At 70.9% G+C, this 56,135-nt stretch carries 51 protein-coding genes and 1 tRNA gene (2 of these 52 running past the window's edge); 23 read left to right on the top strand and 29 right to left on the bottom strand.

From position 1 onward, the window contains the following. Positions 1 to 194, top strand: partial view of a maleylpyruvate isomerase family mycothiol-dependent enzyme gene (locus ACIBJB_RS17650; protein WP_398931388.1) — the 3' portion only. The gene continues 631 nt to the left of window position 1, outside the view; only the last 194 of its 825 coding nucleotides appear in the window; its start codon lies beyond the left edge, outside the window; the stop codon is at positions 192 to 194. Between the two features lie 70 nt (positions 195 to 264). On the opposite strand, the gene ACIBJB_RS17645 is transcribed toward ACIBJB_RS17650, so the two are convergent. Further along, the gene (locus tag ACIBJB_RS17645) at positions 265 to 1,578 is read right to left on the bottom strand and encodes a nitrate/nitrite transporter (protein WP_398931386.1); all 1,314 of its coding nucleotides are present in this window, start codon (positions 1,576 to 1,578) and stop codon (positions 265 to 267) included. After that, on the bottom strand, positions 1,575 to 2,225 hold the full coding sequence (locus ACIBJB_RS17640) for a GntR family transcriptional regulator (RefSeq protein ID WP_398931384.1): 651 nt from the start codon (positions 2,223 to 2,225) through the stop codon (positions 1,575 to 1,577). Before ACIBJB_RS17640 ends, ACIBJB_RS17645 begins: the two co-directional genes overlap by 4 nt. 209 nt (positions 2,226 to 2,434) lie before the next feature. Here ACIBJB_RS17640 and ACIBJB_RS17635 point away from each other — a divergent pair, with 209 nt between their 5' ends. Continuing rightward, a complete protein-coding gene (locus ACIBJB_RS17635; protein ID WP_398931382.1) occupies positions 2,435 to 3,334 on the top strand; it encodes a D-alanyl-D-alanine carboxypeptidase family protein in 900 nt (299 codons plus the stop codon). 76 nt (positions 3,335 to 3,410) lie between these two features. On the opposite strand, the gene ACIBJB_RS17630 is transcribed toward ACIBJB_RS17635, so the two are convergent. Genes ACIBJB_RS17630 through pdhA (ACIBJB_RS17620) form a run of 3 tightly spaced genes read right to left on the bottom strand, consistent with a single transcriptional unit; the run spans position 3,411 to position 7,004 of the window. After that, positions 3,411 to 4,850 (bottom strand): dihydrolipoamide acetyltransferase family protein, encoded by a 1,440-nt coding sequence (locus ACIBJB_RS17630; RefSeq protein WP_398931380.1) that lies wholly within the window; start codon positions 4,848 to 4,850, stop codon positions 3,411 to 3,413. A 10-nt stretch (positions 4,851 to 4,860) separates the two neighbouring features. Then, positions 4,861 to 5,853 (bottom strand): alpha-ketoacid dehydrogenase subunit beta, encoded by a 993-nt coding sequence (locus ACIBJB_RS17625; RefSeq protein ID WP_398931378.1) that lies wholly within the window; start codon positions 5,851 to 5,853, stop codon positions 4,861 to 4,863. A gap of 2 nt (positions 5,854 to 5,855) precedes the next feature. Beyond that, positions 5,856 to 7,004, bottom strand: coding sequence for a pyruvate dehydrogenase (acetyl-transferring) E1 component subunit alpha (gene pdhA, locus ACIBJB_RS17620; protein ID WP_398931376.1), 1,149 nt, complete (start codon positions 7,002 to 7,004; stop codon positions 5,856 to 5,858). Between the two features lie 495 nt (positions 7,005 to 7,499). Here pdhA (ACIBJB_RS17620) and ACIBJB_RS17615 point away from each other — a divergent pair, with 495 nt between their 5' ends. Then, positions 7,500 to 8,801: a phosphotransferase gene (locus ACIBJB_RS17615; protein ID WP_398931374.1), complete on the top strand. Its 1,302-nt coding sequence runs from the start codon at positions 7,500 to 7,502 to the stop codon at positions 8,799 to 8,801. A gap of 75 nt (positions 8,802 to 8,876) precedes the next feature. On the opposite strand, the gene ACIBJB_RS17610 is transcribed toward ACIBJB_RS17615, so the two are convergent. Together ACIBJB_RS17610 and ACIBJB_RS17605 are read right to left on the bottom strand one after the other, a co-directional pair. Continuing rightward, a complete protein-coding gene (locus ACIBJB_RS17610) occupies positions 8,877 to 10,448 on the bottom strand; it encodes a protein kinase (RefSeq protein WP_398931372.1) in 1,572 nt (523 codons plus the stop codon). 415 nt (positions 10,449 to 10,863) lie between these two features. After that, entirely contained in the window at positions 10,864 to 11,406 is a 543-nt protein-coding gene (locus ACIBJB_RS17605; RefSeq protein ID WP_398931370.1) for a bacterial proteasome activator family protein, read from the bottom strand. 136 nt (positions 11,407 to 11,542) lie between these two features. On the opposite strand from ACIBJB_RS17605, the gene ACIBJB_RS17600 reads away from it, so the two are divergent. Next, a complete protein-coding gene (locus tag ACIBJB_RS17600) occupies positions 11,543 to 12,316 on the top strand; it encodes a hypothetical protein (RefSeq protein ID WP_398931368.1) in 774 nt (257 codons plus the stop codon). 25 nt (positions 12,317 to 12,341) lie between these two features. On the opposite strand, the gene ACIBJB_RS17595 is transcribed toward ACIBJB_RS17600, so the two are convergent. After that, entirely contained in the window at positions 12,342 to 13,322 is a 981-nt protein-coding gene (locus ACIBJB_RS17595; RefSeq protein WP_398931366.1) for an NAD(P)H-quinone oxidoreductase, read from the bottom strand. A 109-nt stretch (positions 13,323 to 13,431) separates the two neighbouring features. Between ACIBJB_RS17595 and ACIBJB_RS17590 the strand changes: the two genes are divergently transcribed. Both ACIBJB_RS17590 and ACIBJB_RS17585 read left to right on the top strand, forming a co-directional pair. Further along, a complete protein-coding gene (locus tag ACIBJB_RS17590) occupies positions 13,432 to 14,463 on the top strand; it encodes an ATP-binding cassette domain-containing protein (RefSeq protein WP_398931364.1) in 1,032 nt (343 codons plus the stop codon). After that, positions 14,460 to 15,308 carry an ABC transporter permease gene (locus ACIBJB_RS17585; RefSeq protein WP_398931362.1) on the top strand — a complete coding sequence of 283 codons (849 nt, stop codon included), beginning with the start codon at positions 14,460 to 14,462 and terminating at the stop codon, positions 15,306 to 15,308. Before ACIBJB_RS17590 ends, ACIBJB_RS17585 begins: the two co-directional genes overlap by 4 nt. Here the strand turns inward: ACIBJB_RS17585 and ACIBJB_RS17580 are convergent, their stop codons facing one another. From ACIBJB_RS17580 to pdhA (ACIBJB_RS17555), 6 genes are all read right to left on the bottom strand, one after another. Then, on the bottom strand, positions 15,309 to 16,424 hold the full coding sequence (locus tag ACIBJB_RS17580) for a potassium channel family protein (RefSeq protein WP_398931360.1): 1,116 nt from the start codon (positions 16,422 to 16,424) through the stop codon (positions 15,309 to 15,311). Then, positions 16,412 to 17,785 carry a molybdopterin molybdotransferase MoeA gene (locus ACIBJB_RS17575; RefSeq protein WP_398931358.1) on the bottom strand — a complete coding sequence of 458 codons (1,374 nt, stop codon included), beginning with the start codon at positions 17,783 to 17,785 and terminating at the stop codon, positions 16,412 to 16,414. Before ACIBJB_RS17575 ends, ACIBJB_RS17580 begins: the two co-directional genes overlap by 13 nt. Then, the gene (locus ACIBJB_RS17570) at positions 17,782 to 18,702 is read right to left on the bottom strand and encodes an NTP transferase domain-containing protein (protein WP_398931356.1); all 921 of its coding nucleotides are present in this window, start codon (positions 18,700 to 18,702) and stop codon (positions 17,782 to 17,784) included. The genes ACIBJB_RS17575 and ACIBJB_RS17570 overlap by 4 nt, the downstream gene beginning before the upstream one ends. Before the next feature lie 238 nt (positions 18,703 to 18,940). Beyond that, a complete protein-coding gene (locus ACIBJB_RS17565; protein WP_398931354.1) occupies positions 18,941 to 20,377 on the bottom strand; it encodes a dihydrolipoamide acetyltransferase family protein in 1,437 nt (478 codons plus the stop codon). Next, positions 20,377 to 21,381 (bottom strand): alpha-ketoacid dehydrogenase subunit beta, encoded by a 1,005-nt coding sequence (locus ACIBJB_RS17560; RefSeq protein WP_398931352.1) that lies wholly within the window; start codon positions 21,379 to 21,381, stop codon positions 20,377 to 20,379. The genes ACIBJB_RS17565 and ACIBJB_RS17560 overlap by 1 nt, the downstream gene beginning before the upstream one ends. After that, positions 21,378 to 22,523: a pyruvate dehydrogenase (acetyl-transferring) E1 component subunit alpha gene (gene pdhA / locus ACIBJB_RS17555; protein ID WP_398931350.1), complete on the bottom strand. Its 1,146-nt coding sequence runs from the start codon at positions 22,521 to 22,523 to the stop codon at positions 21,378 to 21,380. Before pdhA (ACIBJB_RS17555) ends, ACIBJB_RS17560 begins: the two co-directional genes overlap by 4 nt. Positions 22,524 to 22,712: 189 nt before the next feature. Between pdhA (ACIBJB_RS17555) and ACIBJB_RS17550 the strand changes: the two genes are divergently transcribed. Further along, positions 22,713 to 23,198, top strand: coding sequence for an Lrp/AsnC family transcriptional regulator (locus tag ACIBJB_RS17550; RefSeq protein WP_059208227.1), 486 nt, complete (start codon positions 22,713 to 22,715; stop codon positions 23,196 to 23,198). Positions 23,199 to 23,200: 2 nt separating this feature from the next. Here the strand turns inward: ACIBJB_RS17550 and ACIBJB_RS17545 are convergent, their stop codons facing one another. Both ACIBJB_RS17545 and ACIBJB_RS17540 read right to left on the bottom strand, forming a co-directional pair. Then, positions 23,201 to 23,791 (bottom strand): TetR/AcrR family transcriptional regulator, encoded by a 591-nt coding sequence (locus ACIBJB_RS17545; protein WP_398931348.1) that lies wholly within the window; start codon positions 23,789 to 23,791, stop codon positions 23,201 to 23,203. Then, positions 23,788 to 25,305, bottom strand: a complete 1,518-nt coding sequence (locus tag ACIBJB_RS17540; protein ID WP_398931346.1) for a 3-hydroxyacyl-CoA dehydrogenase — start codon at positions 25,303 to 25,305, stop codon at positions 23,788 to 23,790. The genes ACIBJB_RS17545 and ACIBJB_RS17540 overlap by 4 nt, the downstream gene beginning before the upstream one ends. A 160-nt stretch (positions 25,306 to 25,465) precedes the next feature. Here ACIBJB_RS17540 and paaN point away from each other — a divergent pair, with 160 nt between their 5' ends. Beyond that, a complete protein-coding gene (gene paaN, locus ACIBJB_RS17535; protein ID WP_398931344.1) occupies positions 25,466 to 27,157 on the top strand; it encodes a phenylacetic acid degradation protein PaaN in 1,692 nt (563 codons plus the stop codon). Here paaN and ACIBJB_RS17530 read toward each other — a convergent pair. The 3 genes from ACIBJB_RS17530 to ACIBJB_RS17520 are packed head-to-tail and all read right to left on the bottom strand — an operon-like array spanning position 27,154 to position 30,247. Further along, positions 27,154 to 27,900 carry a TrmH family RNA methyltransferase gene (locus tag ACIBJB_RS17530; RefSeq protein WP_398931342.1) on the bottom strand — a complete coding sequence of 249 codons (747 nt, stop codon included), beginning with the start codon at positions 27,898 to 27,900 and terminating at the stop codon, positions 27,154 to 27,156. The genes paaN and ACIBJB_RS17530 overlap by 4 nt on opposite strands. After that, complete coding sequence (locus ACIBJB_RS17525; RefSeq protein WP_398931340.1) at positions 27,897 to 29,243, bottom strand: HTTM domain-containing protein; 1,347 nt, start codon at positions 29,241 to 29,243, stop codon at positions 27,897 to 27,899. The genes ACIBJB_RS17530 and ACIBJB_RS17525 overlap by 4 nt, the downstream gene beginning before the upstream one ends. Further along, a complete protein-coding gene (locus tag ACIBJB_RS17520; protein ID WP_398931338.1) occupies positions 29,240 to 30,247 on the bottom strand; it encodes a DUF5819 family protein in 1,008 nt (335 codons plus the stop codon). Before ACIBJB_RS17520 ends, ACIBJB_RS17525 begins: the two co-directional genes overlap by 4 nt. Before the next feature lie 312 nt (positions 30,248 to 30,559). On the opposite strand from ACIBJB_RS17520, the gene paaA reads away from it, so the two are divergent. From paaA to ACIBJB_RS17485, 7 genes are all read left to right on the top strand, one after another. Then, positions 30,560 to 31,570, top strand: a complete 1,011-nt coding sequence (gene paaA, locus ACIBJB_RS17515; protein WP_398931336.1) for a 1,2-phenylacetyl-CoA epoxidase subunit PaaA — start codon at positions 30,560 to 30,562, stop codon at positions 31,568 to 31,570. Next, positions 31,567 to 31,854 (top strand): 1,2-phenylacetyl-CoA epoxidase subunit PaaB, encoded by a 288-nt coding sequence (gene paaB, locus ACIBJB_RS17510; protein ID WP_020119451.1) that lies wholly within the window; start codon positions 31,567 to 31,569, stop codon positions 31,852 to 31,854. Before paaA ends, paaB begins: the two co-directional genes overlap by 4 nt. Continuing rightward, on the top strand, positions 31,851 to 32,600 hold the full coding sequence (paaC, locus tag ACIBJB_RS17505; RefSeq protein WP_398931333.1) for a 1,2-phenylacetyl-CoA epoxidase subunit PaaC: 750 nt from the start codon (positions 31,851 to 31,853) through the stop codon (positions 32,598 to 32,600). The genes paaB and paaC overlap by 4 nt, the downstream gene beginning before the upstream one ends. Then, the gene (paaD, locus tag ACIBJB_RS17500) at positions 32,594 to 33,121 is read left to right on the top strand and encodes a 1,2-phenylacetyl-CoA epoxidase subunit PaaD (protein ID WP_398931331.1); all 528 of its coding nucleotides are present in this window, start codon (positions 32,594 to 32,596) and stop codon (positions 33,119 to 33,121) included. Before paaC ends, paaD begins: the two co-directional genes overlap by 7 nt. After that, positions 33,121 to 34,179, top strand: coding sequence for a 2Fe-2S iron-sulfur cluster-binding protein (locus tag ACIBJB_RS17495; protein WP_398931329.1), 1,059 nt, complete (start codon positions 33,121 to 33,123; stop codon positions 34,177 to 34,179). Before paaD ends, ACIBJB_RS17495 begins: the two co-directional genes overlap by 1 nt. A gap of 100 nt (positions 34,180 to 34,279) precedes the next feature. Continuing rightward, complete coding sequence (locus ACIBJB_RS17490; RefSeq protein WP_398931327.1) at positions 34,280 to 35,422, top strand: acyl-CoA dehydrogenase family protein; 1,143 nt, start codon at positions 34,280 to 34,282, stop codon at positions 35,420 to 35,422. A gap of 70 nt (positions 35,423 to 35,492) precedes the next feature. Beyond that, positions 35,493 to 35,675: a hypothetical protein gene (locus ACIBJB_RS17485; protein ID WP_398931325.1), complete on the top strand. Its 183-nt coding sequence runs from the start codon at positions 35,493 to 35,495 to the stop codon at positions 35,673 to 35,675. A gap of 38 nt (positions 35,676 to 35,713) precedes the next feature. Here ACIBJB_RS17485 and ACIBJB_RS17480 read toward each other — a convergent pair whose 3' ends face one another. The 5 genes from ACIBJB_RS17480 to ACIBJB_RS17460 all read right to left on the bottom strand — a co-directional run bounded on the left by ACIBJB_RS17480 (position 35,714) and on the right by ACIBJB_RS17460 (position 40,662). After that, the gene (locus ACIBJB_RS17480; RefSeq protein WP_398931998.1) at positions 35,714 to 36,043 is read right to left on the bottom strand and encodes a rhodanese-like domain-containing protein; all 330 of its coding nucleotides are present in this window, start codon (positions 36,041 to 36,043) and stop codon (positions 35,714 to 35,716) included. Positions 36,044 to 36,099: 56 nt separating this feature from the next. After that, a complete protein-coding gene (locus tag ACIBJB_RS17475) occupies positions 36,100 to 36,915 on the bottom strand; it encodes a J domain-containing protein (RefSeq protein WP_398931323.1) in 816 nt (271 codons plus the stop codon). Positions 36,916 to 37,065: 150 nt separating this feature from the next. After that, the gene (locus ACIBJB_RS17470; RefSeq protein ID WP_398931321.1) at positions 37,066 to 38,595 is read right to left on the bottom strand and encodes a DUF2252 domain-containing protein; all 1,530 of its coding nucleotides are present in this window, start codon (positions 38,593 to 38,595) and stop codon (positions 37,066 to 37,068) included. A gap of 127 nt (positions 38,596 to 38,722) precedes the next feature. After that, entirely contained in the window at positions 38,723 to 39,355 is a 633-nt protein-coding gene (locus ACIBJB_RS17465) for a response regulator (protein ID WP_392761450.1), read from the bottom strand. After that, a complete protein-coding gene (locus tag ACIBJB_RS17460) occupies positions 39,355 to 40,662 on the bottom strand; it encodes a sensor histidine kinase (RefSeq protein WP_398931995.1) in 1,308 nt (435 codons plus the stop codon). Before ACIBJB_RS17460 ends, ACIBJB_RS17465 begins: the two co-directional genes overlap by 1 nt. 228 nt (positions 40,663 to 40,890) lie before the next feature. Here ACIBJB_RS17460 and ACIBJB_RS17455 point away from each other — a divergent pair, with 228 nt between their 5' ends. After that, entirely contained in the window at positions 40,891 to 41,781 is an 891-nt protein-coding gene (locus ACIBJB_RS17455; protein WP_398931319.1) for an ABC transporter ATP-binding protein, read from the top strand. Further along, a complete protein-coding gene (locus ACIBJB_RS17450; protein ID WP_398931317.1) occupies positions 41,775 to 44,459 on the top strand; it encodes an FtsX-like permease family protein in 2,685 nt (894 codons plus the stop codon). The genes ACIBJB_RS17455 and ACIBJB_RS17450 overlap by 7 nt, the downstream gene beginning before the upstream one ends. Before the next feature lie 92 nt (positions 44,460 to 44,551). On the opposite strand, the gene ACIBJB_RS17445 is transcribed toward ACIBJB_RS17450, so the two are convergent. Beyond that, positions 44,552 to 44,638 (bottom strand) — tRNA-Leu (locus ACIBJB_RS17445). Positions 44,639 to 45,106: 468 nt separating this feature from the next. On the opposite strand from ACIBJB_RS17445, the gene ACIBJB_RS17440 reads away from it, so the two are divergent. From ACIBJB_RS17440 to pknB, 6 genes are all read left to right on the top strand, one after another. Further along, positions 45,107 to 45,991 (top strand): FhaA domain-containing protein, encoded by an 885-nt coding sequence (locus ACIBJB_RS17440; RefSeq protein WP_398931315.1) that lies wholly within the window; start codon positions 45,107 to 45,109, stop codon positions 45,989 to 45,991. 10 nt (positions 45,992 to 46,001) lie between these two features. Then, positions 46,002 to 46,514: an FHA domain-containing protein gene (locus tag ACIBJB_RS17435; protein WP_037707129.1), complete on the top strand. Its 513-nt coding sequence runs from the start codon at positions 46,002 to 46,004 to the stop codon at positions 46,512 to 46,514. Between the two features lie 98 nt (positions 46,515 to 46,612). Further along, positions 46,613 to 48,175, top strand: a complete 1,563-nt coding sequence (locus ACIBJB_RS17430) for a Stp1/IreP family PP2C-type Ser/Thr phosphatase (RefSeq protein WP_398931993.1) — start codon at positions 46,613 to 46,615, stop codon at positions 48,173 to 48,175. Positions 48,176 to 48,202: 27 nt separating this feature from the next. After that, positions 48,203 to 49,657 carry an FtsW/RodA/SpoVE family cell cycle protein gene (locus ACIBJB_RS17425; protein ID WP_398931313.1) on the top strand — a complete coding sequence of 485 codons (1,455 nt, stop codon included), beginning with the start codon at positions 48,203 to 48,205 and terminating at the stop codon, positions 49,655 to 49,657. After that, positions 49,654 to 51,126, top strand: a complete 1,473-nt coding sequence (locus tag ACIBJB_RS17420; protein ID WP_398931311.1) for a peptidoglycan D,D-transpeptidase FtsI family protein — start codon at positions 49,654 to 49,656, stop codon at positions 51,124 to 51,126. Before ACIBJB_RS17425 ends, ACIBJB_RS17420 begins: the two co-directional genes overlap by 4 nt. A 169-nt stretch (positions 51,127 to 51,295) precedes the next feature. Continuing rightward, on the top strand, positions 51,296 to 53,290 hold the full coding sequence (gene pknB / locus ACIBJB_RS17415) for a Stk1 family PASTA domain-containing Ser/Thr kinase (protein WP_398931309.1): 1,995 nt from the start codon (positions 51,296 to 51,298) through the stop codon (positions 53,288 to 53,290). Positions 53,291 to 53,447: 157 nt separating this feature from the next. Here the strand turns inward: pknB and ACIBJB_RS17410 are convergent, their stop codons facing one another. The 4 genes in view from ACIBJB_RS17410 to ACIBJB_RS17395 are tightly spaced (at most 13 nt apart) and all read right to left on the bottom strand, a layout consistent with a single transcriptional unit that may run on beyond the window. Further along, complete coding sequence (locus tag ACIBJB_RS17410; RefSeq protein WP_398931307.1) at positions 53,448 to 54,185, bottom strand: class E sortase; 738 nt, start codon at positions 54,183 to 54,185, stop codon at positions 53,448 to 53,450. Positions 54,186 to 54,198: 13 nt separating this feature from the next. Then, positions 54,199 to 55,392, bottom strand: coding sequence for a class E sortase (locus ACIBJB_RS17405; protein ID WP_398931305.1), 1,194 nt, complete (start codon positions 55,390 to 55,392; stop codon positions 54,199 to 54,201). Continuing rightward, positions 55,389 to 56,027: an aminodeoxychorismate/anthranilate synthase component II gene (locus ACIBJB_RS17400; protein WP_007383306.1), complete on the bottom strand. Its 639-nt coding sequence runs from the start codon at positions 56,025 to 56,027 to the stop codon at positions 55,389 to 55,391. The genes ACIBJB_RS17405 and ACIBJB_RS17400 overlap by 4 nt, the downstream gene beginning before the upstream one ends. Next, positions 56,024 to 56,135, bottom strand: the 3' portion of a protein-coding gene (locus tag ACIBJB_RS17395; protein WP_398931303.1) for a hypothetical protein. 86 nt of this gene lie beyond the right edge of the window; only the last 112 of its 198 coding nucleotides appear in the window; the start codon falls outside the window, past its right edge; the stop codon is at positions 56,024 to 56,026. Before ACIBJB_RS17395 ends, ACIBJB_RS17400 begins: the two co-directional genes overlap by 4 nt.

Genomic DNA, 56,135 nt, shown 5'->3' with positions numbered 1-56,135 from the left:
ACATCCAGGGCCGCGGCACCCTGGAGACCGCCCCCGCCCTCGGTCCCGCCGCCACCCTCACCCTCGACTGGGAGACCTACGTGCGCCTGGCCTGCGGCCGGGTGACCCTGGAGTCGGTGACGGACCGTGTGAAGGCGGAGGGCGACCCGGAACTGGCGTCGGCGATCCTCAGGAACTTCACCGTGACGCCGTAGCGGGTGACGGACTCCGTCCCGGCGGGTGTGGCGGGCCCGATGCGCTGACGTCCGTTCAGCTGATGTCCGGTCAGGCGGGCACGTGGACCGTCTCCACCCGGCTCGCCACCAGCCGCTCCCGCTCCCGCCGGGCCGCCCGCCCGCGCAGCCGCAGGATCTGGCTGACGCCGAGCGCCTGGAGCACGAAGACGGACGAGAAGGCGACGCTGTAGTTGTCGTCGGTCGCGTCCAGGAGCACCCCGACGGCGAACAGGGTGGTCATCGACGCGACGAACCCGCCCATGTTCGTGATGCCGGACGCGGTCCCCTGCCGCTCCGGCGGGTTCGCCGGCCGCGCGAAGTCGAAACCGAGCATCGAGGCCGGTCCGCACGAGCCGAGGACCACGCACAGCACGATCAGCAGCCACATCGGCGCACGCTCGCCGGGGTAGGCCAGCGTGGCCGCCCAGAGCAGCGCCGTCGCCCCCACGGTCCCGAGCGCGAGCGGCAGCCGCGCCTCGTGGTGCCGGGCGACGACCTGGCCGTAGACCAGACCGACGACCATGTTGGACAGCACGACCAGAGTGAGCAGTTCGCCCGCCACCGCCCGGGACAGCCCCTGTGCCTCGACGAGGAACGGCAGGCCCCACAGCAGCAGGAACACCATCGCCGGGAACTGGGTCGTGAAGTGCACCCACAGCCCGAGCCGGGTGCCGGGCTCCCGCCAGGACGCGGCGATCTGCCGCCGTACATAGGCCGCCCCCTGGTGCGGGAACGGCTCCGGCTCCTGCCCCTCGGGGTGGTCCTTGAGGAAGAGGAGCAGCAGGACCAGCACCACCACACCCGCGAGCGAGCTGCCCGCGAACGCCGGGGTCCAGCCGATGCCGTGCAGGAGCCGGGCCAGGACCAGCGTGGAGACCAGGTTGCCCGCCATGCCGGCCAGCCCGGCGAGCTGCGCGACCAGCGGCCCGCGGCGGGCCGGGAACCAGCGGGTGCCCAGGCGCAGCACGCTGATGAAGGTCATCGCGTCGCCGCAGCCGAGCAGGGCGCGCGAGGCGAGGGCCGTTCCGTACGACGGTGAGAACGCGAAGCCGAGCTGCCCCGCCGTGAAGAGCACCACGCCGAGCGTCAGCACCTTCTTGGTGCCGAGCCGGTCCACGAGCAGGCCGACGGGTATCTGCATGCCCGCGTAGACGAGGAGTTGGAGGATCGAGAAGGTCGACAGCGCCGAGGCGTTCACATGGAAGCGGTCGGCCGCGTCGAGGCCGGCGACTCCGAGGGACGTACGGAAGATGACCGCGACGAAGTAGACGGAGACGCCGATGCCCCACACGGCCATAGCGCGCCGGCCGCCTGGGGGTGCCATCGCTGAGGGACGGTCACCCGGAAGAGTGGACCTGCTCATCGGACCTCACCCCGGGCGAGGTGGGAGAACCACTCGACATGCCCGTGAATCAGGCCTACGACCGCCTCCGCGTCGCCGGAGCGCAGTGCCTGAAGGATCTGCTCGTGCTCGGCGAGGGTCTTGGTGATCCGGTCCGGGTGGGCGTGCATCACGGCCACGCCCATCCTGAGCTGGCGGTCGCGGAGTTGGTCGTAGAGCCGGCTGAGGATCTCGTTGCCGCCGCTGCGGACGATCTCGGCGTGGAAGCAGCGGTCGGTGACGGCGGCGCCGGCCAGATCCCCGGCGGCGGCCTGCTCCTTCTGCCGCCCGAGCAGTTCCTCGAGGCGCGCGATGAGCTGCGGGGACGCCGGTACGGCCTTGCGGGCGGCGTGCCCTTCGACGAGCTGCCGGGTCTCGACGACGTCGGCGATCTCCTGCGCGGAGACCGGCAGGACCAGGGCCCCCTTTTTCGGGTAAAGCTTGATCAGCCCCTCGACCTCGAGACGCAGCAGCGCCTCTCGCACGGGTGTACGGGAAACCCCGACGGCCTCGCCGAGTTCGCCCTCGGTGAGCAGGGTCCCGCCCTCGTAACGGCGGTCCAGGACACCCTGCTTGACGTGGGCGTAGACGCGATCGGCGGCGGGAGGCTGTTTCACGGCCAGGCTCATGCCCACAGCATAGATACAACACGTACGCATGGTGAGTCCCGTTCCAGCATTCGGACCTCGACAGGAACTCCCGTCCGCGAAAGCCACACCCGCCCCAGCCGGGGCACAACCTTGTGTGCTACTTACGTGTCACACACGTGCGGCCCCACTTTCTTCCCCTTCCAACCCGGCCGCACCCAGGGGCATTCGACGTATTCGGGGTATTTCAGTTGATTACCGCCATCAAGGGCCTCCGTGTCCGCAGAGCCGCAGCCGTCGCGATCACGACCGGCGCAGTGCTCGCCACCGGAGCTCTCACCGCGGCACCCGCGCAGGCGCTCACGGCGCCGACCATCACCGCCAAGGGCGGATTCCTGATGAACAGCGTGACCGGCTCGACCCTCTACAGCAAGGCGCCGAACACGAAGCGGCTCACCGCTTCCACCACGAAGATCATGACTGCGAAGGTCGTACTGTCGCAGTCGAACCTGAACCTGGACGCCAAGGTCACGATCAAGAAGGCGTACAGCGACTACATCGTCTCCAAGGGCGCTTCGTCCGCTCACCTGATCGTGGGCGACAAGGTGACCGTCCGTCAGCTGCTCTACGGGATGATGCTGCCGTCCGGCTGTGACGCCGCGATGGCCCTGGCCGACAAGTTCGGCTCGGGCTCGACGGTCTCCGCGCGCACCAAGTCGTTCATCGCGAAGATGAACACGACGGCCCGGAGCCTCGGCATGGCGAACACGAAGTTCGACTCGTTCGACGGAATAAGCAATGGTACGAACGCCTCGACGCCGAAGGACCTCACGCTGCTCGCCCGCAACGTGATGAAGAACTCGACCTTCAAGTCCGTCGTGAAGACCAAGTCGTACACGGCGAAGACGATCACCAAGACCGGCAGCACCCGCACCATGGGTGCCTGGACCAACACCAACACCCTGCTCGGCTGGAACGGCACGCTCGGCATCAAGACCGGCTCGGGCACCGACTCCAAGTACTGCCTCGTCTTCGCCGCCACGAAGAACGGCGAGTCCGTCATCGGCGCGGTCATGACCTCCTCCACGGCGGCCAACCGCACGACCGACGTGAAAAAGCTCATCAACTACGGCTACGCGAAGATCAGCTGACGCCGACCACGAAGGGGCCCGTCGCCGAAAGCGACGGGCCCCTTCAGCGTGGGACGACGTGTCCACCGCGGGCAGATCACGCCCAGGTGATCAACTTCTTCGGTTGCTCGAGGATCGCCGCCACGTCGGCCAGCACCTTGGAGCCCAACTCGCCGTCCACCAGGCGGTGGTCGAAGCTGAGCGCCAGGGTGGTGACCTGGCGGGGCTTCACCTTGCCCTTGTGGACCCAGGGCTGGAGCTTGATCGCGCCGACGGCGAGGATCGCGGCCTCTCCCGGCGGGAGGATGGGGGTGCCGGTGTCGACGCCGAAGACGCCGACGTTGGTGATGGTGACGGTGCCGCCCTGCATCGCGGCCGGGCTGGTGCGGCCCTCCTTGGCCGTGGCCACCAGTTCGCCCAGCGCTTGGGCCAGTTGCGGCAGGGTCTTGGTGTGGGCGTCCTTGATGTTCGGGACGATCAGGCCGCGGGGGGTGGCGGCGGCGATGCCGAGGTTGACGTAGTGCTTGAGGACGATCTCCTGGTTCGTCTCGTCCCAGGAGGCGTTGATGTCGGGGTTGCGCTTGATCGCGACCAGCAGGGCCTTGGCGATCAGCAGGAGGGGGTTCACCCGCAGGCCTTGGAGGTCCTTGTCCTGCTTGAGCTCCTCGACCAGCTTCAGGGTGCGGGTCACGTCCACCGTCACGAACTCCGTGACGTGCGGGGCCGTGAACGCCGAACCGACCATCGCCGCGGCCGTCGCCCTGCGGACGCCCTTGACCGGGATGCGGGTCTCGCGGGCCGCGTCGTACGACGCGGTGGGGGTCACCGGGGCCGTGACCGGGGCCTGCGTCACCACCGGCTCGGGCGCGGGGGCCTGGGCCGGGGTCGCCGCCGCGTGGACGTCCTCGCGGGTGATGATGCCGTCCGGGCCGGACGGGGTCACCGTGGTCAGGTCGACGCCCAGGTCCTTGGCCAGCTTGCGCACCGGGGGCTTGGCCAGCGGGCGGGGCTGCACGGTGGTGGCCGGGCTCGTGGCGGCGGGGCTCGTGGGGGCCGGGCCGTGGCCGTTCAGTTCGGTCTGGATCGCGACCGACGCCTGCTGGACCGGAACCTCCGGGCCCTTGCGGGGCCGGCGCTTGGTCGAGGAGGCCGCCACGCCGTAGCCGACCAGGACGGGCTGACGGCCCTCCTGCTTCTTCTCGGGGGCCTCGGAGGCTTCGGGAGCCGCGGAGGCTTCAGGAGCCTCGGCCGGCGTCTCCGGGGCCGCGGGGGCCCCGCCCGCCACGTCCACCGCGATGATCGCCGTGCCCACGTCCACCGTGGTGCCCTCGGGGAAGCGCAGCTCGCGCACCACCCCGTCGTAGGGGATGGGCAGTTCGACGGCGGCCTTGGCCGTCTCCACCTCGCACACCACCTGCCCGTCGGTGACCGTGTCACCGGCCTGGACATACCACTTGAGGATCTCCGCCTCGGTGAGCCCCTCGCCCACGTCGGGCATCTTGAACTCGCGCACGGACGCTTCCGTCATCGTCGTCACGACCCTCTCCTCAGTACGCCAGCGAGCGGTCGACGGCATCCAGTACCCGGTCCAGACTCGGCAGGTACTCCTCCTCCAGGCGGGCCGGCGGGTAGGGGGCGTGATAGCCGCCCACCCTGAGCACCGGGGCCTCCAGGTGGTAGAAGCAGCGCTCCGTGATCCGGGCCGCGATCTCCGCGCCCGAACCGAAGAACACCGGGGCCTCGTGGACCACCACCAGGCGCCCGGTCTTCTCCACCGAGGTCTGGATCGAGTCGAAGTCCAGGGGCGAGACCGAGCGCAGGTCCACCACCTCCAGCGACTTGCCCTCCTCGGCGGCCGCGTCGGCGACCTCCTTGCAGAGCTTCACCATCGGGCCGTAGGCGACCAGGGTCAGGTCGGTGCCCTCACGGACCACCTTGGCCTTGTGCAGGGGGCCGGGGATCGCCTCGGTGTTGACCTCGCCCTTGTCCCAGTACCGGCGCTTGGGCTCGAAGAAGATCACCGGGTCGTCGCTCTGGATGGCCTGCTGCATCATCCAGTACGCGTCGGAGGGGTTGGAGGGGCTGACCACCTTCAGGCCCGCCACGTGCGCGAAGAGCGCCTCGGGGGACTCCGAGTGGTGCTCCACGGCGCCGATGCCGCCGCCGTAGGGGATGCGGACGACGACGGGCATCTTGACCTTGCCCAGAGACCGCGCGTGCATCTTCGCCAGCTGGGTGACGATCTGGTCGTAGGCCGGGAAGACGAAGCCGTCGAACTGGATCTCCACCACCGGGCGGTAGCCCCGCAGGGCGAGGCCGATCGCGGTGCCGACGATCCCGGACTCGGCGAGCGGGGTGTCGACGACCCGGTCCTCGCCGAAGTCCTTCTGGAGGCCGTCGGTGACGCGGAAGACGCCGCCGAGCTTGCCGACGTCCTCACCCATGACGAGGACCTTGGGGTCGGTGTCCAGGGCGCGCCTGAGCGACTCGTTGATCGCCTTGGCCAGTGCCATGTTCGTGAACGTCACAGTCTCCGCCATGATCAGGCCCCTTCCCCATCCGTGAACGACGCCTGGTAGGCGGCGAACTCGGCCCGCTCCTCGTCGACGAGCGCGTGTCCGTCCGCGTACGCGTGCTCGAAGAGGGCGAAGCGGTCCGGATCCGGCATGGCACGGACCGCCTCACGCACTCGCCTGCCCAACGCCTCGGACTCGGTCTCCAGTTCCGCGAAAAATCCCTCTTCCGCGTGGTTTGAGGCCTCCAGGTACCGGCGAAGGCGCAGGATCGGGTCCTTCGCCTCCCAGGCCTCGCGCTCCTCGTCGGCCCGGTACTTGCTCGGGTCGTCGGAGGTGGTGTGGGCGCCCATGCGGTACGTGTAGGCCTCGACGAGCGTCGGTCCCTCGCCGCCGCGAGCCCGCTCCAGGGCCCACTTGGTGACGGCCAGCGACGCGAGCACGTCGTTGCCGTCGACCCGTACGCCGGGGAAGCCGAAGCCCTGCGCGCGCTGGTAGAGCGGGACGCGGGTCTGCCTCTCGGTCGGCTCGGAGATGGCCCACTGGTTGTTCTGGCAGAAGAACACGACCGGGGCGTTGTAGACCGCGGAGAAGGTGAACGATTCGGCCACGTCGCCCTGGCTGGAGGCGCCGTCGCCGAAATAGGCGATGACCGCGGAGTCGGCGCCGTCCTTGGCGACACCCATCGCGTAGCCCGTGGCGTGCAGCGTCTGGGAGCCGATGACGATCGTATAGAGGTGGAAGTTGTTCCCGTTGGGGTCCCAGCCGCCGTTGTTCACCCCGCGGAACATGCCGAGCAGGTTGGTCGGATCGACCCCGCGGCACCAGGCCACGCCGTGCTCGCGGTAAGTGGGGAAGACGTAGTCGTCGTCGCGCAGCGCCCGTCCCGATCCGATCTGGGCGGCCTCCTGGCCGAGCAGCGAAGCCCACAGGCCCAGCTCGCCCTGGCGCTGCAGGGAGGTGGCCTCGGCGTCGAAGCGGCGGGTGAGCACCATGTCGCGGTAGAGGCCGCGGAGCTCTTCGGGGGTGATGTCGGCGACGTACTTGTCGTACTCGGCGTTCTTGACGCGCTTGCCCTCGGGCGTCAGCAGCTGAACCAGTTCGGGCTTGGTGCTCGGGGACTTCCTCGTCCCGGCGCTGCGTCGCGGCTTGCGCGCGGCAGTGCTCTCCACGGTCACGTGTGCTCCTCCGTCGGTCCGGCCCTCGGGGTTGCCGGGAGCTGGGGGTCCCCCAGCTCGTTCAGAGCCTGGGGAAGCGGCTCACCTGTTTCCGACACCCGTGCACGGGGTGGGTGTCACGTGGCCGGAACAGGCGTGACAGGTGCCCCGGCGAGCGCCCTGCAAGAATCACGTTACCCAGTGCGCCACATTTCTGTGAAACCCCCTTTGACCTGCGATTTTGCTTGGATTTCCAAGTAAATCGGGAAAGGCTGGAAGGGGCGCTGGTCACAGCCTTGCAGGAGGCCGGAGCAACGGCACGTTATCCCGTCGACCCAGGTCACCGGAAGAGCATTCGCGTTCGACTTGCTGAGTGTGCGAAGAAGCCCCGTGACCGAAGGCGACCGACAGCGACGCACTGTGTCGATCTGTGACTGTACGCGACAATGCCCAGCTCACAGTGCTGATTCGTGCCCTAGCATCTGGCGCGTGCCGCGCTCTCCTGTACCACCTCTCATGCCTCACGCGCCCCCACTGGCCGCCCTCCTCCGCCGGTACGCCGCCGGATCCGCCCTCGCCTGCGATCCCGTCGACCAAGGCCTTCTCAACCGCGGCTACCGGCTCCGCACGACCCGCGGCCGTTACTTCCTCAAGCACCACTTCGACCCCGAGACGGCCGCCCCCGAGGCGATCGCCCGCCAGCACGGTGCCACCCAGCGCCTGGCCGCCCTCGGCGTCCCGGTCGCCCCGCCCCTCCCGGGCCACGACGGCCGCACCGTCGCGGTCGTCGGCGGGCACGCCTACGCCCTCCACCCCTGGATCGAGGGCCGCCATCGCCACGGCGCCCAGCTCACCGCCGAGCAGTGCGGCCGGCTCGGGGCGCTGCTGGGGGTGGTGCACGCGAGCCTGGAGCGGGTGATGCCGGTGGAGGGGTGTGGGCAGGGGGAGGGGTGTGGGCAGGGGGAGAAGGGTGCGTCGGCGGTCGGCGGCGCACGAGCCGACGAAGGCGCCCCGGGCAGCGAGCCGCGCACGCCGTGGGGCGCCGGAACACCGGGTGGCCGGCGCCTCGCCCCGCCGGGCGAAGGGGTGCAGGACGGCCGGCCCCGCGCGCGGGCGGGCCGGAGCGCGCCGGGTGCAGAAAGCGCCGCTTCCATGGGCCATGCCGCCGCGCGTACCCACGGCACCCGTGCCGGGACGTCGCACGCCGGTCACCCGCACGTCCGGAACGCCGGGACCGCGCCCCCCGTCGACGCCGGCGCCGACCCCGCCGCCACCTTCGCGCTCATCGACGACCTCCTCGCGCGTGTGCGCGGACACCGGCCGGCCGACTCCTTCGACGAGCTGGCCCGGCACCGGCTCCTGGAGCGGCGGTCACTGCTCGAACAGCACGTGGGACGACGGCCTCCGCACGGCGGGCCGGTGGGCTGGGTGCACGGGGACTTCCACCCCTTCAACCTGCTCTACCGGGGTGACGCGCCCGCCGCGATCGTCGACTGGGACCGGCTCGGCGTGAAGCCCCGCGCGGAGGAGGCGGTACGCGCCGCCGCGATCTTCTTCGTACGTCCCGCGGGGACGCTCGACCTGCCGAAGGTGCGGGCGTACGCGCGCGCGTACCGGCGTACGGCGGGAGCCACGCCCTCGGAACTCGCGGCGGCCGTGCATCGCGTGTGGTGGGAGCGCCTCAACGACTTCTGGATGCTGCGCTGGCACTACGAGCGGGGTGACACCCGCGCCGATTCCCAGTTCCCGGCGGCGTCGGCGCTGGTGGTGTGGTGGACGCGGGAGTACGAGGCGGTGTGCGACGCGTTCGTGGAATGACGCAGGGGTCGCGGAAACGGCACGCGCGCGTGGCGCCCGTTCCCAGGCCACGCGCGCGCGAAGGGTCGCGGGCGGTCAGGAGTCGCCGCCTCCGCCGCCGCCCGCACCTCCGACCAGGCCGCCGCCGGTCGGGTCCGCCGACTCCGTCGGCTCCGGCGCCGTATCGCTCGGCTCCGGCGTGTCCGAGGGCTCCGTCGCGGTCTCGGACGGCTGCGTCTCCGTGGGCGACGGCGTGTACGAGGGCGTGTACGACGGCGTATAGGACGGCGTGTAGCCGGTGTCGCCCGAGCTGCCGCTGTTGTCCGTGGAGGTGTCGGTCTCCTCCTCGGTCGGCTCGTCGCTCGGCGTCTCGCTGGCCGTCTGGTCGTCGGTGCTCTTCGAGGTGGTCGGCGTCACGGAGCTGCCGGTGCCGCCACCGTCCCCGCCACCGCCGCCGCCGTTGAGCGCCAGGGCGACGCCCGCCGCGACGGCGATCACCGCGAGGACGGCGAGGATCCACAGCTTGCCGCGGCCGCTGCCCCGGTTGCCGTGCCCCTCGAAGCCGCCGTCGTCCCCGCCGCTGTAGCCGGAGGGCAGGATCGGCTGCGGAATCTGGGTGGTGCCGGAGGAGTCGCCGGGGTGCGGCAGCACGCTGGTGCTCGCGAAGCCCGCGGAGGGCGTGCCGCGGCCGTCGTGCGCCGTCACCGGGCCGGTGTTCCAGGTGCCGGTGTGGCCTCCCTGGTCATACAGCATCTGCAGGCCGTACTGGACGAGTCCGCGCATCTCCTCGGCCGTCTGGAAACGGTCGTCCGGCTCCTTGGCCAGCGAGCGCATGACCAGGCCGTCGAGCTCCGGCGGGACGGCGTCGGAGACCTGCGACGGAGGCGTCGGGATGTCCTGGACGTGCTGGTAGACGACGGAGAGCGGGGTTTCGCCGGTGAACGGCGGCCGCAATGCGAGGAGTTCGTACAGCAGACACCCCGTGGCGTACAGGTCGGAGCGGTGGTCGACCGCCTTGCCGAGGGCCTGCTCCGGGGAGAGGTACTGCGGGGTGCCCATGACCATGCCGGTCTGCGTCATCGTCGTGGACGCGCCGTGCAGGGCGCGGGCGATGCCGAAGTCCATGACCTTGACGGCGCCGTTGTGCGTGATGATCACGTTCGCCGGCTTGATGTCACGGTGCACGATGCCGTGCTGGTGCGAGTAGGCGAGCGCTTCCAGGACCCCGGAGACGATGATCAGGGCCTGCTCGGGACCGGGCGCCTCGGCGTTGAGGAGGAGATCCCGGATCGTCCGTCCCTCGACGATCTCCATGACGATGTACGGCACCGACTGGCCGCCCACGAAGTCCTCGCCGGAGTCGTACACGGCGACGATCGCGTGGTGGTTGAGACCGGCCACGGACTGGGCCTCGCGCGTGAAGCGGGCCTTGGAGGTCGGGTCCTCGGCGAGATCGGCGCGCAACAGCTTGACGGCCACGGTGCGGCCGAGCCGTACGTCCTCGGCCGCGAACACCTCGGCCATACCGCCCCGGCCGAGTCTGCGGGTCAGCCGATATCGGCCGTCCCCCACCAGTCCGCCGTTACCCCACAGCTCCGGCGCATCTGACATTCCGCCGCCAGTCGCCTCGGGGTCGGACGGGCCCTGAGCGCGCTGCTGCTGTGCCATCGGTCCTCGCCGTCGTTTCTGCCCGCGGTGCGCGCGGTGTTGTCACGGTCTCCGTCGGCCACGCTACAGCCTTCACGCAAGCCGCCGGTCCGGGATGAGCCCGGGGACCGGCCCGAGACGGACCGGCCATCAAACCTGTACTACGTCTCGGCGTGCAAATCCTGTGTACCGGCCGTAGGGCACCTGTAACGCCCGCGCGACCTTTCTTTCGCGTACGGTCACGGAACGGGCACCTCGCTTCCGCGGGGGACGGGCGGCCCGGAGCGGGACTCCGTGGCCAAGGTCACGCCCGCCGCTCCCCGGCACGCCGACCCGGCACGGACCTCGCCCGGAAGAAGAACCCGTACGAGCGTTTCCCACCGGCGACATGAAGGGCCCGGCAGCGTCGGCTGCCGGGCCCTTCCCAGGTCGGGGGTTACAGGTACGGTCCGCCCGAGCGGCCGCCGGCCCGCGGGTCGACACCTTCCTCATGGCCGCCGACGCCCGGGGGCAGCGCACGGCGCATCTGCTCCAGCTGGGCCCGCGCGGCCATCTGCTGGGCGAACAGCGTGGTCTGGATCCCGTGGAAGAGACCCTCGAGCCAGCCCACCAACTGGGCCTGGGCGATGCGCAGTTCCGCATCACTCGGGGTCACGTCTTCGTTGAAGGGCAGGGAGAGCCGCTCCAGCTCCTCCACGAGTTCCGGGGCCAGACCGTCCTCCAGCTCCTTCACCGAGCTGGCGTGGATCTCCTTGAGCCGCGCCCGGCTGGCCTCGTCGAGAGGAGCCGCGCGCACCTCTTCGAGCAGCTGCTTGATCATGCTGCCGATCCGCATGACCTTCGCGGGCTGCTCGACCATCTCCGTGACCGGAACCTCGCGGGAGTCGTCGTCACCCCCGCCGCCCAGCGCCATCCCGTCCTGGCCCACGACCAGGATCTGGGGACTTTCCGGCGAACCTTCGTTCCTCGGCATCTCCATGCCGCCATTCTCTCGCACCCGTACATGTCACCAGTGAGGTGCCCCCGCTATGCGCTGATCCACCGTCCGCGGAACGGATCGCCCCCATGGCTCCGCCCGGAATGCCGGTTTCCTGACTGAGTGCCAGTCTTGTCCCGTGACTCCCTGGCTACGTGCGACGGTACTGGCGATCGTGGTGGGCTCGAGCGCCGTCGTCCTGCCGCAGGGCGGCCTGCCGTACGGGACCCCTCAGGCCTACGGCGCCGAGCTGCACCCCCTCACCTCGGCAGGCCCGACCAGCTCGGGGCGCCCGCGCGGCGCCGCGAGCGCGTCACCCTCCTTCACCGAGCCGCGGTCCCCGACCCTGCCACCCGCCCACCGGCCGCTGCGGAGGACCGACTGGTCCCTCAGCACCGGGACCCCGCCGCGCACCACCCCGAGCTCGTCGGCCTCCCCCTCCGACACCCCGTCGAGCGCGGTCGAGGCTCACGGACCGCGGCACCCCGCCACGAGCACGGCACCCTCCCCACCCGCCGGACCCTCGGATGCCCCGCGGGGCCATGGCCCGAAGCGCGCCTCACCCTCGGCCTCCCTCGCTCCCTCCCCCTCTGCCGCAACCCCCTCCCGCGCCGGAAGCCGTGCGGGTGAAGGGCGGGAGCGGCCGGGACGGCGGGAGGAGCCGGTGGAGGAGGACGTGGACGGCGAGGGCACGGACTCCGGGGGGACCCATGCCGGGAAGACCGATGCCGGGGACGGTGACCTCACCGCCGTGTCGGAGCCGCCCCCGCGGACCGCCCTTGCACCGTCACGGCCCGCGCAGCGGCCCGCGGCCGCGCCCAAGGTGTTCATCCTGCCGCTCGGCACCGGGCTGGTGCTGGTCGGACTGGGGCTCGGGCTCGGCCTGTTCGCGCTGCGGATACGGCGCGGGTAGGGCCGTACCGAAAACGCCGGAACGCCTACGGCGCGACCAGCAGGACCTTACCGATGTGGCCGCTCTCCTCGACGACCCGGTGCGCGGCGGCCGCGTCGCTCATCGGCAGCTCACGGTCGACGACGGGACGGATGTGCCCGGCGTCGAGCAGCGGCCACACATGTTCGCGTACGGCCGCCACGATCGCCGTCTTCTCCGCCGGCGGCCGCGCCCGCAGCGAGGTCGCGCTGATAGCGGCGCGCTTGTTCAGCAGCGTGGCGATGTTCAGCTCGCCCTTGATGCCGCCCTGCATGCCGATGATCGCGAGCCGTCCGTTGACGGCGAGTGCGTTGATGTTGCGGTCGAGGTACTTCGCGCCCATGTTGTCGAGGATGACGTCGGCGCCCGCTCCGTCGGTGGCCTTCCTGACCTCCTCGACGAAGTCCTGTTCCCGGTAGTTGATCAGGATGTCCGCGCCGAGCTCGGCGCAGCGGTCCAGCTTCTCCGGCGTGCCCGCGGTCACCGCGACCTTGGCGCCCACGGCCTTGGCGAGCTGGATCGCCATCGTGCCGATGCCGCTGGAGCCGCCGTGCACCAGCAGGGTCTCGCCGGGGCGCAGGTGGGCGACCATGAAGACGTTCGACCAGACCGTGCAGACCACCTCGGGCAGCGCGGCCGCCCGCTTCGCGTCGAGGCCCTTGGGCACGGGCAGCAGCTGTCCGGCCGGTACGGCGACCTTCTCTGCGTAGCCGCCGCCCGCGAGCAGCGCGCACACCTCGTCGCCGACGGCCCAGCCGGAGACACCGGGGCCGATCTCGGCGATCCGTCCGGAGCATTCCAGGCCGGGGTAGGGGGAGGCGCCGGGCGGGGGGTTGTAGAAGCCCTGCCGTTGCAGGATGTCGGCGCGGTTGACGGCGCCGGCCACCACCTCGACCAGCACCTCGCCCTCGCCGGCCACGGCATCCGGCACCTCGCTCCAGACCAGCGCCTCGGGCCCACCGGGTTCGGGAATCGTGATCGCATGCATGCGCCCGACGCTACTCCCCGCCCGGAAAAGCCCGTGCACGACCGATGAGTTTGCGCGACGGTAAAGGTCTCCCCATGCGTAGCCCATGTACGCGGAAGGAAACCCGACCATGAGCCAGCACACGTCAGCCCTGGCCATCGAAACGGCGGGCCTGGTGAAGACGTTCGGCGAGACCAGGGCCGTCGACGGAGTCGACCTCGCCGTGCCGGCCGGCACGGTCTACGGCGTCCTCGGCCCGAACGGCGCCGGCAAGACCACCACCGTGAAGATGCTCGCCACCCTGCTCAGGCCCGACGGCGGCGAGGCCCACGTCTTCGGCCACGACGTCGTCCGCGAGGCCGACGAGGTACGCGGCCGGGTCAGCCTCACCGGCCAGTACGCCTCCGTCGACGAGGACCTCACCGGCACCGAGAACCTGGTCCTGCTGGGCCGCCTCCTCGGCCACCACAAGAAGGCCGCACGCGAGCGTGCCGGCCAGCTCCTGGACGCCTTCGGTCTTTCGGACGCGGCCGGGAAGCAGGTCAAGCACTACTCCGGCGGCATGCGGCGTCGTATCGACATCGCCGCGTCCATCCTCAACACACCCGAACTGCTCTTCCTCGACGAGCCGACCACCGGCCTCGATCCGCGCAGCCGCAACCAGGTCTGGGACATCGTGCGCGCGGTCGTCGCCCAGGGCACCACCGTGCTGCTGACCACGCAGTATCTGGACGAGGCCGACCAGTTGGCCTCGCGGATCGCCGTCATCGACCACGGCCGGGTGATCGCCGAGGGCACGAAGGGCGAGCTGAAGGCCTCGGTGGGCGCCGGGACCGTGCATCTGCGTCTCAGGGACGGCGGGCAGCGGCCCGAGGCGGCGGAGATCCTACGACGGGTCCTCGACGCCCAGGTGCAGCTGGAACCCGACTCGGTCGCGCTGACGGCCCGGCTCGCCACGGCAGCCGGTGACACGGCCGCCGAGCAGGCCTCGCGCGCCCTCGCCGAACTGGCCCGCACCGGGATCACCGTCGACAACTTCTCGCTGGGCCAGCCCAGCCTGGACGAGGTCTTCCTCGCCCTTACCGGACACGACACGCACGAGGCCCGCGACTCCCGCGACTCCCGCGACTCCCGCGACGACAAGGACGAGGTGGCGGCATGAGCACCGCGACACAGACCGAGGCCCAGGACCTCGCCCCCGTCAGCGCGGAGTCGCTGGCCGCGCTGCTGGTCACCGGGGAGCGTCCGCCGCGCCCGAGCGCCCTGTCGGCCTCGCTGACCTTCGGCTGGCGGGCGATCCTCAAGATCAAGCATGTGCCGGAGCAGCTCTTCGACGTCACCGCGTTCCCGATCATGATGGTGCTGATGTACACGTACCTGTTCGGGGGCGCCCTGGCCGGGTCCCCGAAGGAGTACATCCAGTTCCTGCTGCCGGGCATCCTGGTGATGTCGGTCGTGATGATCACGATGTACACCGGTGTCTCGGTGAACACCGACATCGAGAAGGGCGTCTTCGACCGGTTCCGCACGCTGCCGATCTGGCGGCCGTCGGTGATGGTCGGTTATCTGCTCGGCGATGCCCTGCGCTACACGATCGCGTCCGTCGTGATGCTCACCGTCGGTGTGATCCTCGGCTACCGTCCGGACGGCGGCGTCGCCGGGGTGGTCGCCGGGATCGCCCTTCTCGTCGTGTTCTCGTTCGCCTTCTCGTGGATCTGGACGATGTTCGGGCTGCTGCTGCGCACCGAGAAGTCGGTGATGGGCGTCAGCATGATGGTGATCTTCCCGCTGACCTTCCTGTCCAACGTCTTCGTCGACCCTCGCACGATGCCGGGCTGGCTCCAGGCCTTCGTCAACAACAGCCCGATCACCCATCTGTCCTCGGCCGTGCGCGGGTTGATGGCGGGCGACTGGCCCACCGACGAGATCGCCTGGTCGCTGGCGTGGGCGGGCCTGTTCGTCGCGGTCTTCGGACCGGTCACCATGCGGCTCTACAACCGCAAGTGATCACTGCGAGGGCATCGGAGGCAGCGGGCGTGCGTCGGGTGCCACCTGGGTGCCCGGCGTCGCGCGCACGATCGTGATCAGTCGGTCCGTCAGCTCCAGCGTCCCGATGGCCGGATCGTCGTAGCCGAGCACCCGGTGCCCGCGCACAACGCTCACCACCAGGTCGTCCGTCTCCCTCGGCTTCCTTCCCACCTCGGCCTTTATGACCGGCCGTTCGACGATGTCGAGCCCGCTGCCCTGCTGGATGAGGTCCTCCATCACCATGCCGGCGGCGGGGCTGAGCACCGAAAGACCGAGGAGCCGGCCGGCCGCGCTGGCGCTGGTGATGACCGCGTCGGCACCGGACTGCTTGAGCAGCGGCGCGTTCTCCTCCTCGCGCACGGCGGCCACGATCTTGGCGCCCTTGTTGAGCTGTCGGGCGGTCAGGGTCACGAGGACGGCCGTGTCGTCGCGCTGGGTGGCGATGATGATCTTCCGTGCCCTGTGCACCTCGGCGCGCATGAGCACCTCACTGCGTGTGGCGTCCCCGATGATTCCCGCATAGCCGTCGGCGGTGGCGGCGTCGATCGCCTTGCCGCTGGGGTCGACCACCACGACCTGCTCCTTCTTCAGACCCGTCGCGCAGACGGTCTGGATCGCCGACCGTCCCTTGGTGCCGAAGCCGACGACGACGGTGTGGTCGCGCAAGGTGGACCTCCAGCGGTTGAGCCGCCACTCCTCCCGGGTGCGTTCGGTGAGGACTTCGAGCGTCGTGCCGACCAGGATGATCAGAAACAGCACGCGCAGGGGAGTGATGACGAAGATGTTGGTGAGCCGGGCGGCATCGCTGACCGGGGTGATGTCGCCGTATCCGGTGGTGGAGAGGGTGACGGTCGCGTAGTACCAGGCGTCGAGGAAGTCGACGGACCGGTCGGAGTTGTCGTTGTACCCGTCGCGGTCGGCGTAGACGATCAGGGCGGTCGCTGCGAGGACCAGCAGCGCCATCAGGACCCGCTTGGCGACCTGGCGGAACGGGTGCTCCACCACCTTGCGCGGCAGCTTCACCTTGTGGGTCACGAGATGCTCGTCCGCCTGGCGGGCGATCGCGTCATGGCCCGGAAGTTTCACGTGAAACACACCCCGATCCCGGCGGATGCCCAGGGCAGATCGAGCAGTTCGGCCTCCTGCCCCGGCCGGGCACCCCCGGGCGGTACGACGGCGAGGGCGTCGGCTGCCGCGATGCCCCGCAGCATGGCCGGGCCGTTGTAGTGCAGCGGGACCGCACTGTCACCGCGCAGGACGACCGGGACGAGCCGGGTGTCGTACGGATGACCGTGGGCCTCGTCCCGCAAGGGCAGCGTGTACGGCTCCGGGGCCGGGCGGGCGGCCAGGGTGCGCAGCAGCGGCTCGGCGAGCGTGAGCAGGCCGGAGACCGCCGCCAGAGGATTGCCGGGCAGGCCGATGAGGTGCTGGTTCTCCTTGGTGCGGGCCAGCAGCATGGGGTGGCCGGGGCGCACCTTGACGCCGTCGACCAGGAGCTCGGCGCCGATATGGCCAAGAACGGGGTGGACGTGGTCGACGGGTCCGGCCGCGGTGCCGCCGGTCGTGACGATCACGTCGGCATCGGAGCCGGTGACGGCCTTGCGCAGGGCCGCGGCGGAGTCACCGAGCCGGCGTACGGCGGTGACCTCGGCGCCGAGCGCGCGCAGCCAGGGCGGGAGCATCGGCCCGAGCGCGTCCCGGATCAGGCCGTCGCGCGGAGCGCCCTCGGTGAGCAACTCGTCGCCGAGGACGAGGACGTCGACGCGGGGGCGGGGGACAGCGGCGAGGGTGTCGTATCCGGCGGCCGCGGCAAGGCCGAGGACGGCCGGGGTGACGATTGCGCCGGGCGGCAGGAGCTGGTCCCCGCTGCGGCACTCCTGTCCGCGCGGGCGGATGTCCTGGCCGTGGACGACCTCCCGGGTGGCGTGCAACCTGCCCTTCTCGTCGGTCTGTCCGTGCTCGCTGCGCAGGACGGCGGTGGTGTCCGGGGGGATGCGCGCGCCGGTGGCGATCCGGGCCGCCTCGCCGTCGGTGAGGGGCGCGGGCTCGGCGTGTCCGGCCAGTACCCCCTCGTCCCGCACGGCCCAGGGGCCGGGTCCCGCGACCGCCCAGCCGTCCATGGCTGAGGTGTTGAAGGAGGGGAGGTCGGTGAGGGCGTCGAGGGGGGCGGCCAGGGTGAGACCGAGGGCGTCCTCGAGCCGTACGGAGACGGGGGCGCGGCGGGCGTTGCGGCTCACGGCACGGGCGGCCCGGGCGGCCGTGGCGCGGGCCTCGGTCCAGGGGGTCGCCTTGTGGTGGGCGTGCGGTTCGGGCGCGCGGCCGGAGCCCTGGGGCGGGGGTGCCGGGGCATGGTGGGCGGCACCGTTGTCTTCCTTCACCAGCGCCAGCGCCTCCTCGACGTCGAACTCGTCGGCGTCCTCGGCGTTCTCGCCGCTGCGCAGGGACCGGGCGGTCATCCGGCGTCCGGGCGGGTGTCGGGGCCCCCGTCGGGCGTGGCGGCGGTGTCGCCGTCGGCCTCGTCGGCCCAGCGCAGGGCCAGGGCCGCGGCCTTGCGGGAGGCCTCGGCGACGGCCTCGGGACCACCGCCTGCACGCGCCGCGGCGTAGCCGACGAGGAACGTCGTCAGTGGTGCCGCGGGCCTGGCCACGCCGTGTGCGGCGTCACGGGCGAGGTCGAGCAGCACGCCGGTGTCGACGTCGAGGTCGATGCCCAGTTCGTCCTTGACTGCGGAAATCCATTCATCCAACACGTGCCCATGCTCCCTGATGCGTGCCCTGGCGGTGGCGATGTCGTCCCAGGTGTCGCAGTCGAAGGACGCGACGGGGTCGGGGACGCGGGTGAGGTCGAGCGCGGCGGTCAGCCGGCGCAGCGGAAGGCCGGAGAGAGCGCCGTGCTCCTTGGTGAGCGCGGCGAGTTCGTGGCGCAGCGAGGTCGCGCGGTACGCGGCCACCAGCGGCTGGTCGCGGCCGTCGGCGTCGGTGAGCAGCACGCCGTCGGCGCCGCCCGTGCGCAGGACGGTCAGCAGCAGCCGTGCGGTGCCCTCTTGGAGGAAGGGCAGGTCGGCGGAGAGCACCAGGACGTACCGCGCCGTGGTGTGTCGCAGACCGGCGTCCAGGGCGGCCAGCGGGCCGCCGCCGGGCGGGTCCTCGCGGGCCCAGGTGACCGGCCGGGCTGTGGGGCGGGGGTCGGCGACGACGACGGTGGTGCCGGCGTCCGCGCAGGCGGCGAGGACACGGTCGAGCAGGGCGCGTCCCCCCACCCGCACACCGGGCTTGTCCGCGCCGCCGAGCCGCCGGGCGGCGCCCCCGGCGAGCACCACCACGTCGTACACCGGACCGGCGCCTGGATCGCGCGAGGGCTCGTACGAGGTCACCCCCCGAGTATGCGTGCCGCCGCGATCACAGGGAACGTGCGGCGGCGCCGCGATCGCGCCGTACGGGTGCCGGCGCCGCGACCGCGGCGTGCCGGATCTGGGCAAGGACACGGGCCTGTCCACCTCGGCCGTGCACCAGCGGGTGCGACGGCAGGGCCTACCGCCTCGGGGTCGACCACCGCGCGTACCCGCGGATGACACCACGCTGCTCCAGGCAGCGGCCCGGGGCGCGCCGCGGTCACAGGGTGCGCAGCAGGACCGCCGGCTGTTCCACGCAGTCCGCCACATACCGCAGGAATCCGCCCGCGGTGCCGCCGTCGCACACCCGGTGGTCGAAGGTGAGCGAGAGCTGGACGACCTGGCGCACCGCCAGCTCGCCCTCGTGCACCCACGGCTTGGGGACGATGCGGCCGACGCCGAGCATGGCGGCCTCGGGGTGGTTGATGATCGGCGTGGAGCCGTCGACGCCGAACACGCCGTAGTTGTTCAACGTGAAGGTGCCGCCGGTGAGTTCCGCGGGGGTGAGGGTGCCGGTGCGGGCCGCCTCGGTCAGCCGGGCGAACTCCACGGACAGCGACTCGGCGTCCCGCGCGTGCGCGTCCTTCACGACCGGTACGACCAGTCCCCGCTCGGTCTGCGCGGCGAACCCCAGATGCACGGCGTCCAGTCGCACGATCTCCCTGGCCGCCATGTCCACGGTGGAGTTGAGCTCGGGGAAACGGGCGAGGGCGGCGGTGCAGATCCGGGCGAGCAGCGCGAGCAGGGAGATCTTCGGAGCGCCGGTCGCGTTCATCGCGGCACGCGCGCGCATCAGTTCCGTCGCGTCGGCGTCCACCCAGCAGGTGGCGTCGGGGATCTCGGTCCGACTCCGCGAGAGCTTGTCGGCCACGGCGCCCCGGACGCCCTTGAGGGGGACGCGGGTCCCTCCGGGGGTCGTCGCTGGGGCTGTCGCCGGGGTGGCGGCCGGTACGGGAGCCGTACGCGTCTGTACGGCGGCGGCCCGCAGGGCGTACTCGACGTCCGCCCGCAGGATCAGTCCGTCCGGGCCGGAGCCGGTGAGCTCCTTGAGGTCGAGGCCGTTCTCGCGCGCGAGCCGGCGCACCAGGGGCGAGATCACGGGAACGGGCCCGTCCACCACGGCCTCGGGCGCACCGGCCCGACCGGCCGCGGGCGCACCGGACTCCTCCACCCGTCCGGTCGCCACCGCCCTGGACACGTCCCGTCCGGCCGTCTGCGCCCGGGGCCCGCCGTCCGGCTCCTCAACCGGCTCGGCGGCGACGCTCCGGCCGTTCGCGGCCGCGGGCACGGCGGGTGTCGGCCGTACCCTCCGCCGCCGCGCGGGTGCCTCCGAGGTGCCGTACCCGACCAGTACGTTGCCCGAGCCCCCCGCCGAACCACCGGAGGCCTCCGTCGAACCGCCGGGGGCCGCCGCCCCGACCGCCACCGTGATCAGCGGTGCCCCCACCGGGAGCTCGCTGCCCTCCTCGCCGAAACGGGCCGTGACGACGCCGGCGTAGGGGCACGGGACGTCGACCATCGCCTTGGCCGTCTCGACCTCGACGACCGGCTGGTCGACCGCGACGACGTCGCCGACCTCCACCAGCCAGCGGACGATCTCCGCCTCGGTCAGGCCTTCGCCGAGATCCGGCAGCCTGAACTCCAGCACCTGCGCCATCAGCTCTCCGCCTCCCACTGCAGACGCCCCACGGCGTCCAGGATCCGGTCCACGCCGGGCAGATGATGACGCTCCAGCATCGGCGGCGGGTAGGGGATGTCGAACCCGGCCACGCGCAGCACCGGCGCCTCCAGATGGTGGAAGCAGCGCTCCGTGACCCGGGCCGCGATCTCCCCGCCCGGTCCGCCGAACCCGCCCGACTCGTGCACGACGACCGCTCGTCCGGTCCGCCGTACCGAGGCCGAGACCGTGTCGTCGTCGAACGGCACCAGTGAGCGCAGGTCGACGACTTCGAGGTCCCACCCCTCCTCCCGCGCGGCCTCGGCGGCTTCGAGGCACACGGGTACCGACGGGCCGTACGTGATGAGTGTGGCGCTCCGGCCGGGGCGCCGCACCACCGCGCGGCCTATCGGTTCAACGGTTCGGGGATCGTCCGGGTTCCAGGAGTCCTTCGACCAGTACAGCCGCTTGGGCTCCAGGACGACGACCGGGTCGTCGGAGGCGATGGCGGCGCGCATCAGGCCGTAGGCGTCGGCGACGGTCGCGGGCGTGACGACGTGGAGCCCCGGCGTCGCCATGTAGTACGCCTCGGAGGAGTCGCTGTGGTGCTCGACCCCGCCGATGCCCCCGCCGTAGGGGACCCGGATGGTGATCGGCAGCGGCATCGCCCCGCGCGTGCGGTTGCGCATCTTCGCCACATGACTGATCAGCTGCTCGAACGCCGGGTACGCGAAGGCGTCGAACTGCATCTCCACGACCGGCCGCAGCCCGTACATCGCCATGCCGACGGCCGTGCCGAGGATGCCCGCCTCGGCGAGCGGGGTGTCCGTGCAGCGGTCCTCGCCGAACTCCTTGGCGAGCCCGTCGGTGACCCGGAAGACACCGCCGAGGGTGCCGACGTCCTCGCCCATGACGTGCACGGTGGGGTCGGCCGCCATCGCGTCGCGCAGCGCGCGCGTGAGGGCCTGCGCCATGGTGGCCGGCTTGAGGGCGACGGTGGTCATCGGTGCGCACCCCCGTGAGAGTCGTGCTCGGCCTCGAGCTCGGCCCGCAGCTGGGCCTGCTGTTCGCGCAGTTGCGGGGTGGGCTCGGCATAGACATGGGCGAACAGGTCCATGGGGTCGAGGACCGGGTCCTGGTTCATGCGCTCGCGCAGTCCGGCGGCGAACTCCTCGGCGTCCTGGCGCACGGCCTCGATGCCGTCCTCGTCGATCAGGCCGCGCTCGGTCAGCTCGTGTTCCAGGAGGGCGATCGGGTCGTGCCCGCGCCAGGTCTCGACCTCGGCGTCGCCTCGGTAGCGGGTCGCGTCGTCGGCGTTGGTGTGGGCGTCCACGCGGTAGGTGATCGCCTCCACCAGGGTGGGTCCGCCGCCCCCACGCGCGTGGCGTACGGCGGCGCTGAGGACCTCGTGCACGGCGGCCGCGTCGTTGCCGTCGACCAGGCGCCCGGGCATGCCGTAGCCGACGGCCTTGTGGGCCAGCGTCGGGGCCGCGGTCTGCTTGGCGAGCGGGACGGAGATGGCGAAGCCGTTGTTCTGGACCAGGAAGACCACCGGGGCCTGCCACACGGCGGCGAAGTTCAGCGCCTCGTGGAAGTCGCCCTCGCTGGTGCCGCCGTCGCCGACCATGGCGAGCGCGACCACGTCGTCGCCCTTGAGGCGGGCGGCGTGCGCGAGGCCGACGGCGTGCGGGAGCTGGGTGGCGAGCGGGGTGCACAGGGGGGCCACGCGGTGTTCGCGCGGGTCGTAGCCGGTGTGCCAGTCGCCGCGCAGGAGGGTCAGTGCCTGGACGGGGTCCAGGCCGCGGGCGACGGCGGCGAGGGTGTCGCGGTAGCTGGGGAAGAGCCAGTCGCGGTCCTGCAGGGCCAGCGCGGCGGCGACCTCGCAGGCCTCCTGTCCGGTGCTGGAGGGGTAGACCGCCAGGCGGCCCTGCTTGGTGAGGGCGGTGGCCTGCGTGTTGTAGCGGCGGCCGCGCACCAGCTCGGCGTACAGGCGGCGCAACAGGGCCGGGTCGGCCTTCGCGGCCGCGTCGGTGCCGAGGACGCGTCGTGGCTCCGCGTCGGGCAGCAGGGGCGCGGGGTCCGTGCGGGGCTGCCATGCGGGCGGCGGCGATGGCCGGTACGCGCCCCGCTGCTCCATGACTGTCATGACGGCATCTCCTCGTGGGAGCGGCTGGTGGCGCACCACGGGTGTGAGGCGCCTCACCTACCGATTGTTCGGTCGTCGGCACATTTTGGCTACCGGCCCCCTCAGGCTGTGGACAAACGGTTCTCCACAACCTCCAATGAACGCAGTACGTCCATGACACGGAGGCGGGGGGACATGGCATCTGAACAAATGGCCGAAGGCCCGGAGAGCGGCGCCCCCCTCCCGCCCCCGCGTCCGCTCGACGCCATCGATCAGGACATCCTCCAGATGCTCCAGGCGGACGGCCGCGCGTCGATAAGGTCGGTCGCCGAACGGGTGCACGTCTCGCGCGCCAACGCCTACGCGCGGATCAACCGGCTCGTCGAGGACGGCGTCATCCGCGGCTTCGGGGCCCGCGTCAACCACGAGCGCGCGGGCCAGGGCACCTCGGCGTACATCACCCTGAAGATCGTCCAGAACTCCTGGCGAACGGTCCGGGAACAGCTCAGACAGCTGCCCGGGGCCTCCCACATCGCGCTGGTCGGCGGGGACTTCGACGTGCTGCTCCTCGTCCACACGCCCGACAACAGATCCCTGCGCGAGCTGGTCCTGACCCGCCTCCAGGCGATCCCGGAGGTCCTCAGCACCCGCACCCTCCTGGTCTTCGAGGAGGAGGACCTGGAACCGCAGGGCTGACGTCAGGACTGTTCGCGCAGCCCGGAGAACACCAACTGCACGACCGCGTCGGCGACTTCGCGTTCGTTCATCCCGCGTCCGTCGGGGCGGTACCACTCCACTATGGAGTTGATCATGCCGAAGACCAGGCGGGTCGCGAGGCGTACCTCCACGTCGTCGCGTACGTCGCCGTCCGCGGCCGCCGCCTTCAGGAGCTCGGCGACCCGGTGGTCGAAGTCACGGCGGCGCTCCAGGGCCCAGCGCTCGGTGCCGGTGTTTCCGCGCACGCGCAGCAGCAGGGTGACGTACGGGAGTTCGGCGATCAGCACCTCGACCATGCGCCGCACGACGTACTCCAGGCGGGCGGAGGCACGGCCCACGCGCGCGTGCTCCTCGTCGAGGATCCCGAAGAGGCCGTCCAGGGCCCGGCTGACGGCCCGGCGCAGGAGCTCCTCCTTGCCCGACACATGGTGGTAGATCGACGACTTGGAGATACCGGCCGCCTTTGAGAGGTGCTCCATGGAGGTTCCGTCGTAGCCGCGCTCATTGAAGATCTGCACGGCGACGGACAGCAGCGTCTCCGGGGTGTATGTGTCCCGCTTGGCGGTCGTCATGAGGTACTGCCCTCCCGCTTGTCGGAGGCGTACGCGTGGCGGTACAGCGCGAGCGAGGGCGCGTACCGCCCGGAGGGGTCGCGCATGTGCAGGTCGTCGAGGAGGGCGTACGCCCAGTTGCGGCCGAGCCTGCGGCTCCACTCGAACGGGCCGAGGGGATAGTTCACCCCGAGCCGCATCGCGGTGTCGATGTCCTCCTTGGTGGCCACGCCCTTGGCGACGGCGTCGTGCGCGAGGTCGACGATGCGGGCGACCGTGCGGGCGACGATCATGCCGGGCACGTCACCGATGACGCTGACGTCCTTCCCGAGCGCCTGGAAGAGCCCGGTGGCCTCGGCGAGGGTCTGCTGCGAGGTGTCCTGGGAGGCGGACAGCGCGATGCGCGTGGCCCTGCGGTAGTCGAGGGCGAGGTCGAAGTAGACGACGTCCCGGAACTCCACCGAGGTCTGCCCGTCGGCGAGGGCGAGCTGTCCGCCGCTCGGCAGGACCAGCCGGGTGCCGTGGTCCTCCTCGTCCTCGCGGACCGGGATGCCCGCCTCGCGGATCAGGGCGAGCAGTTCGGACGCGGGGCCCAGGTCGCCCTCGGCGACGACGTACGCGGGCGGCTGGGCCGGCTCCGCGGTGTGCGGCTCGTCGCGCTCGGCGCCGTCGGTGTAGTCGTACCAGCCCTGTCCGCTCTTGCGGCCGAGCCGGCCCGACTCGACCAGACGCTGCTGGGCCAGCGAGGGCGTGAAGCGCACGTCCTGGAAGAAGGCCCGCCACACGGAGTGCGTCACGGACTCGTTGACGTCCTGCCCGATCAGGTCGGTCAGCTCGAACGGGCCCATTTTGAAGCCACCGCACTCGCGCATGACCGCGTCGATGGTGGCGGGCTCTGCCCCCTGGGCCTCGTGGACCGCGAAGGCCTCGGCGTAGAAGGGCCGCGCGATGCGATTGACGATGAAGCCCGGGGTGTCGGCGCAGGCGACCGGCGTCTTGCCCCACGCGCGTGCCGTCTCGTACGCGCGCGTGGCCGAGGAGACGTCGGTGGCGAACCCGGAGACGACCTCGACCAGCGGCAGCAGCGGGGCGGGGTTGAAGAAGTGCAGGCCCACGAAGCGGCCCGGGTGGCGCAGGGCGCCGGCGATGGCCGTCACCGACAGGGAGGAGGTGTTCGTGGCGAGCAGACAGTCCTCGACCACGATGTCCTCCAGCTCCCGGAAGAGCTGCTGTTTGACGTCCAGTCGCTCCAGGACGGCCTCGACGACCAGGGTGCAGTCCGCGAGGTCGGTGAGGTGCTCCGCGGCCGCGAGACGGGCGCGCGCCGCATCCCGGTCGGCGGCGGTGAGCCGGTCCTTCTCGACGAGCCGGTCAAGGCGGGCACCGATCGCGTCGGCCGCCTCCCGGGCACGGCCGGGGGCGGCGTCGTAGAGCCGTACACGATGTCCGGCGACCAGCGCGACCTGGGCGATGCCCTGGCCCATGGTGCCGGTGCCGACAACGGCCACGGGGCTGCTGAGGTCGAGTCCTGTCATGTGCGCGATCCTCCCGCACGGGGTTTTCCACAGATGCGGCGGACCCCCTTGTCCCGACCGATCGTTCGGTTACTCTAACTCTGTCCGGCTGTTCCTGCCCATGTTTCTGCCCAGGTCATGAGCTCGACGAAGAGTTCGAAAGACGAGGAGTTGGTCCCGCATGGCCGCCGAACTGACCGTCCACCAGCTGATCGCCAAGCACCGGCCGACCCTCGACCAGGCGCTCGAAGCGATCCGCACCCGCGCGTACTGGTCCCCGCACCCGGAGCATCCCAAGGCCTACGGCGAGCAGGGCAGCCTCGACATGGCGGCGGGCAAGGCCGCCTTCGACGCCCTCCTGGGCACCCGCCTCGACCTCGGCCAGCCCGGCACGGACGACTTCGTGCGCGGCGAGGTCTCGCCGTACGGCATCGAGCTGGGCGTCGAGTACCCGCACGCGGACGTGGACGTGCTGCTGCCCGCGATGAAGGCGGGCCAGAAGGCGTGGCGGGACGCGGGCGCGGAGATCCGCGCGGTGGTGTGCCTGGAGATCCTCAAGCGGATCAGCGACCGGACCCACGAGTTCGCCCACGCGGTCATGCACACCAGCGGCCAGGCGTTCATGATGGCGTTCCAGGCCGGCGGCCCGCACGCGCAGGACCGCGGCCTGGAGGCGGTGGCGTACGCGTACGTGGAGCAGGTCCGCACACCCGACACCGCGGAGTGGACCAAGCCGCAGGGCAAGCGCGAACCGCTCGCGCTCACCAAGCAGTTCACGCCGGTCCCCCGGGGCATCGCCCTTGTCATCGGCTGCAACACCTTCCCGACGTGGAACGGCTATCCGGGCCTGTTCGCCTCCCTGGCCACCGGCAACGCGGTCCTGGTGAAGCCCCACCCGCGCGCGGTGCTGCCGCTCGCGCTCACGGTCCGGGTCGCGCGGGACGTCCTGAGCGAGGCCGGCTTCGACCCGAACCTGGTGGCGCTCACCGCCGAACGCCCCGCCGAGGGCATCGCGAAGACCCTGGCCACACGCCCGGAGATCCGGATCATCGACTACACCGGCTCGACGGCATTCGGTGACTGGCTCGAGGCCAACGCCCGTCAGGCACAGGTCTACACCGAGAAGGCCGGCGTCAACTCGGTGCTCGTGGAGTCGGCCGGCGACTACAAGGGGATGCTCGCCAACCTGGCCTTCTCGTTGTCGCTGTACAGCGGCCAGATGTGCACGACCCCGCAGAACCTGCTGATCCCCCGGGACGGCATCCGCACCGACGAGGGCCCCAAGACCTTCGACGAGGTGGTCGCCGACCTAGCCCGCTCCATCGACGGCCTCCTCGGCGACGACGCGCGCGCGAACGCCCTGCTGGGCGCGATCGTCAACCCGGACGTGAAGGCGCGCCTGGAGGCCGCGGCGGGGCTGGGAGAAGTCGCCCTGGCGTCGCGGGAGATCGCCAACCCGGAGTTCCCGGGCGCGGTCGCCCGCACCCCCGTCCTCGTCAAGCTGGACGGCGCCAAGCCGGACGACGAGGCCGCCTACATGAGCGAGTGCTTCGGGCCGGTGTCCTTCGCCGTGGCGGTGGACTCGGCTTCCGACGCGGTCGAATTGCTGCGCCGGACGATTCGCGAGAAGGGCGCCATGACGGTCGGCGCGTACACCACCGACGAGGAGGTCGAGCAGGCCGTCCAGGAGGTCTGCCTGGAGGAGGCGGCCCAGTTGTCGCTGAACCTCGTGGGCGGGGTCTACGTCAACCAGACGGCCGCGTTCTCCGACTTCCACGGTTCGGGGGGCAACCCGGCGGCCAACTCCGCTTTGTGCGACGGGGCGTTCGTCGCCAACCGGTTCCGGGTGGTCGAGGTGCGCCGGGAGGCCTAGGACCCGCCGAGGCTCCAGTGGTACAGGGTCATCGCCACGCTCGTCGCCAGGTTGTAGCTGGAGACCTGGGGGCGCATCGGCAGCGCCACCAGGTGACCGGCACGCGCGCGCAGTTCGGGCGACAGCCCGCTGCGCTCCGAGCCGAAGGCGAGAACGGCGTCGTCCGGGAGCTTCACGCCCCGGATGTCGTCGCCCTCCGGATCCAGGGCGAACACCGGGCCGGGCGGCAGCTCGGCGACCGTCAGGCGCTCGACCACGGTCGCGAAGTGCAGGCCCGCCCCTCCGCGTACGACTGTCGGGTGCCAGGGGTCGAGCGTGCCGGTGGTGACCACGCCGGTCGCCCCGAAGCCCGCGGCCAGCCGGATCACGGCCCCGGCGTTGCCGAGGTTGCGTGGATGGTCGAGGACCACAACGGGGGCGGTACGCGGCACGTGCGCCAGCTTCTCGAGATGGGCGGCCCGGGACGGTCGTACGGCCAGGGCCGCCACCGCCGTGGGGTGCGGACGCGGCACGAGGGACGCGTACACCGACTCGGGGACCGGTGTCAGCAGCGCGTCCAGGGTGTCCCGTACGTCCGGCGCCAGCTCCTCGGCCAGGGCGAGCGCGGCGGCCCGGTCGACGGCGACCGCCACCGGGACGTCGGCCCCGAAGCGCACGGCGTGCTTGAGGGCGTGGAAGCCGTCGAGCAGCACGGAGGTGTCGGCGAGCCGGTGCCACAGGCTCACGGGATCGGGACCGGTCATGCGGGAAAGCCTACGTGCGTGTGATCGGGGTTCTCGGGGTCGCCGGGGTGGTCGCCAGGGCCGTCGGCGGGTCCCGGGGTCCGCGCGGACCCCGGCTCCTCCGGTGCGCCCGGCTGTCGGGGGCCCTGTTGCCCTTTGATACCCCGTTGTCCCTTCGGACCGCGCTGTCGGGGCAGCCCCGGGCCCGGGCCGCCCCCGCCCGGGAAGCGCGCCCATAGGCGGCCACGCGCGCGTGCGGCCCCGTCGCCGAGTCGGCGAAGGAAGGACGTCGGCAGGAAGACCGAGTCGGCGGCGATCATCGCCAGCGAGAAGAACGGCAGGCCGAGGACGACCGCGATCACGGCGTGCTCGGTGATCATGGCGGCCAGCAGGACGTTCTTCACCCGCCGGTTGAACAGCGTGAACGGGAACGCGACCTGCACGGCGACCGTGCCGTAGGTCACCAGCATCACCATGACGCCATTCGCCGACAGCAGGTCGGCGAGGGCGGGCCACGGCGAGAAGGACTCCAGATGGAGGGGGTAGTAGACGGCGGTGCCGTCCTGCCAACGGGAGCCCTGGATCTTGTACCAGCCCGCCGTCGCGTAGATCAGACAGGCCTCGGCCATGATCACGAGCAGGGCGCCGTTGTGGATGATGTCGGCGACGACGTCGAGCATGATCCGCGGCTGGCCGGACCGGGCGAACCGTCCGACCGCCCACCACAGGGCCTGCGCCGACCACAGGACCCACAGAAGCGCCGGGACGAACCAGTCGCCGTTCAGCTTGCCCAGGAAGGCCACCGACACCAGCACCAGCCCGAGGACACCCCACAGGGCCGGACCGGCCCGGTCCACGACATGCTCCCCACGCGCGCGTGCCTCCCGCGTGCGCCGGGCCCGCCGCTCGTCCAGCGACCAGACCTGGCCGCAGCGGGTGAAGACGAGGTAGATGCACATCAGATGGAGGACGTTGTCGCCGCCGTCGCCCATGAAGACGCTGCGGTTCTGCAGTGAGAGCACGCCGACCATGAAGAGCACGGACGTCGCGCGGGTGCGCCAGCCGAGCAGCAGCAGAAGGCTCGACAGGAGGGCCACCACGTAGACGGTCTCGAACCAGAACTGGCCGTCGGACCACATCAGGGCCGTGAACGCGCCGTTGATCGAGATCAGCTGCTCGGCGAGGTTCCAGTTCCACGGACCGTCCGGGCCGTACAGCTCCTGGCGGTGCGGGAACTCGCGCAGCAGGAACAGCAGCCACGTCGCGCTGAAGCCTATGCGGATCATCGCCGTCTGGTAGGGGACGAGGGCGGCCCCGGTGACGCGCGCGATGCCGGTCGACACCGCCAGGGCGAATCGGTTCACCGTGCGCTCCCCTCGCTGTCGTCCGCCGTCACGGCCCACCAGGGCAGCTCGCGGTAGACCGGCTGCACCGAGACCTTCTCCTCGCTCCACTCGGGCGGGGGCACGTTCGTGGTCCTGGAGCGGACCTGGACGCTCACAAGGACGTCGCCCCGCGCGGTCGCGTCGTCGCGCTCCAGGCGCAGCACCACGAGGCGGCGCAGATACGTCTCGGACAGCGTGCCGCGCAGGCCGACCGGGCGGTTGTCGGCGTCGTGCGTGGCGACGAAGAGGTCCCAGGAGCGCCGCAGCTCGTTCTGCTGGGTGTGGCTGGGCAGCAGATTGCCGTCCACGGCCCGGCCGTCCTGTGCGGACAGGTCGTACCACCCGGTCGTACGGCTGCCGCCGTCAGCGCTGCGTATCCGGGCCCGGACCTGCACCGCGATGTTCAGCTGAAGCGGGTTCGGCGCGAACAGCTTCCAGTTCTGCTCGAACTCCGGGTAGACCCAGTCGTCGACCGCCCTGCCGTGCTGCTTGGTCACCGTGTTCTGTGGTGCGACGTGCAAGAACACCATCCCGATGTGCACACAGACGGTGACGGCCACGACGGCGAGCGCCAGGGCGACACCCATCTGATAGCGGAGGGAGAGAGCGGCCACGCCGGTCGGGGGGTGAGGGTCGCCGTAAGGGGCGGGGGCTGCTGCGGCTGGGTCTGCGGCCTGGCCTATCGCAGCGGGGTCGGAGGGTCGGGTGTCCGTAGGCTCGGCGTACGGATCCGGCGCGGCCGACGGCACGTCGACGGGCTCACCATCCGGCGCGGGGGACTGCGCCCGCGGCTGGGAGGGCGCGGCCGGCTCACCTGGCGCTTGCGTTCTCTCCGGCCCGTCCGGCTCACCTGGCACTTGCGTTCTTTCCGGCCCATCAGGCACGTCCGACCCGTCCGGCCGCTGCGGCTCAGGGGCATCGCCCGGCTCGCTCGGGGCGCCCGGTTGTCGCCGGGCGTTCGAGCCTCCGTCGTACGCGTCCATTCCGCCCCGTTCCCGATTCCGGTCCGTCCACCGCCACCCGGCCGCAGGGGGCCGCAGCGGCCGGTGGCCGACGCCCGCACCCACTTCGCCGCGGCTCGCACCGGCACGGTACTCAGGCCCGACCTCCCCGCACAGCCCCTTCCGACCGGCCCCGCCGTGGCCGTTCTCACTACCGCCCAGGTTTTCCACAGGGAGCTTGGTGGGTTTTCCACAGCGGTTGACACCTTACGGCGCCCGGCACACCATGGAATCGCATGAACCGAACGATCGGTCGGGAGCAGGTTCCGGCGGAGTCCAGGTCGAGGGGGCCTCATGGCGACAGCAGCCGTGCACCAGACGGTGAGCACACAGACGTACGGCGGTCAGGGCGCCGTCGCCGACACAGCCGCGTACGAGAGCGACTTCGACGCAGCCGTGGCCGCCGACGAGCGCATCGAGCCGCGCGACTGGATGCCCGACGCCTACCGCGCGACCCTTGTCCGCCAGATCGCGCAGCACGCCCACTCCGAGATCATCGGCATGCAGCCGGAGGCGAACTGGATCACCCGCGCGCCCTCCCTGCGCCGCAAGGCCATCCTGATGGCCAAGGTCCAGGACGAGGCGGGGCACGGCCTCTACCTCTACAGCGCGGCGGAAACCCTCGGCACCGGCCGCGACGAGCTCCTCGACAAGCTCCACTCCGGCCGCCAGAAGTACTCCTCGATCTTCAACTACCCGACCCTGACCTGGGCGGACGTCGGCGCGATCGGCTGGCTGGTCGACGGCGCCGCGATCACCAACCAGGTCCCGCTGTGCCGCTGCTCCTACGGCCCGTACGCGCGAGCGATGGTCCGCATCTGCAAGGAGGAGTCCTTCCACCAGCGCCAGGGGTACGAGCTGCTGCTGGCCCTGAGCAAGGGCACGCCCGAGCAGCACGCGATGGCCCAGGACGCGGTGGACCGCTGGTGGTGGCCGTCCCTGATGATGTTCGGCCCACCCGACGACGAGTCCGCGCACTCCGCACAGTCGATGGCCTGGAAGATCAAGCGTCATTCCAACGACGAGCTGCGGCAGCGCTTCGTCGACATCTGCGTTCCCCAGGCCGAGTCCTTGGGCCTCACACTCCCCGACCCGGACCTGCGGTGGAACGAGGAGCGCGGGCACCACGACTTCGGCCCGATCGACTGGACGGAGTTCCGGGAGGTCCTGAAGGGCAACGGACCGTGCAACGAACAGCGGATCACCCAGCGCCGGCAGGCGCACGAAGAGGGCGCCTGGGTGCGGGAGGCAGCCGCGGCCTACGCGGCGAAGCACACCGGCGAGACAGGAGCGACGCGCGCATGACGAACACCGACTGGCCCCTGTGGGAGGTTTTCGTGCGCTCGCGCCGCGGCCTCTCGCACACCCACGCCGGCAGCCTGCACGCCCCGGACGCGGAGCTCGCCCTGCGCAACGCACGTGATCTGTACACCCGGCGCGGCGAGGGCGTGTCGATCTGGGTGGTCCCCTCGTCCGCGATCACTGCTTCCTCGCCCGACGAGAAGGACCCGTTCTTCGAGCCGTCCGCCGACAAGCCGTACCGGCACCCGACGTTCTACGAGATCCCGGAGGGGGTGAAGCACCTGTGAGCACACCTGAGACGACGGCTGCTCCCGCACCCTCCCCGGTTCCCACCGCGGCCGCCCTGGCCCTCGGCGACGACGCACTGGTGCTCTCGCACCGCCTGGGCGAGTGGGCGGGCCACGCCCCCGTCCTGGAGGAGGAGGTAGCCCTCGCCAACATCGCCCTGGACCTGCTCGGCCAGGCCCGGCTGCTGCTGTCCATGGCCGGCGACGAGGACGAACTGGCGTATCTGCGCGAGGAGCGCGCCTTCCGCAACCTCCAGCTGGTGGAGCAGCAGAACGGCGACTTCGCCCACACCATCGTCCGCCAGCTCTACTTCTCCACCTACCAGCACCTGCTCTACGCCGAACTGGCCGCGGGCGACGGCCCCTTCGCCCCGCTCGCCGCGAAGGCCGTCAAGGAGGTCGCCTACCACCGCGACCACGCCGAGCAGTGGAGCCTGCGGCTCGGCGACGGCACCGAGGAGAGTCACGAGCGGACCCGGCGGGCGTGCGAGGCGCTGTGGCGGTTCACCGGCGAGATGTTCCAGCCGTTGGAGGGAGCGGACGTCGACTGGAAGCGCCTGGAGGCGGCCTGGCTCGCGTCCGTGGGGGAGGTCCTGCGCCGGGCCACCCTGACCGTGCCCGATGGGCCGCGCACGGGCGCGTGGGCCGCCGGGGCGGGACGACAGGGCCTGCACACCGAGTCCTTCGGGCGGATGCTCGCCGAGATGCAGCATCTGCACCGCAGTCACCCGGGGGCGTCATGGTGACGCTCACCCCGCTGGAGACCGAGCTGTTCGCGCTCGCCGGTTCGGTGCCCGACCCCGAACTGCCCGTGCTCACCCTGCGCGAGCTCGGTGTGCTGCGCGCGGTGCATGTCCGAGGCGCGGACTCGGTCGAGGTCGAGCTGACCCCGACGTACACCGGCTGCCCGGCGATCGAGGCGATGTCCCTGGACATAGAGCGGGTGCTGCAGGAACACGGCGTGCGGGAGGTCACCGTCCGCACGGTGCTCGCGCCCGCCTGGTCGACCGACGACATCACGGCCGAAGGGCGCCGCAAGCTGCGGGAGTTCGGCATAGCGCCGCCCCGCGTCGCGGCGACGGCCGGGCCGGTCACGGTGGGGCTCGGGCCGACGCGGAAGCTCGAATCGGCGGCCGAGGCCGTCCTGTGCCCGCACTGCGGTTCCGCCGACACCGAGCTGCTCAGCCGGTTCTCCTCCACCGCGTGCAAGGCGCTGCGCCGGTGCCTGGACTGCCGTGAACCGTTCGACCACTTCAAGGAGTTGTGATGGCCCGCTTCCACCCGCTCCCGGTGGCCGCGGTCGACCGGCTCACCGACGACTCCGTGGCCCTGACCCTCACCGTGCCGCCCGAGCTGCGCGAGGAGTACCGGCACGCCGCCGGCCAGCATCTCGCCCTGCGCCGCACGACCGACGGCCAGGAGATACGCCGGACCTATTCGATCTGCTCCCCGGCACCCGACGCAGAGGGACCTCGCGAACTGCGGGTCGGTGTGCGACTGGTGGAGGGCGGGGCCTTCTCGACGTACGCGCTCAAGGAGATCAACGTCGGTGACGAGCTGGAGGTGATGACGCCGGCGGGCCGGTTCACCCTCGACCCGGCGCCCGGCCTGTACGCGGCGATCGTCGGCGGCAGTGGCATCACCCCGGTGCTGTCGATCGTGGCGACGCTGCTGGCGCGCGAGCCCGGGGCCCGGTTCTGCCTGATCCGCAGCGACCGCACCTCCGCGTCCACGATGTTCCTGGAGGAGGTCGCCGACCTGAAGGACCGCCACCCCGAGCGCTTCCAGCTGGTCACCGTGCTCTCCCGGGAGGAGCAGCAGGCGGGGCTGCCGTCCGGGCGGCTCGACCGGGAGCGGCTGACCGGCTTGCTGCCGGCGCTGCTGCCGGTGGACCGGGTGGCGGGGTGGTTCCTGTGCGGACCGTTCGGACTGGTGCAGGGCGCGGAGAAGGCGCTGCGGGAGCTCGGGGTCGCCCGTACCCGTATCCACGAGGAGATCTTCCATGTGGACGCGGGGGCTGCCCCGGCCCAGACGGTCCCCGCGCCCGCGCACAGTACGGTGACCGCCCGGCTCGACGGACGTGGCGGCAGCTGGCCCGTCCAGGACGGCGAGTCGCTTCTGGAGACGGTGCTGCGCAACCGGTCCGACGCGCCCTACGCCTGCAAGGGCGGGGTGTGCGGCACCTGCCGCGCCTTCCTGGTCTCCGGAGAGGTACGCATGGACCGCAACTTCGCGCTGGAGCCCGAGGAGACGCAGGCGGGCTATGTACTGGCGTGCCAGTCGCATCCGGTGACGGAGAAGGTGGAGCTGGACTTCGACAGGTAGGTCGGGGGGAGCCCGTTCCCTTCTTCTAGAACCTGTTCTATCTTGACGGACCGTCAGATCAGCTGACCCGATCTGCCGACCCGTCGGAAGGACAGGGACCGTGGACTTCACCTTCAGCGAGGAGCAGCAGGCGGCGGCCGAGGCGGCGCGGGGGGTGTTCGCCGATGTCGCGCCGGACGCGGTGCCGTCTCCGGCGCTGACCACGGGTGCCGTGGCCGACGAGTTCGACCGCGCGCTGTGGGCCAGGCTCGCCGACGCGGATCTGCTGAGCCTGCTGTCGGCCCAGGAGTACGGCGGGGCGGGCCTGGACGCCGTCGCGCTGTGCCTGGCGCTGCGCGAGTCGGCGAAGGTGCTGCCGCGGGTGCCGCTGCTGGAGAACAGTGCGGCCATGGCAGCCGTCCAGGCGTACGGCGGGCCGGAGTTGAGGGCGGAGCTGCTGGAGCGGGCCGGGCGCGGGGAGATCGTGCTGACCGTCGCCGCGAGCGGCCGCACCGGCCACGACCCGGCCGAACTCGCCGTCACCGCACGGCAGGAGGAAGGGGAGGGGGCCGACTGGATCCTGGACGGCGTACAGACGGCGGTGCCGTGGGCGTACGACGCGGACTACGTCGTCGTCCCCGCCCACACGGCCACGGACCGGACCGTCCTCGCGCTGGTCCCCCGAGTCCATGACGGGGTCGCCCGGGCCGAGCAGTTCTCCACCAGCGGGGAGCGGCTGGGCGAGCTGCGGCTGGAGTCGGCGCGCATCGCCGCGCGGGACGTGATCGACGTCGAGGGCGCGTGGGAGTGGCTGCGGGATCTGCTGACCACGGGGACGTGTGCGCTGGCGCTCGGTCTGGGCGAGCGGGTGCTGCGGATGAGCAGCGAGTACACCAGCAAGCGGGAGCAGTTCGGGTTCCCGGTGGCCACCTTCCAGGCGGTCGCCGTGCAGGCCGCCGACCGTTACATCGACCTGCGCGCGATGGAGGTCACGCTGTGGCAGGCCGCTTGGCGGATCGCTTCGGGAGCACGGGGCACGCTGCCGGTCGCGGGGGACGTCGCCGTGGCGAAGATCTGGGCCTCCGAGGGCGTACGGCGGGTGGTGCAGACGGCACAGCATCTGCACGGCGGGTTCGGCGCCGACGTCGACTACCCCCTGCACCGCTACCACGCCTGGGCCAAGCATCTGGAGCTGTCGCTGGGCCCGGCGGCGGCGCACGAGGAGGCGTTGGGGGATCTGCTGGCGGCGCATTCTCTGGGATAGGCGAAACCGCGGGGCCCTTGATCGGCGACTGAGAGGATGACGGAACCGCACCGACGGAAGGAGGCCGAGCATGATGGTGCTCGCCCTGTCCTGCATCCTCGTGCTCACCATCGGGGGATGCGTCTGCGTCTGGTGGGCGGCCCGGGGCGGCCCTCGCTGGACGCGCGCGGTGTCCGCCGCGACCCTCGCGGCGGGCGAACTGACCCGCCGCGCGAGCCGTTACGACCGCAACCCGAGCGGCGGAGACGACTGAGCGTCCGCTCTCCCGGGACCGCCGAAGGCCAGGTTGCCCTAGAGCACGAAGCCCGGCCGGCCGTCGTCCGTCACCACGGGGCGGCCCGCCTCGGCCCACAGCTGCATGCCGCCGTCGACGTTCACGGCGTCGACGCCCTGCTGGGCCAGGTACATCGTGACCTGGGCCGAGCGGCCGCCGGACCGGCAGATCACGTGGACGCGGCCGTCCTGCGGGGCGGCCTCGGTCAGCTCGCCGTAGCGGGCCACGAACTCACTGATGGGGATGTGCAGCGCCCCTTCGGCGTGACCCGCCTGCCATTCGTCGTCCTCGCGGACGTCCAGCAGGAAATCGCCGTCCTTGAGATCCGTGACCTGGACCGTGGGCACACCAGCACCGAAATTCATGAGGCCGACGCTACCCGACGCCCTGGGGACGCGGCCGGTCACTCCTGTGCGAGCAGCTCCGCGAGCTCCGCCTCGCGTGTGGAGACATCGGTCAGGAGCTTCTCGGCGATCTCCTCCAGGAGGCGGTCCGGGTCGTCCGGCGCCATCCGGAGCATCGAACCGATCGCGCTCTCCTCCAGCTCCCGCGCGACCACGGAGAGCAGTTCCTTGCGCTGGGCGAGCCATTCGAGACGGGCGTAGAGCTCTTCGCTGGGGGTGGGACCCTGCTCCGGGGGCTTCGGCCCGGCGGCCCACTCCTCGGACAGTTCCCGCAGGAGTGGCTCGTCCCCACGGGAGTAGGCCGCGTTGACCCGGGTGATGAACTCCTCGCGTCGCGCCCGCTCGGTTTCGTCCTGGGCGAGGTCCGGGTGGGCCTTGCGGGCGAGCTCGCGGTAGAGCTTGCGGGCCTCGTCGCTGGGGCGCACCCGCTGCGGTGGCCGCACCGGCTGGTCCGTGAGCATCGCCTCGGCCTCGGGGAACAGGCCCGCCCCGTCCATCCAGCCGTGGAACAGCTCTTCGACGCCGGGCATCGGCATCACCCGGGCACGGGCCTCGTCAGCCTTGCGCAGGTCCTCGGGATCTCCGGTGCGGGCGGCCCTGACCTCCGCGATCTGCGCGTCCAGCTCGTCGAGGCGGGTGTACATGGGGCCGAGCTTCTGGTGGTGCAGGCGGGAGAAGTTCTCCACCTCGATACGGAAGGTGTCCACCGCGATCTCGTACTCGATGAGCGCCTGCTCGGCGGCCCGTACGGCACGCTCCAACCGCGCGGTGCCTGCGGCTTCTGTGCCGTGGGGGTCGGCTTCCGGGGACGTCATCCGAACAGCGTAGCCGCGCCGGCGGGGCCGGGCGCCATCGGATGTGCCGGTGCGGGTTGTCGGGCGGGGTGCAGGCGATGGCGGCTGGTCGCGCAGTTCCCCCGAGCCGCTGAGCAGGGACAGCCACGCCCACCCAGTGCGCCGGCCTCCTCACACCCCCGTTTCCGCCGCCACCCTCCCCGACCGGATCCCCGCCAGCAGGTCCGCGTGGTCCGCCTCCGTGCGGTCGGCGTAGGTGACGGCGAAGGTGGCGATGGCCTCGTCGAGTTCGTCGTTCTTGCCGCAGTAGCCGGAGATGAGGCGCGGGTCGGCGCTGTGGGAGTGGGCGCGGGCCAGGAGGGCGCCGGTCATACGGCCGTAGTCGTCTATCTGGTCGGCGGAGAGGGCGGCCGGGTCGACGCTTCCCTTGCGGTTGCGGAACTGGCGGACCTGGAAGGGGCGGTCCTCGACGGTCGTCCAGCCCAGCAGGATGTCGCTGACGACCTGCATCCGCTTCTGGCCCAGGACCACCCGGCGGCCCTCGTGGTCCACCGACGGGGCCTCGAAGCCCGCGGTGACCAGATGGGGCACGAGCGCCGAGGCCCTCGCCTCCTTGACCTGGAGGACCAGCGGTTCACCGCGGTGGTCCAGCAGCAGGACGACGTAGGAGCGGGTGCCCACGCTGCCCGTGCCGACGACGCGGAACGCCACGTCGTGCACCGCATGGCGGGCCAGCAGCGGATGGCGGTCCTCGGAGAGCGTGGTCAGGTAGTGCTCCAGGGAAGCGGCCACCGCCGCGGCCTCCGCGTCCGGCACCCGGCGCAGCACCGGCGGGGCGTCCACGAAGCGCCGGCCGCCGTCCTCGGTCAGCTCCGTCGCCCTCGCCGCGAAGCGCCCGCTGGTGTTGGCCCGCGCCTTCTCCGAGACCCGCTCCAGCGTGCCGACCAGGTCATGGGCGTCGGTGTGGGAGACGAGTTCCTCGTCAGCGATCGCGTTCCACGCGTCCAGCACCGGAAGTTTGGCCAGCAGCCGCATGGTGCGCCGGTAGGCGCCCACCGCCCCGTGCGCCGCCGCGCGGCAGGTGTCCTCGTCGGCGCCGATCTCCCGGCCCGCGAGGACGAGGGAGGCGGCGAGCCGCTTGAGGTCCCACTCCCAGGGGCCGTACACCGTCTCGTCGAAGTCGTTCAGGTCGATGACCAGGTCGCCTCGGGCGTCGCCGTACAGGCCGAAGTTCGCCGCGTGCGCGTCGCCGCAGATCTGGGCGCGGATCCTGGTCATCGGGGTACGGGCCAGGTCGTACGCCATGAGGCCCGCCGAGCCGCGCAGGAAGGCGAACGGCGTGGCCGCCATCCGGCCCACCCGGATCGGTGTGAGTTCGGGGATGCGGCCCCGGCTCGACTCCTCGACCGCGCTGACCGCGCCGGGGCGGGAGATGTCGAGGTCGAGCGCGGCATGGGCACTGCGCGGGACGCTCTCCCGCAGCGCCTTGCCCTGCTTCTTGGGCGAGCCCTCGACGGGCCACTGGGCGAAGCCGCGCACCAGGGGCCGCCTCCGGGCCGTGCCGGCAACCGGTTCGGCCGACGCCGACGCCGAGACCGACGCCTTCCCCGCATCGGCCCACTCACCGGCCTGCGCCCCGGCCGTCGTCTCCACACCTGCCTCGGTCACACCGACCGCCTCCCCCGTGACTCGCAAGAACATCAACTTGTGCCGACCGTACAACCACCAGCCGAAACGCGTCAGACCCTGTGGACAACTCCACGCCTGTGGAAAACCCTGGAGGAAGGACGCAGCCCCGCACGACTCTCACGCCAGCCCCGCACAACTCTCACGCCCGCAAGTACGCCAGCACTGCCAGCACCCGCCGATGTGTCTCCTCCGCCGGCGGCAGGTCCAGCTTCGTCAGGATGCCGCCGATGTGCTTGCCGACCGCCGCCTCGGACACCACCAGTTCCCGCGCGATCGCCGCGTTGGACCTGCCCTCCGCGATCAGTGCGAGCACCTCTCGTTCACGTGGGGTGAGCCGCTCCAGCGGATCGCGGCGGCGGCGCAGCAGCTGCCGTACGACTTCGGGGTCCACGACGGTGCCGCCGTCCGCGACCTCGCACAGGGCGTCGACGAACTGCTCGACCTGGCCGACCCGGTCCTTGAGCAGATAGCCGACGCCCGTTCCGTCTCCGGAGTCGAGGAGTTCGGAGGCGTACTCCCGCTGCACGTACTGGCTGAGGACCAGCACCGGCAGACCGGGGCGCCGCTCGCGCAGGCGGACCGCCGCGTGCAGCCCCTCGTCCTGGAAACCGGGCGGCATACGGACGTCCGTCACGACGATGTCCGGGCTGTGCTCCTCGACTGCGGCAAGGAGTGCCTCGGCGTCACCGACCGCCGCGACGACCTCGTGCCCGCAGCGGCCGAGCAGGCCGATGAGCCCTTCGCGCAGCAGCACGCTGTCCTCGGCCAGCACTACACGGAGCGATCCACCTCCACCCTCACCCCGCTCGTCCCGCGCGCCTCGGCCAACTCGGTCACCTCGCAAGGGAACTCCACACGCAACAGGGTCGGACCGCCCGGCGGACTGGACAGGGAGAGTGTGCCATCCAGGACCGACACCCGGTCGGCCAGTCCGGTCAGCCCGCTGCCCTCCGAGGCGTCGGCGCCGCCGCGGCCGTCGTCCCGCACCTCCAGCACCAGCCGCCCGCGGGAGAGTCCGCCGCGGACCTCGGCCCGGCCCGCCCCACTGTGCTTGGCGACGTTGGCCAGGGCCTCGCAGACCACGAAGTAGGCGGCCGCCTCCACCGCATGATCCAGCCGTCCCGGCACCGACAGATCGACGTCGACCGGGACGACGGAGCGGTCCGCGACATCGGCGACGGCTGCGGTCAGGCCGTAGTCCGCGAGGACCTTGGGATGGATGCCCTGAATGAGCTCGCGCAGTTCGGCCAGTGCCTTCCCCGCCTCGTCGTGGGCCTTGGAGAGCTGGTCGGCGAGCGGTCCGGCCGGGGTGTCGAGACGGGCGAGACCGAGGGTCATCGTCAGGGCGACCAGGCGCTGTTGGGCGCCGTCGTGCAGATCGCGTTCGATGCGCCTGCGCTCCGCCTCGAAGGCGTCCACCAACCGCGCGCGGGAACGGCTCAGTTCGACCACCCTGGCATCCAGCTCGCCGTCGCGCGAGGCGATCAGCAGCCGCGTCAGCCCGGCCCGGGCGCCCGCCATGACGCCCAGCGCGTACAGGCCCAAGGCCAGGAGCACGAGCCCGAGGAGGGCCATCCCGAAGGCCGCGGGCCACGTGGTGACCGTCCACTGCTTGAGCACCTTCGCCTCCCGGCCGTCCCCGACCGTGGCCATCAGCAGCGGGGCGGCGGCCAGGGAGACCGGACAGAGCAGGGCGACCGTGATCGCGAGGGCGTCGATCGGCCAGAGCAGCCCGGCGAACAGCAGGGTGTACCCGAACTCACGCCAGGTCACCTGCTCCTTCAGCCGCGTCGTCAGCCAGGCCCACAGCCCTGTGGCGGCGGGCGCCCGGTGCGGATCGGACACCGGGTCCGCGTCGACCAGGCGCAGTCGTCGCCGTTCCAGCCGGGCGACGGCGACACCGGACAGCGCCAGCATGACGAGCAACGGCAGCCCCACGAGTACGGGGGTGAGCGCCCCGCCGAGCACCGCCAGCGTCACGGTCCCCACCAGCGCGACCACTCCCGCCGCCGCACCGGTCAGCAGATAACCGACTGCGCGCCAGGGCCACGCCGACAGCAGAAAACCCGGCCGGGACATGGCCTGCCACACATTCCGAGGATGCATGCGGATCACCGTAGAAGCGTGGCGCGGGGCGGGGCCATGGCCCTGGACGGAGGAGTCGGGGTATGGCCGGCCCTACCCCAGGTCTCGGTCCCGCCGCACTGCGCCGAGGCACCTGCGAACGGTTTCGTGGAGCCACCGAAGCCGGCAGCGGGGACGACACCGGACCCGATGCAGGGAACGCCACCGACAACCGGGGGATCCATGACCACCGACGCCATCAGCCTGCGATCCGTCAGCAGGACGTACGGCAGGACATCCGGCAGGACCTACAGCAGGGCACACCGCTCGACACACAACAGCAATAACAACAGCAACAGCAGACGCATCTCCCCCGACGACACCACCGTGACCGCACTCGACGACGTCACCCTCGCCTTCCCCCGCGGCACCTTCACCGCCGTCATGGGCCCCTCCGGATCCGGCAAGTCGACCCTGCTGCAGTGCGCCGCGGGCCTGGACCGGCCGACCTCGGGCTCGGTCACCATGGGCGGCACCGAGCTCACGACACTCAGCGAGAACAGACTGACCCTGCTGCGGCGTGAGCGCGTCGGGTTCGTCTTCCAGGCGTTCAATCTTCTGCCGTCGCTCACCGCGGAGCAGAACGTCGCCCTGCCTCTCAGGCTGGCCGGCCGACGCGTACCGAAGACCCGGATCCGCGAGGTACTTCAGCAGGTCGGCCTCGGTAACCGCGCCCGGCACCGGCCCACCGAGCTGTCCGGCGGCCAACAGCAGCGCGTGGCCCTGGCCCGCGCCCTGGTCACCCGCCCCGAGGTCCTCTTCGGCGACGAACCGACCGGCGCCCTCGACTCCCGGACCGGCCGCGAAGTACTGACCCTGCTGCGCTCCATGGTCGACCGCGAGAGCCAGACGGTGGTCATGGTCACCCACGACCCGGTGGCCGCGGCCCATGCCGACCGCGTGGTCTTCCTCGTCGACGGCCGGCTCAACGGCGAGCTCGTCGGAGCAGACACCCACGACATCGCCACGCACCTGGCCGAGTTGGAGGACACCCCACCGGCCCGGCGGACCACCCTTCCCGCGCCCCGCCCCACACCCGGAACCGAGCCCCGCCCGGAGGGCCAACCGTGCTGACCATCGCCCTCCACACACTCCGCACCCGCTGGTCGACCTTCTTGGGCACCTTCGTCGCCCTCTCCCTCGGCGTCGCCCTGCTCGCCGTGATGGGCCTGACCCTCGCCTCGTCACTGGACGCACCGGAGAGCCGGCCCGAGCGGTTCGCCACAGCACCGGTGGTGGTCCAGGGCCAGAACACCTTGAGCGTGCCGACCTCGATCGGTGCCCATGTTTCACGTGAAACACGCAAGCTCGCCCACCCCCGTGCGGTGCCCGAAGCGACCGTGTCCAAGCTGATGAAACTCGGCACCGTCATTGCGGACCGCTCCTTCCCCGTACACACCGAAAGCGGCCCCCGCGGCCTCATCGGTCACCCCTGGTCCACCGCCGCCTTCGCCCCGTACGAGATCACGGCGGGCCGAGCCCCCCGCGCCCTCGACGAAGTCGTCACCGCCGACTGGGCGCGCCCAGGACAGCGGCTGCACACCCGCCACGGCACCGTGACAGTCGTCGGCACCGTCTCCTCACTCGGCTTCGAGAACCCCGTCTTCTACACCGATGCCCGCGCCGCCGAGCTGTCCCAGAAGAGCACGCAGCTCGTGGTGGAGGCAGACGCGACCGACGTGCGAGAGGCAGCGAAAGGCGCGTCCGTCCACATCCTGACCGGCAACGCCCGCCATCTCGCCGACCCCGACCCGGACCGCGACCGGGAGGCGCTCACCGCCATGAACGCCCTGTTCGGCACCGCCGGCGGCGTGACCGCCTTCGTGTCGGTGTTCGTCGTGGCGTCCACCTTCGCCTTCGCGGTCGCCCAGCGGCGCCGGGAGTTCGGCCTGCTGCGCACAGCGGGAGCCACGCCCGGCCAGATCCGCCGGACGGTGTGCGCGGAGGCACTACTGGTGGGTGTCATCGCCTCGGCCACCGGCTGTGTGCTCGGTGGGTACGGGGCACCGCGACTCGCGGAGTGGGCGGTCGACGTCGGCCTCGCACCGGGCTGGTTCACCATCGGCGACTCCAAGTGGCCGTACCACATGGCCTTTTGGACAGGTCTGCTCGTCGCGCTGCTCGGTGTGATCGCCGCGTCCTGGCGGTCCGGCCGCATCGGTCCCACCCAAGCACTGCGCGAGGCCTCCGTGGACGCGAGGGCGATGCCCCGGGGCCGCCTGCTGTGCGGGGCCGGACTGCTGCTGGCCGCCATGGTGACGCTGGCCCTGTCCCTGGTCACCGACCCGGGCGAGCTGCTGCACCGCAAGACCTACGTCAGCCGTCCGATGCTGCTGATCACCGCGGTCGCGTTGCTCGCGCCGGCCCTGGTGCGTCCGCTGACCCGGCTGATCGCCTGGCTGCCGGCCCAACTGCCGGGTGCGGGCGGGATGCTGGTGCGGGAGAACGCCGCCGCGGGAGTCCGCCGTACGGCAGCCGTCGCGGCGCCTGTCCTGATCACCGTCGCCCTCACGGGTTCACTCCTGGGCGCGACCGCCACGCTGAACGACGCCAAGGCCACCGAGGCGCGCGAGCGGACCACGGCCGACTTCGTGGTCGTCCCAGCCGGGAACACCGACCCGACCGCGAGCAACGGCGCTCCTGGGAACACCGGCCCTACCCGGAGCAGCGGCGCTACTGGCAACACCGGCCCTACCCGGAGCAGCGGCGCTACTGGCAACACCGGCCCTACCCGGAGCAGCGGCGCTACTGGCAACACCGGCCCTACCGGGAGCAAGGACCCCGCCGGGAACCCAGGCGTCGACGGAGACTCCGGTCCCGCCGCGGACACCATCCCCACCGAGTACACAGCCTTCGACGCGCGGACACTCCAGCAGCTCCGCACGATCCCCGGCACCACAGCCTCCGCGACCTCGTCGAGCGCCGTCTACGTCCTGGAGGACGGCGTGGCCCTCATCAGGTCCGAGGCCCGTGCCGCCGAGCCCGCACCGCTCGCCGCGACCACGGACCTCCCCCTGGCCGCCGGAAAGGTGAGCGACCTCGACGACGGGTCGATCATCGTCAACGAGGAGTGGGAGCGGCACACCGTCGGGCAGACCGTGGACGTATGGCTCGGTGACGGCACCAGGACGTCGTTGCGGATCGCCGCGGTCATGACGACCGGCACCGGCGACAACGGCGTCTACGTCACCCCGGCCAACGCCCCCGGCGCACACGTCGACCGCGTGGACGTCACCCTCTTCCCCGGTGCCGACCCCGCGGTAGTGGCCGACGCACTGCGCAGGACGGGCGGGCACGTTTTCACCAGGGACCAGTGGGTGCGGGCGAGTCACCCCGGGACCGACCGGAACACCAGGTACGGCTTCCTCCTGGTCCTCGGCATCGCCCTGCTCTACACCGGGATCGCCCTGGCCAACACGATGGTCATGGCGGCCTCGGACCGGGTACGCGACCTGGCCGTCCTCCGCCTGGCCGGGGCCACCCGCCGACAAGTGCTGCGGCTGGTCGGCGCCGAGGCGCTGACCGTCGTGGCGGTGGGCGGGCTGCTCGGGCTGCTGGTCACCGCGATCAATCTGGCCGGGATGCGGGGCGCGCTGGGACTGCTGTCGGTGCACGGACCGATGCGGATCCCCTGGCCGGAGCTCGCCACGGTCACCGGAGCCTGCGCGGTCCTCGCCGTGGTGTTCTCGGTCGCCCCGGCCGCCTGGGCGATGCGCCGCAGCGCGGTCGAACTGGCCGGTACGAGCGAGTGAGAGCGACCTCACAGCGTGAGCCGTGCCACCACCCGACCCTCTCGGACGGGCACCAAAAAGCCCCCCAGGTCCAGGACCTGGGGGGCTTCCAGTGGTGCGCGAGGGGGGAGTTGAACCCCCACGCCCTTTCGGGCACTGGAACCTGAATCCAGCGCGTCTGCCTATTCCGCCACCCGCGCATTGGGTGTGTCCTCGGGCCCCTCGCCTTGCGGTGCGGCGCCTTCCGACACGCAGAACATTAGCACGGTGGAGGAGGTGGATTCACATCCCATAACCGGGGGCAGCCGCCCACCAGCGGGTTCCGAAGCGGTCCACCGAACCCGGGTGCCGTCGGCCACGTTTCAACCTGTGCTTGTTCACGTATCAACCTCGTACCGGTAGGGCCTGTCTCCCCAGGAGCCGGTCGGGCTCCACAGTCAGGTGCGGGACACTGGTCTGCGGCCGCCTCTACGATCCTTGACAGAGGAGTTCGACAGCGGAGTTCGAAGTGGAGCTCCACAGGGAACTTCGGAGGCGTCGACACCCGTCGACAGTGCCGACAGGGGGAACCAGCCGATTCACCGGCGCGTGGATACGATCAGTAAGCAGTACCAGGTAAGCAGTACACAGAGCAGTGCCCAGGACGGCAAGGACGGAGGAGGTGCCTCATGGGAGTCCTGAAGAAGTTCGAGCAGCGTCTCGAAGGTCTGGTCAACGGCACCTTCGCCAAGGTGTTCAAGTCCGAGGTGCAGCCCGTGGAGATCGCGGGCGCGCTCCAGCGGGAGTGCGACAACAACGCCACCATCTGGAACCGCGACCGCACGGTCGTACCCAATGACTTCATCGTGGAGCTGAGCACGCCGGACTTCGAGCGGCTCAGCCCCTACTCGGGCCAGCTCGGCGACGAGCTCGCCGGCATGGTGCGCGACTACGCCAAGCAGCAGCGCTACACCTTCATGGGCCCGATCAAGGTCAACCTGGAGAAGGCGGACGACCTCGACACCGGTCTGTACCGGGTGCGCAGCCGTACGCTCGCCGGCTCCACCGACCAGCAGGCCCCCGGAACCGCGGCCCCGGCCGCCCGGCCCGCCGTGCCGGGCGCGGGAGCCGGCGGTTACGGCTACCCGCCGGCCGCTCCGGCAGGTGCTCCACCCATGCCGGCCGCGCCGCCTCCCGGCCGTGGCGCCCCCGGCGGCTACGGCTATCCGCAGCCGGCCCAGGCCCAGCGCCCCGGCGCCGGCGGCCCGGTCGGCGCGCCCCCGCCGGGCTCCCGTACCCGCCACTGGATCGAGATCAACGGCACCCGCCATCAGATCTCCCGCGCAACGCTGGTGCTGGGCCGCAGCACCGAAGCCGACGTGCGGATCGACGACCCCGGCGTCTCACGCCGGCACTGTGAGATCCGGACCGGAACGCCCTCGACGATCCAGGATCTCGGGTCCACCAACGGCATCGTGGTGGACGGGCAGCACACCACCCGCGCTACGCTCCGCGACGGCTCGCGGATCGTCGTGGGCAGTACCACCATCATTTACCGGCAAGCCGAAGGGTGAAGCGGGGGCAATGTCAGAGCTGACCCTCACGGTCATGCGGCTGGGTTTCCTGGCCGTACTGTGGCTGTTCGTGATCGTGGCCGTGCAGGTCATCCGCAGCGACCTGTTCGGTACGCGTGTCACCCAGCGCGGCTCGCGCCGGGAGGCAGGCCGGGCCCAGCAGGCCCAGCGGCAGGCGCCTCCGCAGCAGCGCCAGCAGCCGGCCGCAGGCGGCCGCCAGCGCCGTAACGCACCCACCAAGCTGGTCGTGTCCGAGGGCACCCTCACCGGCACCACCGTGGCCCTTCAAGGCCAGACCATCACGCTCGGCCGGGCGCACGACAGCACCATCGTGCTGGACGACGACTACGCCTCCAGCCGACATGCCAGGATCTACCCGGACCGCGACGGTCAGTGGATCGTCGAGGACCTGGGCTCCACCAACGGCACGTATCTCGACCGAACGCGGCTGACGACCCCGACACCGATTCCGCTGGGCGCGGCGATCCGCATCGGCAAGACCGTCATCGAGCTGCGGAAGTAGTGCTACATCATGAATAGGCGCGAGCGGAGCGAGCACACGGTGTGGGCCCCCACCCCGGGCCCCGGCGCGCTCCCGACCGGAGGGTGGGCACCGTGCGGATGTACCCGGAGCCGACGGGCGAGGTGCGCATGAGTCTGTCACTGCGCTTCGCCGCCGGATCGCACAAAGGCATGATCCGGGAGGGCAACGAGGACTCCGGATACGCCGGTCCCCGCCTGCTCGCCATCGCCGACGGCATGGGCGGCGCCGCCGCCGGCGAGGTCGCCTCCTCCGAGGCCATCTCCACCATCGTCGCCCTCGACGACGACGTGCCCGGCTCCGACGTCCTCACCTCGCTCGGCGTGGCCGTCCAGCGCGCCAACGACCAGCTGCGCTCCATGGTCGAGGAGGACCCCCAGCTCGAAGGCATGGGGACCACGCTGACCGCTCTGCTGTGGACGGGCCAGCGGCTCGGCCTCGTGCACGTCGGCGACTCGCGCGCGTACCTGCTGCGCGACGGTGTCCTCACCCAGATCACCCAGGACCACACCTGGGTGCAGCGCCTGGTCGACGAGGGCCGCATCACCGAGGAAGAGGCCACCACCCACCCCCAACGCTCCCTGCTGATGCGGGCCTTGGGCAGCGGCGAACACGTCGAGCCCGACCTCTCCATCCGCGAGGTCCGCGCCGGCGACCGCTACCTGATCTGCTCCGACGGTCTGTCCGGCGTCGTCTCCCACCAGACGCTCGAGGACACCCTCGCCAGCTACCAGGGCCCCCAGGAGACCGTGCAGGAGCTCATCCAGCTGGCACTGCGGGGCGGCGGCCCCGACAACATCACGGTCATCGTCGCGGACGTCCTCGACCTGGACACCGGGGACACCCTCGCCGGGCAGCTCTCCGACACCCCGGTCGTGGTCGGCGCGGTCGCCGAGAACCAGCACCAGCTGCACGACAACAACATCATGCAGACCCCCGCGGGCCGCGCCTCCGGGCTCGGCCGCCAGGGCCACGGGCAGGGCGGCGGCGAGTACGGCCATCCCGGCTCCTCCGACACCACCGGCTACACCCCCGCGGGCAGCTTCGGCGACTACTCCGACGACGACTTCGTCAAACCCCGCAAGGGCCGCAAGTGGCTGAAGAGATCGTTCTACTCGGTCCTCGCGCTCGCCGTCATCGGCGGTGGCCTCTACGGCGGCTGGCGCTGGACGCAGACCCAGTACTACGTCGGCGTCAACGACGAGCACGTGGCGCTGTACCGCGGCATCAGCCAGGACCTGGCGTGGGTCTCGCTCTCGAAGGTGTCCAAGGACCACCCCGAGATCGAACTCAAGTACCTGCCGCCGTACCAGCAGAAGTCGGTCGAGGGCACCATCGCCGAGGGCGACCTGAAGACGGCCCAGAAGAAGATCGACGAACTGGGCGTCCAGGCCTCCGCATGCAAGAAGCAGGCCGAGGCGCAGGCCAAGGAGAGCGAGAAGAACTCCAAGACGGGCGAGGGCCAGGCCGGCGGCACCACGGGAACCACTCAGTCCTCCCTGACGTCCAAGGCCACACCGACCCCGACGAGCACGACCTCCCCGTCCCCGAACGCTTCCGCATCCCCGACGCCCACTCCCACCCCCGGCCCCACCCTCTCGGACGAGGAGAAGCAGGTCGTCGGGAACTGCGGTACGCAGTAGGCACGCCGTGAGAGGCCCTGTCACACGATGAGCAGCAGTACTTCGAACACGTCGACGCATCACACGTCCACGATCGGCGCGATCGGCGCACCGAGCCGCCGCAACACCGAGCTGGCGCTGCTGGTGTTCGCCGTCCTCATCCCGGTCTTCGCCTACGCCAACGTGGGCCTGGCCATCAACGACGAGGTCCCCACCGGGCTGCTGAGCTACGGCCTGGGCCTCGGTCTGCTGGCCGGCGTCGCCCATCTCGTCGTCCGCAAGTTCGCCCCGTACGCGGACCCGCTGATGCTGCCCCTGGCCACCCTGCTCAACGGCCTCGGGCTCGTGGCGATCTGGCGCCTCGACCAGTCCAAGCTGCTCCAGCAGATCCACGTCGCCGGCGGCAAGGCCACCAACCAGCTGATCTACACGGCGATGGGCATCGCCCTGTTCGCCGTCGTCCTGGTCTTCCTCAAGGACCACCGCGTCCTGCAGCGCTACACCTACATCTCCATGGTCGGCGCCCTGGTCCTGCTGCTCCTCCCGCTGGTCCCGGGCCTCGGCGCCAACATCACCTACGGCGCCAAGATCTGGATCCAGGTCGGCAGCTTCACCATCCAGCCCGGCGAGTTCGCCAAGATCGTCCTCGCGGTGTTCTTCGCCGGCTACCTCATGGTCAAGAGGGACGCCCTCGCGCTCGCCAGCCGCCGCTTCATGGGCCTGTACCTGCCGCGCGGCCGGGACCTCGGTCCGATCATCGTCGTCTGGATGATGTCGATCCTCATCCTGGTCTTCGAGACCGACCTCGGTACCTCGCTGCTGTTCTTCGGAATGTTCATCATCATGCTGTACGTCGCCACCGAGCGGACCAGCTGGATCGTCTTCGGTCTGCTGATGTCCGCGGCCGGCGCCGTCGGCGTGGCCAGCTTCGAGCCGCACGTCCAGACCCGTGTCCAGGCCTGGCTCAACCCGATGCACGAGTACCTGCTCAGTCGCAACGGCAGCAACGACGGCCTCGTCCACTCCGAGCAGGCCATGCAGGCCCTGTGGGCCTTCGGCTCCGGCGGCACCCTCGGCACCGGCTGGGGACAGGGCCACTCCGAGCTGATCCGCTTCGCCGCCAACTCCGACTTCATCCTCGCCACCTTCGGCGAGGAGCTGGGCCTGGCCGGCCTCATGGCGATCCTGCTGATCTACGGGCTGATCGTGGAGCGCGGCGTACGCACCGCCCTCGCCGCCCGCGATCCCTTCGGCAAGCTGCTCGCCATCGGCCTGTCCGGCGCCTTCGCGCTCCAGGTCTTCGTGGTGGCCGGCGGTGTGATGGGCCTGATCCCGCTGACCGGTATGACGATGCCCTTCCTGGCGTACGGCGGCTCCTCCGTCATCGCCAACTGGGCCCTGATCGGCATCCTGATCAGAATCAGCGACACCGCACGCCGCCCGGCACCCGCCCCCGCCCCCAGCCCCGACGCCGAGATGACCCAGGTGGTCCGCCCGTCATGAACAAGCCCCTGCGCCGGATCGCGATCTTCTGCGGCCTCCTGGTCCTGGCCCTGCTCGTCCGCGACAACTGGCTCCAGTACGTCAAGGCCGACACCCTCAGGGAGGACACGGACAACCGCCGTGTGCTCATCGCGCGGTACGCCACTCCCCGCGGCGACATCATCGTCGACGGCAAGTCCATCACCGGGCACGCGGAGACGACGTCGGGCGACTTCAAGTACAAGCGCACCTACAAGAACGGCGCCATGTGGGCGCCGGTCACCGGCTTCGTCTCACAGTCCTACGGCGCCACCCAGCTGGAGTCCATCGAGGACGGCATCCTCACCGGCAACGACGACCGGCTCTTCTTCCGCAACACCCTCGACATGCTCACCGGCAAGCCGAAGGAGGGCGGCAACGTCGTCACCACCCTGAGCACCGCCGCACAGAAGGCCGCCTACGACGGTCTGAAGAAGCAGGGGGGCAAGGGCGCGGTCGCCGCCATCGAGCCGTCCACCGGCAAGATCCTGGCGCTGGCCTCCTACCCGTCGTACGACCCCTCGACGATCGCCGGCGGCAGCGACTCGGACGCCGAGGCGTGGAAGAAGCTCGACAAGAAGAACAACCCCGACGACCCGATGCTCAACCGGGCGCTGCGCGAGGTCTACCCGCCCGGCTCCACCTTCAAGGTCGTCACCGCGGCCGCCGCGCTGGAGAACGGCCTGTACAAGTCGGCCGACGAGCAGACCGACTCCCCGCTGCCCTGGACCATGCCGGGCACCACGACCCCGCTGAAGAACGAGGGCAACATCCCCTGCAAGAACGCCACCCTGCGGCAAGCGCTCCGGTACTCCTGCAACACCGTCTTCGGCAAGGTCGGCTCCGACCTCGGCAACGACAAGATGCTCGAAGAGGCCAAGAAGTTCGGCTTCACCGAGGAGCAGTTCACTCCGGTCCGCTCCAGCGCACCGGTCTTCTCCGACGACATGAACCCCTCGCAGACCGCGCTGTCCTCCATCGGCCAGTACAACACCGCCGCGACCCCGCTCCAGATGGCCATGGTCGCCTCGGCCGTCGCCAACAACGGCACCCTGATGAAGCCGTACATGGTCGACTCCCTCCAGGCCCCGAACCTGGACACCCTCGAGAAGACCGAGCCGGAGAAGATGAGCGAGCCGCTGTCGGCGGAGAACGCGCAGATCCTCCAGTCGATGATGGAGACGGTCGTCAAGGAGGGCACCGGCACGACGGCCCAGATCCAGGGCGTCACCGTCGGCGGCAAGACCGGTACCGCCCAGCACGGCGAGAACAACAGCAAGAACCCGTACGCCTGGTTCATCTCCTACGCCAAGGTCGGCGACAGCGCACCGGTCGCCGTGGCCGTGGTCGTCCAGGACGACAACGCGGTCCGCGAGAACATCTCCGGCAGCGGTCTCGCCGCCCCCATCGCCAAGAGCGTCATGGAGGCGGTCATCGACTCCAAGAAGTGACCCCGCTCACGTCGCCTTCACATCGGTGCACGTTGCGATACCGGTCCTGTATCGGGTGACGCACTTGGCCAGGTCACACAAAGCTAGCCGGGTACGGTAGGCCCGGAGTGCAGCCTCCGACGGCACACACGTGCCGGTCGGGACCGACGGAGAGGGCTGGTAGGAAGCTATGGAAGAGCCGCGTCGCCTCGGCGGCCGGTACGAGCTGGGCCAGGTGCTCGGCCGTGGTGGCATGGCGGAGGTCTACCTCGCCATGGACACGCGCCTCGGCCGCACGGTGGCGGTGAAGACGCTGCGCGCGGACCTCGCGCGTGATCCGTCCTTCCAGGCCCGGTTCCGCCGGGAGGCCCAGTCGGCCGCCTCGCTCAACCATCCCGCGATCGTGGCGGTCTACGACACGGGCGAGGACTACATCGACGGGGTCTCGATCCCGTACATCGTCATGGAGTACGTCGACGGCTCCACGCTCCGCGAACTGCTGCACTCCGGCCGCAAGCTGCTGCCGGAGCGCTCCCTGGAGATGACCATCGGGATCCTCCAGGCACTGGAGTACTCCCACCGCAGCGGCATCGTCCACCGGGACATCAAGCCGGCGAACGTGATGCTCACGCGCAACGGCCAGGTCAAGGTGATGGACTTCGGCATCGCCCGCGCCATGGGCGACTCCGGCATGACGATGACGCAGACCTCCGCGGTCATCGGCACCGCCCAGTACCTCTCGCCGGAGCAGGCGAAGGGCGAGCAGGTCGACGCGAGGTCGGACCTCTACTCCACCGGCTGTCTCCTCTACGAACTGCTGACGGTCCGTCCGCCCTTCGTGGGCGACTCCCCGGTGGCCGTCGCGTACCAGCACGTACGCGAGGAGGCGCAGCCCCCGTCGGTGTTCGACCCGGAGATCACGCCCGAGATGGACGCCATCGTCCTCAGGGCCCTGGTCAAGGACCCGAACTACCGCTACCAGTCGGCCGACGAGATGCGCGCCGACATCGAGGCCTGCCTCGACGGCCAGCCGGTCGCAGCCACCGCGGCGATGGGCTCGGTGGGCTACGGCGGCTACCCGGACGACCAGCCGACCACGGCCCTGCGCGCCGACGCGGGCGCCACCACCATGCTGCCGCCGATGAACGGGGACGACGGTGGCTTCGGCTACGACGACCGCCCCGACCGGCGCCGCCAGAAGAAGTCGAACACCTCGACGATCCTGCTGGTGGTGGCGGGCATCCTGGTGCTCGTCGGCGCGATCCTGATCGGCAAGTGGATCTTCAGCGGCGGTGGTGCGGGCAACGACCAGGTGGCCGTGCCGAACGTCGTCAACCAGTCGAAGGTCGACGCCACCAAACAGCTGGGCAACGTCGATCTCAAGGTCGGTGACGTCACGCAGAAGGCGTGTGAGAACACGGCCAAGGGCAACATCTGCGAGCAGACCCCGACGCCCGGCACCAAGGTCGACAAGAACTCCGCCGTCAACCTCGTGGTGTCCACCGGGGCGCCGAAGGTGGCGGTCCCCAGTGTCCTCGGCCAGGACGTCGACGACGCCACGGAGACGCTGGAGAGCGACAAGTACGAGTTCGTCGTCAAGACCAAGCAGCAGGAGTCCGCCGAGAAGGCGGGCACCGTCCTCAAGCAGGACCCAGTGCTGGGCGCGGAGGTGGAGAAGGGTTCCACCATCACCCTCACCATCGCCAAGGCCGAGGAGAAGTCCACGGTCCCGGACGTCACCGGCCAGTCCTGTGACGATGCCAAGGCACAGATGCAGGCGAACGACCTCGTCGGCAACTGCACCGAGGTGGAGACCGACGACACCAACCAGATCGGCAAGGTCATCTCGACCGTGCCGCAGGCCGGCACCCAGGCCGACAAGAACTCGCCGGTCAACATCCAGATCGGCAAGCCGAAGGACAAGACCGAGGTCCCGAACGTCGTCAGCCAGACGGTCGCCCAGGCCAGGCAGATCCTCAACAACGCCGGCTTCACGAACATCCAGTTCGCGAACGGCAGCGACCAGAGCGACACCGCCATCGTGGCCCAGCAGAACCCGAACGCGGGCAACGAGGTCGACGACCCGGCCAACACCCCGATCACCCTGGCCACCGTGGGCGTCGGCAACGGCAACGGCAACGGCGGCAACAACGGCGGAGGCTTCTTCGGAGGCGGAACCGGCTAGCCGCACGGAGAACTCCACACAAGACAAGCCCCGACGCCTATTACAGGGCGCCGGGGCTTTGTCATGGCGACCCGCTGGCGCGTGCGAAGGTTCTCTCCACAACGCAGATGTGGCCCTCTACGTGGCGACCTGCCCCTTCACCCCTGAGGCCCTGAAGTCACCGCAGTTCCTTCGGCAGCGTCCGCTCGCTGTCCACCTTCTCCGTGCGGACCAGCTCGCCCCACACCACATACCGGTACCGCGAGGTGTACACCGGCGTGCACGTCGTCAGCGTGATGTAGTGGCCGGCCTTCTTCTTGCCGGACTCCTTGGGGATCTGGCCCAGGACCTTGACGTTGTACTTCGAGGTCTCGGCGAGAACGGCGTAGGCCTTGTAGATGTACCACTCGTCCTTGGTCTCGAAGACGATCGCGTCGCCTTTTTTGAGCTTGTCGATGTTGTGGAACTTCGCGCCGTGGCCGTCGCGGTGGGCGGCGAGGGAGAAGTTGCCCTTCTTGCCGCTGGTGGGGAGCGTGGCCTTGACGGGGTCGGTGTAGTAGCCGGCGACGCCGTCGTTGAGGATCTTCGTCGAGGTGCCCTTCTCGACCAGGACCTCGCCGTTCTTCATCGCGGGGACGTGCAGGAAGCCGATGCCGTTCTTGGTGTCCAGCGCACCGGGACCGCCGGTGGTCCGCTCGGTCCAGCTGTCGCGCACCTTGTCGGCCTGTTTGTCCGCCGCGCGGTCCGCGACGACGTTCGTCCACCACAGCGAGTAGACGACGAACAGGCCGAGCACCAGGCCCGCGGTGATGAGGAGTTCACCGAAGACGCTGACCGCCATGGCGATCCGGCCGGTGCCGCGGCGACGCGGCGCCGGGGTGCCGGTGTTCTGCTCTTGTTCCGTGGTCGCTGCCACTAGTCATCTGCCCTTACTGGACGAGCGCATCCGGCTTGCCCTTGCTGCGCGGCCGTTCCTCGACCATCTTGCCCCAGACGATCAACCGGTACTTGCTGGTGAACTCCGGCGTGCACGTGGTGAGGGTGATGTAGCGGCCGGCCGTGGTGAAACCGGATCCCTTGGGGATGGCGTCGATCACACTCGTGTTGCTCGGAGCCGTCACCGGCAGCGTCGACGTCATCTTGTAGACGAAGTAGTCGTCCTGCGTCTCGACGACGATCGCGTCGCCCGGGGAGAGCTTGTTGATGTAACGGAAGGGCTCGCCGTGGGTGTTGCGGTGCCCGGCGAGGGCGAAGTTGCCGGTCTTGGCGTCGGGCATCGCCGTCTTCAGCGCGCCCTCGCTGTAGTGCCCCACCATGCCCTTGTCGAGGACCTTCTTGTTGCTGACGCCCTCGGCGATCGGCACCACCACGTCCAGCTTGGGGATGTGCAGCAGGGCGAAGCCCTGGCCCGGCTCGAAGGTGCCCGGCGCGCCCTTGCCTCTCGCCCAGTCGTTCTGGAGGCTGCTGGCCTCCTTGTCCGCCTGCGCGTGCGCCCGCACATTGGTCCACCACAGCTGGTAACTGACGAACAGCAGCATCAGCACGCCGGTGGTGATGAACACCTCACCGAGCGCACGGCTCACGACGACGGCCGCGCCGGGTTTGCGTGCCTTTGCCTGTCGGCGGGCCTCGACACGGGAGAGCGGCTTGCCGTCCGGCGACTCCTGCTCGGACTGCGATTCGGGGGCGGCTCCGCCACCATGACGCCCGTGACGGCCCTTGGCGGCCTTTCTGCGGGCCGCTCGGCCGCCCTGTGGGGATCCAGTGGCGGATGTGACGAAAGAGGCCTCAGAGGCGGGTATGGAGGGCGGCGGCGAATCGGGAATCCGCAGCGCGACCGTCTCGTCATCGGCCGGTGGTACGTACGGCGCCGCCGCCCCGCCCGAAGGCGCCCCGCCGAAAGCCTCCTCGGCATACGACTTGCCGACATGCGCCTCCGCGCCGTGCGCCTCCGCGCCGTGCGCCTCCGCGCCGTGCGCCTCCGCGCCGTGCGGCTCCGCGACGTAGGACTCCTCGGCATAGGAACCACCGCCGAAGGACTCCCCGCCGTAGGGATCGCCGCCGTAGGACTCGTACGACGCGTCGCCGTACAAGTCCTCACGCTCGGGGCGCAGGGCCGTCACGCCGTGGCCCTGCCCACCACCGGGGCGAGCCCCGCCGACCTCGCCACCGCGCCCTGGTCCCCGCACTCCACCAGCCAGTTGGCCAGCATCAGGTGCCCGTGCTCCGTCAGCACCGACTCCGGGTGGAACTGCACACCCTCGACCGGAAGCTCACGGTGCCTCAGCCCCATGACGATCCCGTCGTGCGTCCGCGCGGTGACCTCCAGCTCGGCCGGGACCGTCGCCGGCTCGGCGGCCAGGGAGTGGTACCGGGTCGCCGTGAACGGCGTCGGCAGCCCGGCGAAGACGCCCCTGCCCTCGTGCTCGACGAGGGAGGTCTTGCCGTGCAGCAGCTCGGGGGCGCGGTCCACGACACCGCCGTACGCCACCTGCATCGACTGCATGCCGAGGCAGACGCCGAAGACGGGCACCCCCGTCGCGGCACAGTGGCGCACCATCTCGATGCAGACCCCGGCCTCCTCCGGCGTACCGGGGCCGGGCGAGAGCAGGACGCCGTCGAAGCCGTCCTGGGCGTGCGCCGTCGACACCTCGTCGTTGCGCAGCACCTCGCACTCCGCGCCCAGCTGGTAGAGGTACTGGACCAGGTTGAAGACGAAGCTGTCGTAGTTGTCGACGACGAGAATGCGCGCGCTCACTGGTTGTCCACCGTCACATCGTTGAAGGGCAGCAGCGGTTCGGCCCACGGGAACACGTACTGGAACAGGACGTAGACCACAGCAACGACCAGCACGAGTGAGAGGAAC

Source organism: Streptomyces sp. NPDC050759 (assembly GCF_044456945.1).
Classification (GTDB): domain Bacteria; phylum Actinomycetota; class Actinomycetes; order Streptomycetales; family Streptomycetaceae; genus Streptomyces.
This window is presented reverse-complemented; position numbering and strand designations above follow the sequence as displayed.

What these genes read in the sequence shown, in the direction of transcription:
- ACIBJB_RS17645 (WP_398931386.1), bottom strand. Translation starts at nt 1,578, where the DNA reads ATGAGCAGGTCCACTCTTCCGGGTGACCGTCCCTCAGCGATGGCACCC.
- ACIBJB_RS17640 (WP_398931384.1), bottom strand. Translation starts at nt 2,225, where the DNA reads ATGAGCCTGGCCGTGAAACAGCCTCCCGCCGCCGATCGCGTCTACGCC.
- ACIBJB_RS17625 (WP_398931378.1), bottom strand. Translation starts at nt 5,853, where the DNA reads ATGGCGGAGACTGTGACGTTCACGAACATGGCACTGGCCAAGGCGATC.
- ACIBJB_RS17615 (WP_398931374.1), top strand. Translation starts at nt 7,500, where the DNA reads ATGCCTCACGCGCCCCCACTGGCCGCCCTCCTCCGCCGGTACGCCGCC.
- ACIBJB_RS17610 (WP_398931372.1), bottom strand. Translation starts at nt 10,448, where the DNA reads ATGGCACAGCAGCAGCGCGCTCAGGGCCCGTCCGACCCCGAGGCGACT.
- ACIBJB_RS17605 (WP_398931370.1), bottom strand. Translation starts at nt 11,406, where the DNA reads ATGGAGATGCCGAGGAACGAAGGTTCGCCGGAAAGTCCCCAGATCCTG.
- ACIBJB_RS17595 (WP_398931366.1), bottom strand. Translation starts at nt 13,322, where the DNA reads ATGCATGCGATCACGATTCCCGAACCCGGTGGGCCCGAGGCGCTGGTC.
- ACIBJB_RS17590 (WP_398931364.1), top strand. Translation starts at nt 13,432, where the DNA reads ATGAGCCAGCACACGTCAGCCCTGGCCATCGAAACGGCGGGCCTGGTG.
- ACIBJB_RS17585 (WP_398931362.1), top strand. Translation starts at nt 14,460, where the DNA reads ATGAGCACCGCGACACAGACCGAGGCCCAGGACCTCGCCCCCGTCAGC.
- ACIBJB_RS17575 (WP_398931358.1), bottom strand. Translation starts at nt 17,785, where the DNA reads ATGACCGCCCGGTCCCTGCGCAGCGGCGAGAACGCCGAGGACGCCGAC.
- ACIBJB_RS17565 (WP_398931354.1), bottom strand. Translation starts at nt 20,377, where the DNA reads ATGGCGCAGGTGCTGGAGTTCAGGCTGCCGGATCTCGGCGAAGGCCTG.
- ACIBJB_RS17560 (WP_398931352.1), bottom strand. Translation starts at nt 21,381, where the DNA reads ATGACCACCGTCGCCCTCAAGCCGGCCACCATGGCGCAGGCCCTCACG.
- pdhA (WP_398931350.1), bottom strand. Translation starts at nt 22,523, where the DNA reads ATGACAGTCATGGAGCAGCGGGGCGCGTACCGGCCATCGCCGCCGCCC.
- ACIBJB_RS17550 (WP_059208227.1), top strand. Translation starts at nt 22,713, where the DNA reads ATGGCCGAAGGCCCGGAGAGCGGCGCCCCCCTCCCGCCCCCGCGTCCG.
- ACIBJB_RS17545 (WP_398931348.1), bottom strand. Translation starts at nt 23,791, where the DNA reads ATGACGACCGCCAAGCGGGACACATACACCCCGGAGACGCTGCTGTCC.
- ACIBJB_RS17540 (WP_398931346.1), bottom strand. Translation starts at nt 25,305, where the DNA reads ATGACAGGACTCGACCTCAGCAGCCCCGTGGCCGTTGTCGGCACCGGC.
- paaN (WP_398931344.1), top strand. Translation starts at nt 25,466, where the DNA reads ATGGCCGCCGAACTGACCGTCCACCAGCTGATCGCCAAGCACCGGCCG.
- ACIBJB_RS17530 (WP_398931342.1), bottom strand. Translation starts at nt 27,900, where the DNA reads ATGACCGGTCCCGATCCCGTGAGCCTGTGGCACCGGCTCGCCGACACC.
- ACIBJB_RS17520 (WP_398931338.1), bottom strand. Translation starts at nt 30,247, where the DNA reads ATGGACGCGTACGACGGAGGCTCGAACGCCCGGCGACAACCGGGCGCC.
- paaA (WP_398931336.1), top strand. Translation starts at nt 30,560, where the DNA reads ATGGCGACAGCAGCCGTGCACCAGACGGTGAGCACACAGACGTACGGC.
- paaB (WP_020119451.1), top strand. Translation starts at nt 31,567, where the DNA reads ATGACGAACACCGACTGGCCCCTGTGGGAGGTTTTCGTGCGCTCGCGC.
- paaD (WP_398931331.1), top strand. Translation starts at nt 32,594, where the DNA reads ATGGTGACGCTCACCCCGCTGGAGACCGAGCTGTTCGCGCTCGCCGGT.
- ACIBJB_RS17495 (WP_398931329.1), top strand. Translation starts at nt 33,121, where the DNA reads ATGGCCCGCTTCCACCCGCTCCCGGTGGCCGCGGTCGACCGGCTCACC.
- ACIBJB_RS17485 (WP_398931325.1), top strand. Translation starts at nt 35,493, where the DNA reads ATGATGGTGCTCGCCCTGTCCTGCATCCTCGTGCTCACCATCGGGGGA.
- ACIBJB_RS17475 (WP_398931323.1), bottom strand. Translation starts at nt 36,915, where the DNA reads ATGACGTCCCCGGAAGCCGACCCCCACGGCACAGAAGCCGCAGGCACC.
- ACIBJB_RS17470 (WP_398931321.1), bottom strand. Translation starts at nt 38,595, where the DNA reads ATGTTCTTGCGAGTCACGGGGGAGGCGGTCGGTGTGACCGAGGCAGGT.
- ACIBJB_RS17460 (WP_398931995.1), bottom strand. Translation starts at nt 40,662, where the DNA reads ATGTCCCGGCCGGGTTTTCTGCTGTCGGCGTGGCCCTGGCGCGCAGTC.
- ACIBJB_RS17455 (WP_398931319.1), top strand. Translation starts at nt 40,891, where the DNA reads ATGACCACCGACGCCATCAGCCTGCGATCCGTCAGCAGGACGTACGGC.
- ACIBJB_RS17440 (WP_398931315.1), top strand. Translation starts at nt 45,107, where the DNA reads ATGGGAGTCCTGAAGAAGTTCGAGCAGCGTCTCGAAGGTCTGGTCAAC.
- ACIBJB_RS17435 (WP_037707129.1), top strand. Translation starts at nt 46,002, where the DNA reads ATGTCAGAGCTGACCCTCACGGTCATGCGGCTGGGTTTCCTGGCCGTA.
- ACIBJB_RS17430 (WP_398931993.1), top strand. Translation starts at nt 46,613, where the DNA reads ATGTACCCGGAGCCGACGGGCGAGGTGCGCATGAGTCTGTCACTGCGC.
- ACIBJB_RS17425 (WP_398931313.1), top strand. Translation starts at nt 48,203, where the DNA reads ATGAGCAGCAGTACTTCGAACACGTCGACGCATCACACGTCCACGATC.
- ACIBJB_RS17420 (WP_398931311.1), top strand. Translation starts at nt 49,654, where the DNA reads ATGAACAAGCCCCTGCGCCGGATCGCGATCTTCTGCGGCCTCCTGGTC.
- pknB (WP_398931309.1), top strand. Translation starts at nt 51,296, where the DNA reads ATGGAAGAGCCGCGTCGCCTCGGCGGCCGGTACGAGCTGGGCCAGGTG.